We start from the raw sequence: 57,671 nt of genomic DNA, 5'->3' as shown, positions 1-57,671 counted from the left end.
ATGCTCCCGTCCTCGAGCATCTGGGGCGTGGGCTGGTCGACGGTCGTCAGCGGCACCGTGATGCCGAGCTCGCGGGTCCAGTCGGTCAGCGTCCGGAGGTAGTCGTGGTCGTCGCCGTAGGCGCCGTACTCGTTCTCGACCTGCACGAGGATGACGGGACCGCCGCGGTCGATCTGCAGCGGCGCGATGATCGGCAGCAGCGCCTCGAAGTACTCGCGGACGGCGGCAAGGTAGCGGGGCTCGCTGCGACGGAGGCCGAGCTCGGGGTCGTGCAGCAGCCAGCCGGGGAGGCCGCCGTTGTCCCACTCGGCGCAGATGTAGGGGCCGGGACGCACGATCGCGTACATACCGGCGTCGGCGACGAGGCCGAGGAAGCGTTCGAGGTCGTTCACGCCCGTGGTGTCGAACACGCCGCGCTCGGGGCTGTGCTGGTTCCACGCGACGTAGGTCTCGATGGTGTTGAGCCCCATGAGCTTCGCCTTCGCGATGCGGTCCGCCCACTGCTCGGGGTGCACCCGGAAGTAGTGGAGGGCTCCGGAGAGGATCCGGAACGGCTGACCGTCGAGCAGGAAGTCGTCGTCGCCGATGGAGAAGGTGGGCATGCTGGGGCTCCGTGATGAAGGGGTGCGGATGGAGCGACCACGGCCGGCCGGAGCGGATCCCGGAGGACCCTCCGACCGGCCGCGGTCGATGGTGCTGGTGCTACAGGTGCCGTTCGGCTACTTCTCGGTGACCGTGAAGCCCTGCGTGTTGCCGTACTCGACGAGCTGCTTCTGCCAGTCGGCGAGACCGTCGTTCAGGTCGGCCTTGTTCGCGTAGGACTGTCCGACGGTGTCGGCGAAGATGCTGTTCGCGTAGACCTGGTACGGCAGGTACTGCCAACCGGTCGACACGTCCTTCGCGCCCTGCACGAGGACCTCGTTGATCTTCTGGCCGCCGAAGTACTCGGGAGCCGCGGAGAGGAACGCGTCGGAGTTCAGGTCGGCGGTCGTCGCCGGGAAGCCACCGTTGTCGAGGAAGACCTTGACGCTGTCCTCGTCGTTGTTCAGCCACTTGAGGAAGCCCGCGGCGAGCGCCGGGTTCTTGCTCTGCTTCAGCACGACCTGGCCACCGCCGCCGTTCTCGGCGTTCGCGGGCTTGCCGTCGTAGGTCGGGATCGGGGCGACGCGCCACTGGCCGGAGGCCTCGGCGACGGACGACTCGAGCACACCGGGCATCCAGGCGCCCGTGATGAGCGTCGCGATGCTGCCGTTGCCGAGCGACTTGTACCAGTCGTCGCTCCACCCGGGCACGTCGGAGAGCAGGTCGCCCTCGACGAGCTGGTTCCAGGTGTCGGCCCACTTCTTGGAGCCCTCGTCGGCGAGGTTGACGCTCACCTTGGTGCCGTCGGCGGTGAACGGACGTCCACCGGCCTGCCAGATCATGCTGGTCGCGAAGCCGGAGTCACCGGAGTCGTTGGTGATGTACTTCGACGGGTCGGCCGCGTGCAGCTGTGCGGCTGCCGCGATGTACTCGTCCCAGGTGGTCGGCACGGCGATGCCGTACTGGTCGAACACCGTCTTGTTGTAGAACATGGCCATGGGGCCGGAGTCTTGCGGGAGGGCGTAGAGGCCGTCGCCGATGTTGACGGAGCTCCACGGGCCGGGGCTGTAGTCGTCCTTCAGGTCGCCGAAGCCGTAGGCGTTGAGGTCGACGAGGGAGTCGCTGAGCGCGAACTGCGGGATGGCGTAGTACTCGACCTGCGCGACGTCGGGGGCACCCTTACCGGCCTTGATCGCGTTCTGCAGCTTCGTGTACTCGGTGGTGTTGGTCCCGGCGTTGACGAGGTTGACCTTGACCTTGGGGTAGGCCTTCTCGAACGCGGCGACCTGCGCCTCGGCGGAGGGCGTCCAGGACCAGTAGGTGATCTCGCCACCGGCTTCGAGGGCGGACTCGATGTCCTTGGCGTCGCCGGAGGCGGTGCTGCCGCCGCCGGACGAGCAGGCGACGAGCGAGGCTCCGATCATCGCGGACGCGACGGCCGCCGTGGCCGCGCGGCGCAGAACCGTGCGAGACGGTGAGATGCGCTTCATGGGTGTTTCCTTTCACTGCGTTGGGAGGAGGAGGTGATGCCCCGGTCCCTGAGCCTGTCGACGGGCGGAGGTGGTGCCCTTCGACAAGTTCAGGGACCGGTTGGTGATGCGGTGGTGCGGGTTGGGAACGGCGGGGATCAGCCCTTGACGCTGCCGGCGCTCAGGCCGGACTGCCAGAAGCGCTGCAGGAAGAGGAACGCGATGACGATCGGGACGATGGTCAGGAGCGATCCGGTGATCACGAGGTTGAAGATCGGTTGCGCGGCGACACCGGTGGCCTGGGCGCTCCACTGGCTGAGGCCGACGGTGAGCGGATACCAGGTGGGCTCCGACAGCATGATGAGCGGCAGGAAGTAGTTGTTCCAGGTCGCGACGATCGCGAAGAGGAGCACCGTGACGATGCCGGGGCCGAGGAGTCGAAGCGAGATCGTGAAGAAGGTGCGGAACTCCCCCGCGCCGTCCATGCGGGCGGCCTCGAGCAGTTCGGTCGGGACCGCGTCCACCGCGTACGTCCAGATGAGGTACAGGCCGAACGGGCTGACGAGCGAGGGCAGGATGACGGCCCACGGCGTGTTCGTGAGGCCGAGCTGGCTGAACATCAGGAAGGTCGGGACGGCGAGCGCCGTGCCCGGCACCGCGATGGAGCCGAGGATGATCGCGAAGACGGCGCGCTTGCCGGGGAACCGGAACTTCGCGAGGCCGTACCCGCCGATCGTCGCGAGCAGCGTCGCCCCACCGGCACCGACCACCACGTAGAGCAGTGTGTTGCCGAACCAGCCGACGAACTGCCCGTCGCGGTAGGTCAGGGTGTCGACGATGTTCTGCCAGAGGTTGAACCCGCCGTCGCCGAACCAGAGGCCGAAGGAGGTGAAGAGGTCGGGCTGGGACTTCGTCGCGTTGATGACGAGCCACAGGATCGGGACGACCGAGTAGATGAGGAAGACGGCCATGACGATCGTGAGGACGATCGAGCGCTTGCGGCGCGGGTCGTGGCGCTTCCGGGTGGGCCGGTCGAAGGCACGCGGGTTGCGGGCGGTCCTGGTCGACACGGTCTGCGGACGGACGGTCGGGTTCGAGACGGTGGCCATCAGCTGTTCTCCTGTCGGGAGCCGCGCACCTGCACGACGTAGGCGATGACGGCGGTGATGACGCCCATGATGATCGCGACCGTCGCCGCGAGGTTGAACTGCTGGCCGGCGAAGGACAGGTTGTAGGCGTACATGTTCGGGGTGAAGTTGCTCGTGATCACGTTGGGCGCGAGGTTCTTCAGCAGGTTCGGCTCGTTGAAGAGCTGGAACGAGCCGATGACGGAGAAGATCGTCGCGATGACGAGGGCTCCGCGGAGGGCGGGGATCTTGATGCTGAAGACGGTGCGGAACTGTCCGGCCCCGTCGATCTCGGCCGCCTCGTAGATCTCACCGGGCACGACGCGGAGGGCGGCGTAGAAGATGAGCATGTTGTAGCCCATGAACTCCCACGTCACGATGTTGCCGATGGAGGCGAGGACGGCCTGGGAGCTGAACGGCTCGAGGATCTGCGCGCCGACGAGGTCGTTGAAGCTGCCGGCGAGACCGAACTGGTCGCCGTAGATGAAGCCCCAGATGAGCGCCGCGACGACGCCCGGGACGGCGTACGGCAGGAAGAGTGCAATGCGGAAGAAGGCGGCGCCGTGGAGCCTGGCGCTGTCGAGCGCGAGCGCGGCGGTGAGCGACAGGGCGAGCATGATCGGCACCTGCACGACGAAGAACAGTGCGACGCGACCGAACGGCTCCCAGAACTTCGGGTCCTGGAGGACCTGGGCGTAGTTCTCGAAACCGACGAAGGCGTTGCCGCCGATGAGCTTCTCCTGGAAGAAGCTGAGGTAGAGCGCGTAGACGAGCGGCGCGATGATCATCAGCGCGAAGACGATCATGAAGGGGGCGATGAACGCCCAGCCCTTCCAATCCCGGCGGTCGCGTCGGTGGACACGGACCGCTGGTGGCCGGCCGGTGCGAGCGGTCGTGGTGGTCATGGGCAGCTTCCTTGCTGGGATTCGGGCGGAACCGTCGTGCGGTGGAGCCGTGCGGGGAGGGATCACGATGGATGTTTACGTCAACATCTGATCGGTACCATAGCATGTTCACGTCAACATGCAAGGATGGATGCGACGATAGGGAGACCATGACGGACACCACCCGGAGAGCGCCTGGCCGCGCCAGGCGAGCACCGTCGATGGCGGACGTCGCGGCACACGCCGGCGTCTCCTCGCAGACCGTCTCCCGCGTCGCGAACGGCCTGACCAACGTCGACGACGGCACCCGCGACCGCGTGCTCGAGGCGATGACCGAGCTCGGCTACCGCCCGAACAAGGCGGCGCGAGCGCTGCGGTCGGGCCGCACCCGCAGCATCGGGATCACGATGTTCACGCTCTCCTCCTACGGCAACATGCGCACGCTCGACGCGATCACGGTCCAGGCCGCACGGGCCGGCTACTCGGTCACGGTCGTCCCCGTCGAGTACCCCACGCAGCGCGATGTCGCGGTCGCACTCGACAGCCTCCGCGAGCAGGACGTCGACGGACTCATCATCGTCATCGAGTCGCACATCGTCGACGGCGCCGACGTCGAGCTGCCCGCAGGTCTCCCCGTCGTCGTCATCGACTCCGCGGCACGCACCGACTACCCGGTGGTGGACAACGACCAGGCACAAGGCGCCGCACTCGCCACCCAGCACCTCCTCGACCTCGGACACCAGGGCGTCTGGCACATCGCCGGACCCCGCACCTCGTACTCGGCGGCTCGACGCGAGCAGAGCTGGGCCGACACCCTGCGCGAGGCCGGCATCACGCCGCCGCCAGCGTTCCGTGGCGACTGGTCGACGACCTCCGGGTACGAGATCGGCCTCGAGATCGCCGAGCGCCCGGAGATCACCGCTGTGTTCGCGTCGAACGACCAGATGGCGCTCGGACTCCTGCGCGCCCTGCACGAGCGCGGGCGCGCGGTCCCGGAGTCGATCAGCGTCGTCGGCTTCGACGACACCCCGGAGTCGGACTCGTTCTGGCCACCGCTCACGACGGTGCACCAGGACTTCGACGAGATCGGACGCCGGGCGATCACCACGCTCCTCCGCGAGATCGAGGAGGGCCCGCAGCTCTCCACCGAGCCCCTCACGCCGACGTCCCTCGTCGTCCGCGCGAGCACGGCTCCCCCGCCCGCGCACTGAGGCGAGGCAGTTCGTCGTCCGCGCCACCGAGGAACGACGATGTGCCGCACTTCGACGGGTTCAGCGACCGGCCATCGCTTGACACCCGAGCGAGGGGTCGCCCATACTCGTCGGAAATGTTGACGTGAACACGGTGGTTCGACGCCGCTAAATGTTCACGTGAACATCCCCTGCACCACGGCCTCCAACGAAGGAACCACCGATGACACTGCCGTCACCAGTCCGCCGACGAACGATCGGAGCGACCGTCGCCGTCGCCCTCGGCATCGCCGCGATCGCACCAGCACTCGCCACCGTGGAGGCCGCACCCGCGTCCGCCGCGGAGAGCACTCCCCTCACCATCACCCCCAACCCGGCCTACCAGAACGAGGCGTTCGAAGGCTGGGGCACGAGCCTCGTCTGGTTCGCCAACGCCACGGGCGACTACCCTCCGGACGTCCGCCAGGACCTCTTCGACAAGGTGTTCGGCGAGGACGGCCTCAACCTCAACATCGCGCGCTACAACATCGGTGGCGGCAACGCGAGCGACGTCCCGCCCTACCTGCGGGCCGGCGGCGCGGTCGACGGCTGGTGGAACCCGGACCTCGCAGCAAGCGACGCCGACGGCCCCATCACCTCCGACTACGCCGACCGCGACCGCTACGCCGCCGCCTGGGACGCCGACGACCCGGCCTCCTACGACTTCGACGCCGACGAGACCCAGCGCTGGTGGCTCACGGCACTCAAGGACAAGATCACCAAGTGGGAGGCGTTCAGCAACTCCCCGCCGTACTTCATGACCGAGAGCGGCTACGCGTCGGGCAACTTCAACGCCGCCGACGAGCAGCTGAAGCCGGAGAGCGTCGACGACTTCGTCGCCTACCTCACCACCGTCGTCGACCACCTCGAGGCCGACACCGGTGTCGACTTCGACACCATCGACCCCTTCAACGAGCCGAACACGAACTACTGGGGCACCCAGATCGACGAGGCCACCGGTTGGCCGAAGGGCGGACGTCAGGAGGGTGCGCACATCGGCCCGGCCATGCAGGACACCGTCATCAAGGCCCTGGCCGAGCGCCTCGCCGCCGAGGGCACCTCGACCGAGGCCGTCATCGCGGCCATGGACGAGACCAACCCCGGCATCTTCGCGACGAACTGGAACGGCTGGTCGCAGACCGCCAGGGACCTCGTCACGCAGCTCAACGTCCACAGCTACGGCCAGGGCGGCAGCGTCGTCGCGCGCGACATCGCGAAGACCGCCGGCAAGCCGCTGTGGATGAGCGAGGTCGAGGGCAACTGGGACTCCAGCGGCAAGCACAACCTCACGAACATCGACAACGGCATCGGCATGGCGACGCACCTCATCGACGACCTCCGCAACCTGGAGCCGACCGCGTGGGTGCTGTGGCAGCCCGTCGAGGACCTCTACAACATGGAGAAGGTCGAGAAGCTCAACTGGGGCAGCGTCCTCATCGACTTCGACTGCAACGCCGAGGGCGACTCCGAGCGACGTATCGCCGACGGCGACGCGGACCCGAGCTGCTCCGTGAAGACGAACGCGAAGTACAACACGCTCCGCAACTTCACCCACTACGTGCAGCCCGGTGACCACCTCATCCCCTCCACCGACGCGCAGACCACCACAGCGCTCCGTGCCGACGGCACCGGCGCGACCCTTGTACACGCCAACCCGTCGACCTCGGCTCGGACGATCACGATCGACCTGTCGAAGTTCGCGGACATCGCTCCCGGAGCGACGGTCACGCCGATCGTGACGACGGAGTCCCCCGCGGACGACGTCACCGCCAACGCACTCGTGCGGGGCGACGCCGTGTCGATCGACCCGGTGACCAAGCAGGCGACACTCACCGTCCCGGCGAAGTCGGTCACCACCTTCCTCGTCGACGGCGCGACCGGTGTCGCAGCCGATGCGGCACCGTTCCAGGACGGGCACGCCTACCAGCTCGTCGGCAAGCAGAGCTCGAAGGCGTTCACCGCCGCAGCCACGACCGGGACCGTCCCGGCCGGCACGATCACCCCGCGTGCCTCCGACGCCACGACCGGTGCCGCGCAGGTGTGGACCGCCGAGCGACTCTCGGGCGGCGGCACGAACACCGACCGCTACGCCGTCCGCAGCTCGTCCGGAGCACTCCTCTCCGCGAACTCCGCCGGCACCTCGCTCGTCGCTGCGACGCGGGAACAGGCTGTGGCCGACCCCTCGCTGCAGTGGATCCCGACGACGACCGACGGCTCCGAATGGAGCCTCGTGAACGTCGGCACCAGCCAGGCCCTCGAGGTCGGCGGGCAGTCCACCACCACGGGTGCCGCCGTCGGCGTCTACCAGTCGAACAACGGCGCGAACCAGACGTGGAGCTTCGTCGACACCGCCCTCACGGGTGTGCAGCCGGTCGCGCTGCAGACCGTCGCCGGTGTTCCGGCGGCGCTGCCCGCGACCGTGGTGCCGCTGTACGGCGCGGTCCAGGGCGCTCCGGTTCCGGTCACCTGGGACACCTCGGGCGTGGACTGGAACACGCCCGGCACGATCGTCGTGAACGGTTCCGGCACCGACGGGTGGGGTGGGGCGTTCACCGCACAGGCCACCGTCGACATCGGCGGCTTCACGACCACCGAACCGGTCTCCCTGACGGTCGCGGCGGGGTCCCCGGCGAGCGCCGTCATCGCTGCGGCACCGACGACGGTCCCGGCGCAGATCGGTGCGAGTGCCAACCGCTTCGACACGGCCGTCACGTGGGACTTCAGCACCCTCGACGACGCCGACCTCGCCGACACCGGTGTGGTGCAGGTGCGCGGTGCGGCCGCGTCGAACGACCCGTCCGCCGCACCGATCGACGCACTCCTGTCGATCATCGTCACGGCGCCCGGTGAGCGGAACATCGCTCCGGACACCACGACCGTCGCGAGTGCGACGTCCACCGAGTCCGGCTATCCGGCGAGCAACACGAAGAACGGTGTGCGGAACGACAAGGGCTGGTCGAACTGGCGCTCGTCGAACAAGCCGGCGAGCGACACGCTGAGCTACGAGCTCGGCGGTGAGCACACGATCGAGCACGTCACGTTCTACGCCTACAAGGACGGGAGCACCAACAGCTGGCCGAGTGCGTTGACCGTGCAGTTCCGCGACGCTGACGGCGCGTGGGTCGACGCTCCGGGCGGTGCGGTCGCTGTGCCGGTCCCGACCGATGGGACGGCTCCGATCGTCGACGTCGACCTCGGTGGCGTCACGACGAGTGCCGTTCGTGTCGTGACGACGGCGTACGCGAACACCCACCTGGTCGTCTCGGAGGTCGAGATCTACGCGCTCGCACCGTCGGTCGCGACCGAGGCGAGCCTCGCCGCGCTGCGGGTGAACGGCACGCCGGTCGAGGGCTTCGACGCCGGCGTCCTCGAGTACCAGGTGCCGCTGGCCGGATCCGCCGACCCGGTGGTCGACGCCATCCCGGCCGACCGCGACGCGACGGTCACGATCGAGCCGCTCGGAGCGGCACCGGCTGCTGCCGCCCGCGCTGCGGCTGACGCGAGCGACGGTGTCGTCATCACGGTGACGGCGGCTGACGGGGTGACCACGCAGTCGACGACGATCACCTTCGCCCGGACGGCGGTCGCGACCGCGACGCTGTCGAGCGTGGCCCGCGAGGGCGTGCCGACGACCGCGGCGGTCGTAATGGACCCGGAGGACGCCACCGTGATCTACGCCTGGCTGCTCGACGACGAGGTCGTGGACGGTGCTGACACGGCGACGTTCACGCCGCCCGCCGGCAGTGCGGGTGCCGCGCTCGCGGTGCGGGTCACGGTCTCGGCCGATGGCTTCGCGCCGGTGGAGACGACGTCCACGCCCGTGACGGTGCTCGCCGCCGCGGTGGACCCGGGGACCGGTCCCGGAACCGACCCGGGGACGAACCCCGGGACCGGTCCTGGCACGGGCTCCGGTGGTGGCGCGGTCGGTGGTGGTGACGGCACGAGCTCCCCCTCGGGTGGTTCGGCCGCCGGCGCCGACTCGCTGTCGCGCACGGGTGTGGACGTGTCGAGCGTCGGGCTCGTCGCGCTGCTCCTCGGCCTCGTCGGCTTCGCCTCGGTGCTGCTCGCGCGTCGCCGCCGCACAGCCAGCTAGCCCTCCATTTGCCCATCTTCGGGCGATGCAACGCCCGTTCGCCCAAACGTGGGCGAACGGGCGTTCGCGTTCCGGTGAGCCGACCGTCAGCTCGCCCCGTCCTCCGCCAGGACCGCAGCGCCGGCCGCCGCACAACCCTCGTCGACCATGCCGTCCGGGGCTCCACCGACGCCGATGCCCGCGATCGTCGCCGTACCGACCTTGATCGGCACCCCGCCTGCCAGGAACAGCGTCCCCTCGAGGTCGCGAAGCGTCGCCCCGCCGCCCTCCGGCAGGCGCTCCGTCAGCTCGGAGGTGTTGGCTCCGAACGCCGCCGCCGTGTATCCCTTCTCGGCCGACGCCGAGAGGGTATGCTCCGCAGCGCCGTCACCGCGGACCACGGCCTGCACTTGACCGAAGCGGTCGACGACGGAGACGGTGACGAACCCGACCCCGCTCGCTCGACACGAGTCCAGCGCGGCGGTCGCAGCTTCCAATGCTGCGTCGGCGGACAGTCGCGGAAGCTCGACGGTCCGGGATTCCGCGGCCTCGGCCACCGGCGACGCCGAGGTCGCGGTCGTCGACGAGGCGGGGCCGGTGCAGGCGGTCAAGGTTCCAAGGACGGCGAGTCCGGCGACGATGGTGCCGAGGCGTGCGGTGCGTGACGATTTCATGGTGTTCCTCTGGGTTGTTCGTGCTTCGGCATCGGATGATGCGCTCCGACAACTCTCGTCCGGGCGGTGCTGCCTCCACCTCGTCCGCGCCGCCCGGATCCGGTCGGGCCGACGGCGGACCGGCCCTCATCCCTTCGGATGAGGCAGGCCCTCGAAGGCTCGCCTAGCATGGAGGGATCGCCGGAAAGGTCCCATGTCAGACGCTCGAACATCAGTCCAACCGACCCCGGACTCCCGACCGTACCGCCGAGCCGCAGCCCTCGGCGCGACGCCCCTCGACGTCGTGCTCAACCTCACCTTCTTCGCGCTGCTCGTGACCTCGGCCGTGCGATACGTCATGAGTCACGGGGTCGAGGCGGTGAACTGGACCGTCGCTGCGCTGACCGTCGCGACCGCGGCCGCCTACCTCCTCGCCACGCGGAAGACGGGCGTCCGACACCGGATCCTCGTCGTGATCCTGCTCGCACTGTGGACGCTGCTCGTGCTCATCGCCCCGAGCTTCTGGTGGACGGCGTTCTCGGTCTACTTCCTCGCACGCCGCGCCTTCCCGACCGCGTGGATCGCCGTCGGTCTCGCCGCGGTCTGCGCGCGCTCGCTCCTCGTCCTCACCGGCGGCTTCGACTGGACGATCGTGGTGGGGACAGCGGTGGTGGCTGCGCTCGTGAGCGTCGTCACCTCACGGATCGAGTCGGACAACCGGACACAGGCGGCGCTCATCCGTCGACTGACGGAAGCCCAGGAGCGACTCGCCGCGACCGAGCGACAAGCCGGGATCGCTCAGGAGCGAGCACGGGTGTCGAGCGAACTCCACGACTCCGTGACCCAGGGACTCGCGAGTTCGCTCCTCATCATGGAGGCCACCGCGCAGACGATCGACACGTCTCCGGCCACCAGCCGCGCCCGTCTGCGCGAGGCGGTCGAGCTGATCCGCTCGACGCTCGGCGAGGCGCGGAACCTCGTCCACGACCTCGGTTCACCCCGGCTCGACGGCATCAGTCTCGCATCCGCGCTCGGACATCTGGTCGCGGAGACCCCCGCCGCCCAGCTGCGCATCGACGGCGAGCCGAGGCCCTACCCGCCTGAGATCGCCCATGCGATCCTGCGCGTCTGTCAGAGTGCCGTGCAGAACGCCGATCACCATGCCGGCGCATCGGCGATCCACGTCACCCTCAGCTGTCTGGCCGACCAGGTCGTCGTCGACATCGCCGACGACGGGGTCGGATTCGATGCGTCGGCGGTCCCCGAACCGTCGAGCACCGGCGGCTACGGGCTGCGGGCGATGCGGCAGCGGATCGAGCAACTCGGCGGTCGATTCACGGTGGAGAGCGCCCCCGGTGACGGCACCGTGATCGTCGCCCAGCTCCCGACCGATACGGGGTCGACGTGCTGAGGCTCGTCCTGGTCGACGATCATGCCGTGGTGCGAGCGGGTCTGCGCCTGATCCTGCAGACCCAACCCGACCTCGAGATCGTGGGTGAGGCGTCGTCCGGCGAGAACGCGGTTCCACTGGTCGCCGAGGTGCAGCCGGACCTCGTGGTCGTCGATCTCGCGATGGGCGACGGGATCGGCGGGATCGAGACGACCAGGCGTCTCCGCGCGCTCGGCCCGGCACCGCAAGTACTGATCTTCACCACGTACGACACGGATGCCGACATCGTCCGGGCCGTCGACGCAGGAGCCGTCGGGTATGTGCTCAAGACGTCGTCGCCCGAGGAGATCTTCCGCGCGGTGCGAACGGCAGCGATGGGACAGAGCGCGCTGAGCACACCGGTGGCATCACGGCTCATGCATCACCTGCAACATCGCCAGGAAGCCCTGACTCCGCGCGAGGCCGAGATCCTGGAGTTGCTCACGGACGGTCTCGGCAACCGCGAACTGGCGCGTCGGCTGTTCATCAGCGAGACGACCGTCAAGACCCACCTCGCGCACATCTACACGAAACTCGGGGTGGACGGTCGCGGCGCCGCTATCGCCGCGGCTCGACAGCGCGGCATCGTCCGCCCGCCCGAGCACCGCTGAACCCGCGAAAGCCCGCTCCCTGAGCCTGTCGAAGGGCCCACGAGCAACCACGCACGACACGAAACGGTTCCCCGAGGGCACTTCGACAAGCTCAGTGACCGGAACGGTTCCACGCTCCCTGAGCCTGTCGACGGGCCCACGAGGAAACCCCGCCGTCCGAGATGACTCGGGCGGCGGGGCTTCGTGGTGCGGGGTGACTACTCGGCGTCGAGGTCCGTCTCGAGGAGACCGGCGAGCTCGGCGAGCGCCTCGTCGGCACCCTCGCCCTCAGCGCGGAGGGTGACGACGTCGCCGTTGGTGGCGCCGAGGCTCATGATCGTGAGGATGCTCGAAGCGTCGAGCGGGCCAGAGTCGCCCAGCTCGATCGTGACGGGCACCGGCTGGCGCTTGACCGTCTCGATGAAGAGCTTGGCGGGGCGGGCGTGCAGCCCGACGCGGCTGGCGATGGTGGCTTGGCGTTCGGCCATGATGATGCTCCTTCTGCGGTTCGGTTGGTGCCGGCCGGACCAGTGGATCAGGTCAGGCTGTGGATCGGACGGGTACGGATCAGACGGTCGCGGGCTCGGTGGCGACCGTGGGGGCTGCCGTGTCGGCACCCTCCACCGGACGACGACGGGCGAACCGCTTGAGCAGGACGACGGCGACCGCGGTGATGACTGTGCCGATCGCGACCGACAGGACGAACATCCCGATGTTGCCGATGGCGAAGAACACGAAGATGCCACCGTGCGGCGCCTGCGAGGTCACGCCGGTCGCCATGACGAGCGCACCGGTGGCGGCACCACCGAGGATCGACGCCGGGATGACGCGGAACAGGTCGGCCGCGGCGAACGGGATCGCACCCTCGCTGATGAACGCGGCACCGAGCAGCCAGGCGGCCTTGCCGTTCTCCCGCTCGACCGCGGTGAACGAACGACGGCTGAGGACGGTCGAGGCGAGCGCCATCGCGAGCGGCGGCACCATGCCGGCAGCCATGACGGCGGCCATGATCTGCCACGGTGCCTGGTTGGCGAGCGTGCCAGCACCGAGACCGGCGACGGCGAACGAGTACGCGACCTTGTTGACGGGGCCGCCGAGGTCGAAGGCCATCATCGTGCCGAGGATCACGCCCAGCAGGATCGCCGAGACGCCGGTGAGGCCGGAGAGCCAGCCGTTGAGGCCGTTCATGAGCGCGGCGATCGGGCCGCCGAGGACGAGGATCATGAGACCGGACGCGACGATCGAACCGACCAGCGGGATGATCACGACGGGCATCAGCCCACGCAACCACCGCGGCACGTTCAGGCGACCGAGGCCGTAGGCGACACCACCGGCGAGCAGACCACCGACGAGCCCGCCGAGGAAGCCGGCGCTCATGAGGAGGGCGACGGCACCGGCGACGAACCCGGGCGCGATGCCCGGTCGGTCGGCGATGGCGTAGGCGATGTAGCCGGCGAGGGCCGGGACGAGGAACGCCATCGAGGCGTTGCCGATGGAGAACGCGACGGCGCCGAGGTAGGCGCCGAGTCCACCGGCCGGCAGGTTCACGAGGCTGTTCTCGACGATGATCTTGCCGGCGTTCTCGGTGATGTCGTAGCCCCCGAGGAGGAAGCCGAGGGCGATGAGCAGACCGCCACCCGCGACGAACGGGATCATGTAGCTGACACCGGTGAGCAGCCAGCGCTTGATGGACTGACCGACGTTGGCGTCCTTCTTGTCCGACGTCGACGCGGAGGCGTCACCGGCGGCGGCGGCGACCCGCGGGGCGTTCGGGTTCGAGATCGCGGCGACCGCGTCGTTGATGAGCTGTTCCGGGGCGTCGATGCCGCGCTTCACGGGAGCCTTGATGACGGGCTTCCCGGCGAAGCGGGTGACGTCGCGGACGTCCACATCGACGGCGAAGATGACCGCCTGTGCCTTCGCGACGACGTCGGCGGGCAGCGGGGTCGCACCGGAGGCGCCCTGCGTCTCCACGTGCAGCTCGACACCGAGGCGCTTGGCGGTGGCGGCGAGCGAGTCGGCCGCCATGTAGGTGTGGGCGATACCCGTCGCACACGAGGTGACCGCGATGAGCACGGGCCGTGCGGCCTGGTCGCCTGCCTCGACGGGAGCCGTCGCGGCGCGCTCGGCGGCAGGAGCCGCTGCCGGCTTGGGTGCGTCGCTGAGTGCACCATCGACGAGGGCGACCACCGCGGCGGCGTCGGGCGCCTCACGCAGCGAGGTCACGAACTCGGGCTTGATGAGCGAGCGCGCGAGCTTCGACAGCAGGGCGAGGTGCGCCTGGTCGGCGCCGTCCGGAGCCGCGATGAAGAAGAGGAGGTCGGCCGGGCCGTCGTCGGAGCCGAAGTCGACGAGCGGCGAGACCCGGGCCATCGCGAGCGTCGGCTCGGTGACAGCGGCCGAACGGCAGTGCGGGATCGCGATGCCGCCGGGGATGCCGGTGTCGGTCTTGCTCTCCCGCGCCCAGGCGTCGGCGAAGAGGGCCTCGGTGTCGGTGGCACGGCCGGCGCGGACGACGAGCTCGGCGAGCGCGCGGATGACACCCGCGCGATCGGTGCCGAGGTCGGCGTCGAGGGCGACGAGCCCTGGGGTGATGAGTGGGGTGGACATCTGGGTTCTCCTTCGAAACGGATGCTGGTGCTTCGGGTGGTCGGGGCGGCCCTTCGACAAGCTCAGGGACCGGGGTGGGCGGTCAGGGACCGGGGACGGTCAGGGGACGGATGGGATCCGCTGCGGGAGCTGGACGACGTCGATGGCGGCGGCGTCCGTCCCGCTGAGCGCCGGTACGTCGCTGCCGGGGAGGGCCGCGGCAGCGGCTCCGTGGGCGACGGCCTGCGCGAGGCGTGCTGCAGGGGCGAGACCTGCGGTTCGGGCGATCAGGTAGCCGGCGAGGGAGGAGTCCCCCGCGCCGACGGTGCTGCGCGCGACGATCTTCGGGGCCCGGGCCGACCAGGCGGTGTCACCCTCCACGAGGACGGCTCCTCGGGAGCCGAGCGTGACGAGGACTGCGGCGACCGGACCGGGTCGGTCCGCGGTGCCGATGAGCGTGGCGGCGACGGACGCGGCGAGCGCCGGGTCGGCCTCGATCTCGTCGCCGGACGCGGTGCCGGTGAGTTCGGCGAGTTCGGCGCCGTTCGGCTTGATGAGGTCGATGCGTTCCCCGGTGGCGGCGAAGGCGGCGAGGAGGGCGGCGAGCGGCTCACCCGAGCTGTCGACGGCGACGAACGGGCGGGTGCCGTCGGTGAGGGCGCGAGCGGCCCGGACGATGCGTGCGTAGAAGTCGGCCGGCAGCCCGGGCGGCAGCGAACCGGCGATGACGAGCCACTCGGCACTCGCGGCGGCACGGGCGGTCGCGTCGACGAGGCGTGCAGCGTCGTCCTCGGTGAGGAGCGGACCCGGCTCGTTGATCTTGGTGGTGGTGCCGTCGGGCTCGGTCAGCGTGATGTTGCGGCGCACGGGCTGCCCGGTCGGGACGGCGAGGACGTCGATGCCCTGCGCGCGGAGCGACTCGATCATCGGGTCGGTCGATTCGCCGGGGAGGACGGCGATGGTCGCCAACTCGGCGGCGGCGATGGCCCGCGAGACGTTGACGCCCTTGCCGCCCGGCTGCTCCCGGCTGGCGAGGGCACGGAGGACCTCGCCGCGCTCGACGATGCCGGGGAGCTCCACCGTGTGGTCGAGCGAGGGGTTGGCGGTCAGGGTGATGATCATGCGACGACCACCTCGACACCCGCAGCCTCGAGGGCGTCCCCGAGGGTCGTCGGAACGACCTCGTCGGTGATGACGGTGTCGATCTCGTCGAGGGCGGCGAAGCGGATGAGCGCTTCCTCACCGAGCTTCGCGGCGTCGGCGAGGACGACGGCCCGGCGCGAACCGCGGACGATCGCCGACTTCACGGCGCCCTCCAGCTCGTCCGGCGTGCTGAGGCCGAAGTCGGCGCTGACCCCGTTGGCGCCGACGAAGGCGATGTCCGGGCGGAACCGGCCGAGCTCGTCGACGGTCGTGCTGCCGACCGCCGCGCTCGTGATGCCACGGACCCGGCCACCGAGGAGGTGCAGTTCGACGTGGTCGCAGTGGTGGAGCGTCGCGGCGATCGGGACGGAGTTGGTGATGACCGTGAGCGTCTGGCCGGCGGTGGCCGGGCGCCAGGTGACGAGGAGGTCGGCGAGGTGGGCCGTGGTCGTCCCGGCGTCGATGACGATCGAGCCGCTGAACGTCGACGGGATGAGCCGGAGGGCTGCACGGGCGATCGTGGCCTTCGCGTCGCTCCGCTGGCCCTGGCGATCGGCGAGGCTGGCCTCCGCGACGGAGGCACGTGCTGCGGAGACGGCGCCGCCGTGGACGCGCCGCAGGACGCCGGAGGTTTCGAGCTGGTCGAGGTCGCGGCGGATCGTCTCAGCGGTGACGCCCAGCTCACGGGAGACGTCGGTGACGGAGACCCGTCCGCTCGTCTTCACCCGGCTGGTGATGTGCTCGTGCCGCTCCGTCGCGTACATGCGTCGTCCTTGACCTTCGTTTCCGGTGTTGCAGGCTTGCAGTGCGAAGAAAGTATCACACAAACACAGAGAAACACAGATCCAGTCGCGTCCGTTCGCCCATTTTTGGGCGAGGGAGCGTTCGTTCGCCCAAAAATGGGCGAACGGAAGGGGACCTCAGGGCGCGAGGGACGGGACCGGCAAGGAGGTGGCGGTCGGCGCAACCGTGGCGCCGACCGCCGGTTCGTCTCGCACCCGAACGCGCGAGACGGCTGGTGTCATGACGGCGAACCGGCCGACGTCGTGACAGGTCTCTCCGTCGCCTGGCGCTCCGGCAACAACTGGCGGAGCACTCCCCCGGCGTGCGACGCCCACCGACCGACGGCGACCCAGCTGCGGTCGCGGACGAACAGCAGGTCGAGCGCGATCATCGCGAGCGAGAACGGCCACAGCCCGAGGAAGAGGCCGATACCGAGGTGCATCAGGATCGTGAAACCGAGCGCGAGGATGCGCGTCGGTCGCCACAGGATCAGCACCGGGAACAGCAGCTGCACCCAGACGGACAGGAACGTGGCCACCCAGACGAACGGTCCGAGCTGCCAGGCGAGGTCGCTCAGCACCGGGAACGGGCGGAACACGTCGAGGACGAGCGAGTAGTAGAACGCCGTGCCCTCGCGCCACTCGGGACCCATGAGCTTGTAGATGCCGGAGTTCACGTAGACGAGCATGATCTGGTACGCGCAGAGCAGGACCGCCGTGTTGTTGGCGGCGTTCGCGAGCCACGCCGGGATCGCGAACCGACCGCGCAGGATCGGCCGCGGCGCTCGACCCCGCCGCTTGGCGAGCCACGCGTCGACGGACCAATGACGCGACAGGTCGGCGAACACGAGGAAGAGCAGCGTGATCCGGATGATGGTGTCGCCGCCATTGGTCAGCACCGTGCTGTTGGTCGCGAGCCCCACCCAGAACACGAGGAGGACGGGTGTGACGAACCGGGTCTGCCAGCCGATGAGGAACAGCAGTCCGAGCACGATGAGCACCCCGTAGGCGAGGTCGAAGACGAAGGCGCTGTCCTTCGTGAAGACGAGCTCGAACAGCGGGAACCAGGCGCGACGGTCCGCCTCCGGGTCGACCCACTTCGATGCGACGCCCCACAGGTAGTGGCGATCGGCGAGGCTCGTGAACAGGAAGCTGACGATCGCGACACCGTAGAGGATCCGGAGGGCGGAGAGGCTGTAGCCGGCGTGCTTGGCACCCGTGACCCAGCCGGCGAACCGGTCGAACCGCGCGCGGACGGCGTTCATCGTGCACCCCCGTAGCGGGCGATGACGTCCCGGTAGACGGCGAGGGTCTCCGGGTCGATGACGTCGTCGACGTGCCGCCAGCCGAAGGTGACGGCGGTGTCGTCGAACTGCTGCTCCTCGGAGAAACGGTTGTCGAAGTCGTTCGGGCGGGTGCGGTCGATCCGCCATCGGACGCGCTCGACGTCCTGGTCGAAGTACGCCGTCGAGAACGCGGTCGCGTACTCCTTGAGCATGTAGTCGTAGCGGAGGAACCGGACGATGTCGCCCTGCCCTGAGCCTGGGGTCGTGCTGACGGCGTCGAGGTCGGCGATGAGCGATTCGGCCGACTGCGCGCGGTACGCGCCACCGTCGGCGCGCTGGATGAAGGTGTCGCGGACGATCTCTCGCTGCTTGGCGTCGAGCGCGAGGTACCGGGTGTTGTAGGCGAGCATCGCGTTCCACGAGGATTTCTGGATCCGCGACGGCTCGGCATGGCCCGGGACCGCCTGCTGCTCGAGCTTCGTGACGTTGACCCAGTCGGACTTCACGAGCTTGCCGTCGGCGTCGCGCCACTGGGCCTGCACGGAGAAGGTGATGTTCGTCTTCATGATGCTCGGCGCGAAGACGTTCCACTTCTGGGTGAAGTACGGGCCGGCCGCGGCGACGACGGCTCCGCGGACGGGCGTGGTCGGCGAGACGATGACGAGCGTGCCGGCGACGTAGACGCCGACGAGGGCGATCGAGACCGCCGCGGCGATGCGCGCGGCCCGCTTCGGTGGGGCGGTTTCGTCCCGAGACGATCCCGCTCCCCGGTCCTGCCGACCGGACGCCGGTGCCTGATCGCCGTCCGGTTCCTCGGCGCCGTCCGGTCCCTGAGCCCCTTCCGGTCCCTGAGCCCCTTCCGGTCCCTGAGCTTGTCGAAGGGCGTCAGAACGCTCCCCCACGGATGTGCGTGTGATCGGAGTCACGGTTCCTCCTTGGTGCTGGGTGGTGATGAACCGCGGGGGCACCCGTTCGGTGGCGCCGTCCGCGGGGAAGGAGTGGGCCGCGCCGACCCGAATGCGGCGCGGCCCACTCGGCGCGTCACTCCAGACGCGCCCGTCGCGTAGCCACGAAGGCGCCTCCGAGGAGGAGCATCGTGGCGCCGAGTCCCCCGAGCCACAGGCCGTCGAAGCCGGTGCTCGGCAGACCGGGGCGTGACCCCGGCGCGGCGGCGGCCGCCGCGGTGACCGTGAAGGCGGTCGCCTGACGGTCGAGCGGCAGGGCACCGGTCACGGATCCGGAGAGTTCCACGCGGTGGGCACCCAGCTCGAGCGACGAGTCGATCGGGAAGGTGAACGTGGCGTTACCGGAGGCGTCTGCGATGACGGGCGTCAGGGCGAACGGCGTCGAGAAGACGGTCGCCGAGACGGTCTCACCGGGCTCGAAGCCGGTGGCGTAAACCTCCTGGATCACGCCCGTGTCGCGGACGATCGTCGAGTACTTGACGGTAGCCAGGCGGTCGTCGCCGGCGTCGGTGTCACCGTCGGCGTCAGCTGCGGTGTCGGCGTCGGTCGCCGTGTCCGCGTCCGCCGCGGTGTCGGTGTCGACATCCGCGTTCAGGTCGACATCCACTCCGTCGGACGCTGCATCGGTGTCCGCCGCGGTGTCGGTGTCGGCGGCAGTGTCGGCAGCAGCATCCACGTCGGCTACAGCATCAGTGTCCGCAGCAGCATCGACATCAGCTGCGGCATCGGTGTCAGCAGCAGCATCGACATCAGCTGCGGCATCGGTGTCAGCAGCAGCATCCACGTCCGCAGCAGCATCCGTGTCAGCAGCGGCATCCGTGTCGGCAGCAGCGTCAGTGTCCGCAGCAGCATCCACATCGGCAGCAGCATCAGTGTCAGCCGCAGCGTCCGCGTCGGCAGCAGCGTCCGCGTCGGCGGCAGCGTCCACGTCGGCGGCAGCGTCCACGTCCGCAGCGGCATCCACATCCGCAGCAGCATCCGTGTCAGCACCGGCATCCGTGTCGGCAGCAACGTCAGTGTCCGCATCAGCGTCCACATCGGCTGCGGCATCAGCGTCAGCAGCAGCATCCACGTCCGCAGCAGCGTCCGTGTCGGCCGCGGCATCAACGTCAGCCGCGGCATCCGTGTCGGCCGCGGCATCAACGTCGGCAGCAGCATCGGTGTCAGCCGCAGCGTCCACGTCGGCAGCAGCATCAGTGTCAGCAGCAGCATCCGTGTCGGCAGCAGCATCAGTGTCCGCAGCAGCATCCACGTCGGCAGCAGCATCCGTGTCGGCAGCAGCATCCACGTCGGCGGCGGCGTCAGTGTCCGCAGCAGCATCCGTGTCGGCCGCGGCATCCACATCAGCGGCAGCATCCACGTCCGCAGCAGCGTCGACGTCGGCGGCAGCATCCGTGTCAGCAGCCGCATCCGCATCCGCATCCACATCCGTTGCAGCATCGGTGTCGGCAGCAGCGTCAGTGTCGGCAGCAGCGTCCACGTCCACGTCCACGTCGGCGTCCACGTCGGCCGCGGCGTCGACGTCAGCAGCGGCGTCCACGTCGACCGCAGCGGCGTCGGTGTCGACGTCGACCGCTCCGTCCTCGATGGTGACCTCGGACTCGGCCGGCGTCTCGGAGACGTCGCCCTCGGCCGTGACGGTCACCGGGCCAGGCGTGTAGTCGTCCGGGATCGGCAGGTCCACGGTGAAGGAACCGTCGGGGTTCGTCACCACGGTGACGGACGGTGCGCCCGGGATGGACACCGTGACGGTCTCCCCACCGGCGAAGCCCGTCCCGTCGACCGTGACCGACTCACCCGGCAGGACCGACGACGGATCGACCGTGATCGCCGTGTCGTACGCGAGGATCTCGATGATCGTCGTCGCCGGCTCGTTCGATGCAGCACCGAGTGCCGTCACCGTGACGTCGCCGAGCGCGTATCCGTCGGGGACCGGCAGGGTCGCCGTGAAGCCGCCGCCGGCGTTCGTCACCTGCGTGACGACCGGAGCGCCCGGGATCGACACCGTGACCGTCTCGTTGGCTGCGAAGCCCGATCCGGTGATGACCGTCGTGTCACCGGCGATCAGCGCGTCCGGGGAAGCGGTGATGACGGGCGAGAACACGATGGCGGTGACCGTGACGGTCGCGGTGGCCGGAGCCTGCGACACCGTTCCCTCCGCCGTGACGACCAGCGGTCCGACCGGCGCATTCGCCGGAACGGTGATCCCGACCGAGAACTCGCCGGCACCGTTCGTCGTCGTCGGAACAGCCGTACCACCCGGGATCGAGACCGTGACGGACTCGTTCGCGGCGAAGCCGGTGCCTGTGACGAGCGTCGCTCCGCCGGCCGTGACCGTGCTCGGGTCGGCGGTGATCGCCGTCTCGTAGGCCTCGACCGTGAGCTCCGCCTCAGCAGGCGTCGCCGACGTCTCACCGACCGCGGTCACCGTGACGGGACCGGCGGGCGTTCCGGGCGGCACCGGCAGCGTCGCGGTGAACCCGCCGTCGCCGTCCGCCGTCACCACGACGGGGTCGCCGCCGGGGATCGAGACGCTGATCGATTCGTTCGGCTGGAAGCCGGTACCGGTGACCGTGGTGGTCTGGCCCGGGTTCACCGTGTCCGGTGTGAGGGTGATCGCCGTGTCGTAGACCGTTGCCTCGACCGTGACGGTGGTGGTCGCCTCGGCCGCAGAGACGACGCCGAGTGCGGTTACCGTGACCGGGCCGGTCGCGAAGCCCTGCGGGACGGCGAACGTCGTGGTGATCTCACCGTCGGCGTTCGAGGTGACCGTCACCGGCGCGAGGCCGGGGAAGGTGACCGTGACGCTCTCGGTCGGGGCGAAGCCGCTCCCCGAGATCTCCGTCGAGGTCCCGCCGGGGACCGTCGCCGGGTCGGCGGTGATCGTCGGCGCGTAGACCACGTCGACCGTGAGGTTCGTCGTCGCAGGCGTGTCGGACGTCGCCCCGAGCGCGGTCACGACGACCACGCCCTCGGCGTAGTCGGCCGGCACGGGCAGCGACACCGAGATGGTGCCGGTCGCCGTCGCCGTGGTGGTCACCGGGTCGGCACCGGGGATCGAGACCGTGACGCTCTCGTTCGGTGCGAAGCCGGTGCCGGTGACGAGGGTGCTGGCACCCGCGACGACGGTGGCCGGGTCGGCGGCGATGGCCGTGACGTAGGTCGTGGCCTCGACGGTGAGTGTCGCCGTGGCGGGGGTCGCCGAGACGGCACCGGTGGCGGTGACGGTCACGGGTCCGAGCGGGAAGTCCGCCGGGAGGTCGACGCTCACCGAGATCTCACCGTTGCCGTTCGACGTGGTGGGGATCGGCGTCGCGATGCCCGGGACGGTGACGCTCACGGACTCGTTCGACGCGAAGCCGTCGCCGGTGACCGTGGTGCTGCCGCCAGGGGCGACCGTCGTCGGGTCGAGGGTGATCGCAGTCTCGTAGGCCTCGACGGTGACCGTCGCCGTCGCGTCCGTCGCGGAGACGGCGCCGGTCGCGGTCACGACGAGCGATCCGGCCTCCGTGCCCGACGGGATCGGCAGGGCGGCGGTGAAGCCGCCGTCGCCGTTCGCCGTCACCACGACCGGCGTGCCACCGGGGATGGAGACCGAGACGGACTCGTTCGGTGCGAACCCGGTACCGGTGATCGTCGTCGAGGTGCCGGGGAGCAGCGTGTCCGGGTCGGCGGTGATCGCGGTCTCGTACGGCACCACGGTCACGTCGGCGTCGGCGGGCGTGTTCGACGTGTCACCGGTCGCGGTGATCGTCAGCGGACCCGCAGGCGTTCCGGCCGGGATCGTCACGGCCTGCGTGAAGTCGCCGTCGCCGTTCGTCGTCACGGTGACGGGGTCGCCGCCCGGGATCGTGATGGTGACGGTCTCGTTCGGTGCGAAGCCGGTGCCCGTGACGGTGGTGGTTCCGCCCGGGTTGACCGTCGTCGGATCCACCGTGATCGCCGTGTCGTACACGACCGCTTCGACGAGGACCGAGGTCTGCGCCGGCGTGAGCGACAGGGCGCCCGTGGCCGTGAACGTCACGGTCGCGGGGACGAAGTCCGCCGGGAAGGCGACCACCTGGCTGATCTCACCGAGCCCGTTCGCCGTGGTCACGACGTCGTCGAAGCCGGGCGCCGAGATGGTCACCGACTCGTTCGCGACGTAGCCGGTGCCGGACAGGATCGTCGAGTCACCGGGGTTCAGCGTGGACGGCGTCGCGGTGAGCGTCGTGTCGAACGCCTCGACGGTGATCGTCGCAGTTGCAGGCGTGTTCGACACGGCTCCGACGGCCGTCACGACGACGGTGCCGGGGTCCGTGCCGGGCAGGATCGGCAGGATGGCGGTGATGTCGCCGTCCGGGCCGGCCTCCACCACGACGGGCGTGCCGCCGGGGATGGAGACGGAGACGGACTCGCCGGGCAGGAAGCCCGTTCCGGTGACGGTGGTGCTGCCGCCGGGGAGGAGCGTGTCGGGGTCGGCGGTGATCGCCGTGTCGTAGACCGTGGCCTCGACCGTGACCGTGGTGGTCGCCTCGGTCGCGGAGACGACGCCGAGGGCGGTGACCGTGACCGGCCCGACCGCGAAGTTCTGCGGGACGTCGACGGTGGTCGTGATCTCACCCGCTGCGTTCGACGTGACGGTGATCGGGTCGAGGCCTGGGAAGGTGACCGTGACGCTCTCGCTCGGCGCGAAACCGGTGCCCGAGATCTCGGTGCTCGCACCGCCGGGGACCGTGGCCGGCTCGGCGGTGATCGTCGGGGTGTAGACGACGTCGACCGCGAGGTTGGTGGTGGCCGGCGTCTCGGAGACCTCGCCGAGGGCGGTCACGACGACCGTGCCCTCCGCGTAGTCCGCCGGGACCGGCAGCGAGACGGAGATGGTGCCGGTCGCCGACGCCTGGGTGGTGACCGCGGGCGCGCCGGGGATGGAGACCGTGACGGTCTCGTCGGGCTCGAAGCCGGTACCGGTGACGAGCGTGCTCTGCCCCGCGACGACGGTCGTCGGGTCGACCGTGATGGCCGTGACGTAGGTGGTCGCCTCGACGGTGAGCGTCGCCGTGGCCGGGGTGGCCGAGACGGCGCCGGTGGCGGTGACCGTGACGTCGCCGAGCGGGAAGTCCGCCGGGAGCGTGACACTGACCGTGATCTCGCCGTCGCCGTTCGCCGTGGTCGTCACGGGCGTCGCGAGGCCGGGGATGGTGATCTCGACGGACTCGAGCGGAACGAAACCGGAACCGGTGACGACCGTGCTGCCACTGGGGGCGATGGTCGCCGGGTCGAGCGCGATGTCGGTGTCGTAGGCCTCGACGGTGATGTCCGTCTCGGCCGGCGTCGCGGAGACCGCGCCGGTGGCGGTGACCGTGAGCTGGCCGGCGGCCGTACCCGACGGGATCGGCAGGACGGCCGTGAAGCCGCCGTCGCCGTCAGCCGTCACGACGACGGGCGTGCCGTCCGGGTAGGAGACGGAGACCGACTCGTTCGCGGCGAAGCCGTTACCGGTGATGGTGGTCGAGTTGCCGGGGAGGAGCGAGGCCGGGTCGGCGGTGATGGCCGTGTCGTACGGCAGCACCTCGAGGTCGGCGGTCGCCGGGGTGGCCGACGTCTCACCGGTGGCGGTGACGACGACGGTCGCGGCGGGCGTGCCGTCGGGGACGGGCAGGTCGACGGTGAAGCCGCCGTCGCCGTCCGCATCGACGGTCACCGGGGTGCCGCCCGGGTAGCCGACGGTGACCGTCTCACCGGGCAGGAAGCCCGTGCCGGTCACCGTCGTGGTGTTCCCAGGGATGAGCGACGTCGGGTCGAGCGTGATGGCGGTGTCGTAGATCGTCGCCGTGACGGTGACGACGGTGGTCGCTTCGGTGGCGGACACGGCGCCGAGGGCGGTGACCGTGACGTCGCCGACCGCGAAGTCCTGCGGGACGGCGATGGGGGTGCCGATCGCGCCGAGTGCGGTGGCGGTGACGGTGATCGGCTCGAGGCCGGGGAACGTCACGACGACGTCCTCGCCTGGCGCGAAGCCGGCACCGTTGATGATCGTGGTCGTGCCACCGGCGACCGTGGCCGGGACGGCGACGATCGACGTCTCGTAGACCACGGTGAGGTTGGTGGTGGCCGGGGTGTCGGACGTCTCGCCGAGCGCGGTCACGACGACCTGGCCTGCGGCGTAGTCGGCGGGGACGTCGAGCTCGACCGAGATCGTGCCGGTTCCGGTGGCCGTCGTGGTGACCGGGTCGACGCCGGGGATCGAGACGGAGACGGTCTCGCCCGAGGCGAAGCCGGTCCCGGTGATCGTCGTGGTCCCACCGGCGACGACACTGGCCGGGTCGGCGGTGATCGCGGTGACGTACTGGGTCGCCTCTACCGTGACCGTCGTGGTCGCCGGGCTGGCCGACGAGGCGCCGGTCGCCGTGACCGTCACGGGGCCGAGCGGGAAGTCCGCCGGGAGCGTGAGGCTGGCGGAGATGGTGCCGGTGCCCGTCGCGGTAGTGACGACCGGGTCGGTGAGGCCGGGGACGGTGATCGACACCGACTCGCCGGGCAGGAACCCCGTGCCGGTGATCGTGGTGCTGCCCCCGGGGGCGATCGTCGCCGGGTCGGCGGTGATCGCCGTCACGAAGGGGGCGACGACGAGGTCGGTGGTGGCCGGGGTGTCGGAGGTCGCACCGGTGGCGGTGAACGTCAGGGTCGCCGGGGTGAAGCCGGCGGGGATCGCGACACTCTGGCTGATCACTCCGGCGGCGTCCGACGTCGTGGTGACCGGGTCGAGGCCGGGCGCGGTGATCGTGACCTGCTCGTTCGCTGCGAAGCCGGTGCCGTCGATCACGGTGGACTGGCCGGGGTTGACGGTCGCCGGTGTGGCGGTGATCGCCGTGTCGTACACGACGAGCGTCCCGCGCACGGAGGACGACGCGAGGTTGACCGTCGCGAGCGAGATCGCCGGGACGAGGGAGATCTGCACGGCTCGAACGGTCGCCGACCCCGCCCCGAGGTCGCCGGTCGCCGGCTGCACGTTCGCGGTGACGTCGGCGACGAGCCGCACGATGTTCAGGATGGGGCCGACGACGTTCGCGGCGAGACCGCCGGTGATGCCGTTCAGGGCGGTGTTGAGCGTTCCGACACCGGTGTAGGCCGTGGCGACCGTGTTCTTCACGAGGTTGAGGACGAGGTTGACCACGCCGTCGAGGGTGAGTCCGAGGGTCGCGAGGATCGGGTTCAGCACGTTCGGGAGGAGCCCCGCCGAGGTGAAGGCGGCGGTCCCGTTCTGGACCGCCCCGAGGGTCGAGTCGAGCGACAGGGAGATGACCGGCACCTGGGTGACCACGACGTTCGTCGTGACGTTACCGGTGACCTGGATACGTGTGTTGTCCACGGCCGTCTGCAGGCCGGCGGACACGGCCGTGACCTGCGCGGTGACGGCAGACGTGATCGCAGCCGCGATGGCGGCACCGATCGGGCCGGACAGCAGCGAGGTGTTCGGCGGCAGGTCGTTGAGGTCGGGCAGGTTCGGGTCGTTCGCGAGGAGGGTCGCGAGGTCGACGGTCACCGCACCGGTGAGCAGGTTGACGGAGACACCGGTCGCCGCGGACTGCGACGCCTGGGTGGTGAGGATGCCGTTGACGACGGTCGCGAGGTTCGGCGGCGTGACCGTGGCCGTCGCAGCCACACGGAGGACGCCGATGAGGTTCGCGTTCAGCGCCGTGTTGAGCGCCGAGGTGAGCCCGTTGAGCGTGGTCTGCAGCGGTGGGAGGAGGCCCGTCACCTGTGTCCCGACGTTCTGCACGAGGGGGCTCTGGAAGGTGAGCGTCGCACCCGCGATCTGGTAGTCGGGAACGGCCGTGGCGCCGTCCGTCTGCGAGATCGTGGAGGCGAGGGCGCCAAGGCTGAGCGAGAGGTCGCTGAGGACACCGCCGGTCGGGGTTCCGACGCGGCCGAGCAGGCCGGTGAGGTCGAGGTCCGCGTCGGCCGGCGGGGCGTCGGGTCCGCCGATGGACACACCGCCCTGGTCGGTGACGGCGCCGGACCCGGCGAGCGCGTCGCCGTTGTCGGCAGCTGCGCCGTACTGGGCGACCGCGCCGAGTTCGATCACGCCGTTCGTGCCGAAGAGCTGGAGGGAGTCACCGAGGTCGACGCCGAGGGTGTTGAGGACCTCTGCCGAGAGCGGGTTCGCAGCGACCGGGTGCACCCCGCTGGGGTTCTCCGCTCGGGCACCGTTGACGGCGGCGAGGGTGTCCAGGTTGATCCCGGCCGCCTGCCCGCCGAGGAACCGGCCGAGGCCGTCGGAGACGTCGGCGGGGGCGGCGACCGCAGCGGTCGTCGTCGATCCCATGGCGATGACCGTGCCGACCACGGCCATGGCCGCGACCTTCCAGGCACGGCCACGGCCGAAGTTGCTTCGCTGCTGCTCCCCCACGGCGGAACCCTTTCGTCGGTGCACGGGCGGGCCCGTGTCTGGCGTCGATCCCGGCCAATCTAGAGCCGGAGATCCGTGTCCCCCAGAGGTGGGACAGCAACCCGGGTAGTGCCGAGGCCGAAACCGGTATTCCGCCCTCCCTGGGCGGGGCGTGGGAGGTTTCCCCCGGTGGTTACGAGGTATCCCCCACGTGGGGTACGTAGTTTCTACTGAGAACACCCAGCTAGGGCTCTCCAAGTGCTCAGGGAGTCCGGATAATGGGGGACAGATCCAATGGAGGGTCCCGTCGGACGGAGGGTCGGTACCGCTGAGCAGGGGTGGCGATACGACGATCGGACGACGGATCTCGCTGGACGACGGAGCTTGAGGGGGCTGCGATGGAAGAGCAGGTTGAGACCGCATCTGTGCGGGGGCGACAGCACCGTTTCGACGAGCGAGCCCTGCCATGACCGCCCGCTCTCCGCGATACGCGGGCGGCTCCCGGTCGGCCGGGTCGCCGATGCGACGGACGGCCGAGTTCCGGCAGGCCGCGTCGCGGGCGCCGGCCCAGCAGAGTAGTCGGGAGGCCGCGATCGCCCGGGTCGCAGCGCTCATCGAACACCGCACGAGCACGCTGCTCGTCGGCCCCCACGGCTACGGCAAGACCTTCACGGCCGACACGATCGGCGGGCGCATGCAGCGTGCAGGTCGTGCCGTCGTCCGACTCTCCGGGACGGCGGTCGACGCGTCGCACCTCTTGAGCGACTGGCGGACCGCCCCGAGCGGCTCGGTCTTCATCATCGACGACGGCGCCGGTCTCCAGGCGGGCGGCCTCTCCGACCTCGTCGACCTCACCAGGTCGCGCGAGCACGTGGCGCTCGTCACGCTCGAACAGGAGCGCGCCGGGCTGCCGAGTGCCTCCGACGATTCGGCGCAGCGGCTGCTCTCGGTCTGGCGAGGCGGATCGCTCACCCGGATCGACCTCCCGGCGCTCGACGGGTTCGAGGCCTCGGCGCTCGCCGATGCCGCCGCGGACGACGCCGTCCTGGACGACATGGCGAAAGCCGTCATCGTGCGGCTCAGCAACGGCTCACCGCGCCTCGTCCACGAGCTCACCAAGGACGCCCTCGAGACGGGCGGTGAGTTCTACCTGCCGCGCAGCATCCTGTCGCTCGGGGTGGCCGGTGTCTCACCGCGCATCCACGACCTCACCGATCCGCAGCTCTCCCGCCTCGACGACGAGGGCCGCTACGCCCTCGTGATGCTCGCGAAGCTCGGGCCGGTCCCCTACTCGCGCGCGGCCCGGCTGATCGGCGAACACGAGCTGCACACCCTCTTGCGGCTGGGCCTGGCGCGCAATGACGGGTCAGGGCAGGACCGGATCGTCGCCGACGAGCTGCACGCCTGGTCGGCGTTGGCCGAGTGGCGGCACGGCGGTCGGCTGCGCCCGCACGACCGGGTCCAGCGCACCCTGATCGCGGACCTCCGTGCGGGGAGCCGACTGACGCCGAACGAGTCGTTCATCCTCGGCCGGTATTGGTTGTCCGCGGACGACGACCGCTTCGACCACGGGTTCGAGGCCGTCACGATGGCGCGGGTCTACCTGGACGCGGCGCACGTCGCGAACGTCGCCGGACTCGCCGCGGACGGCCAGCTGCTCGCGGCTCGTGCCTTCACCTGGCGCCCCTCCGTGAGCGCGGCGCTGCAGCAGTCGAGATCGCTCGCCATGCTCGGCGACGTCGACGGTGCACAACGCGTGCTCGACGTCGGTCCCGAGGCGGATTCCGACGAGGACATCCGGGCCGAGGTGCTGAGCTGGCGGGCGACACTGGACCGCTGGGGCGACCGGACGTGCGCGCAGGTGCTCACCGAACGAGCCGAGTACAGCCGTGCGCTCACGCGGCGCATCGAGATGGTCGAGCTGTGGCGGCAACAGACCGATCCGGGACCGACCGAGAGCGACGGCCTGTACGAGAGCGTCCTCCAGGACGACACCGCGCCGCAGTCCTCGAGACTGTACGCGGGCGCGGCACTCCTCAGCCGACGCGGCCTGCACGCGACGCCGACCGAGCTCCGCGAATTCCTCCACGCCGGCGATGCGGTGTACCGCCGGGTGCCCTACAACGCCGCACGACCGCTGTCCCACGCGATGCGCGACGCGAGCGCGATGTACGTCCTCTCGGCCGGCACGATCCGGCTCCTGACCGGCCTGTCCTGGGCCGGCTTCGCGCGGTACATCGACGAGTTCGCCGAGCGTGCGGAGCGTGGGACCGGTCGCCTGGCGACGACCGATCAGTGCATCGTCGGACTGCTGGGCGCGCAGCTCGCGTTCTTCGACGGCAGACCAGAGCGAGCGCTGGCGGACCTGCGGGTCGTCGAGCGCATGCTCGACTCGACGGTCCCGCCCGACGTCCACGCGCACGCCTCGCTCATCCTCATCGGAGCGCTCGCGCAGACGGGACAACTCGATGAGGCGATGGAGCGGCGCTCCGGCGAGGACCGGCGACTCATCGCGTCGTCCTCCGTCCTCTCCTACCTCGCCGACATCGCGGACTTCAGCCTCCTGCTCGCCGACGGCAACCTGACGGCTGCCAAGCTGCAGTTGCACCACATGGCTGAGTCCGGCTCGAATCCGCTGACCGAACGGCTCTACTCCGCGTGCCTGGCCTCCGTGGTCGGCACGGATGCAGCGGAGGCGTTCTCCTGGGTGGCCGACGCGAGGGACAGCGAGAAGACGCCGCTGCAGGGCGCGCTGTTCCTCCTCCTCGATGCCGGTGCAGCGGGTGATGCGAGCCGGGTGGAGGAGGCCGCGTGCTCGCTCGAAGCGGTGGGAGCCCGGCACCGGGCCATCGGAGCCCACCAACTCGCTGCGCGCCTGCACACGGAACAGGGACGCCCGCACCACGCCCGTCGCTGCGCCGAGCGCGTCGCCGGGCTGTCGGAGCAGCCGACCGGACCGCTCGTCGATCTCGCACCGGAGCACGCTGTCCCGGTCTCCACCGCGGAGGGCTTCGGCTCGCCGCGCGGATCGGCGGTCTCAGCGCCGCCCACGCCGGACGACGCGCTCGAGGTCGACAGGCCCGCCGCCCATGCACCTCTCGCCTACATCCCCTTCGACCAGACCATGCACCGGGACGGACCGCCCGCTGACGTGAGCTCGCTCACTCGACGCGAGTTGGAGGTGGCGCACCTCATCGCCCAGGGGTTGAGCAACCAGGAGATCGCGACCCGCCTGTTCCTCAGCGTCCGGACGGTCGAGTCGCACGTCCTGCAGGCGCGGACGAAGCTCGGCGCCGGCCGTCGGCGCGACCTGGGCCGGATCGTCATGCAGTCAGGGCAGCGCGAGGCGTGACCGCTCCGGCCCGCGGGCGTCATCCGCTCGCGGGCCGGAGCGGCCGATCTCGGTAGTCCTGCCGCGCTCCGCCACGGATCCCAGTACCCCACTACTGGTTACAACAGACACCTGGCTGCCTATCGTCCTGAGAGTGTCGCGAGACGCGCGGAGACCGTCTCCGCACGCCCGACACCTGTGGTGACGTCAGCCGTCACCGACGGACTTCAGGGGGCTTCCATGACCATCGACACCAGCACCGAGGCCCCAGTGGCCACCGGCACCGACGCACCCGTGCGCGGCCTGCGCAGCAAGCGGGCGAAGGCGATCCTGGCCGGCGGGCTGGTGCTCGGCGTCGGTGCGGCGATCACGCTCGCGGCCTGGAACGATTCCGAGTTCGCGACCGGGATCTTCGCCGGTGGTGGGTTCGGCATTGAGGGCAGCACGGACGGCACCGCCTTCACCGAACACCCGACCGAGGCGGCGGCCGCCCCGCTCACCTTCGCGGTGGAAGCCGACAACCTGGCACCCGAAGAGCCCGTCTACGCCGGGTTCGCCGTCCAGCTGACCGCCGCGTCGACGTACGCCGGCACGGTGGACATCACGGCCTCGAGCGGAGCCGCCATCGCCTCCTCGCTCAGCTACTCCGTCGTGGAGACCACCACGTTCGGCTGCGACGCCACGAGCTTTGCCGCCGGTGACCCGCTCGTGACGGACGCCGCGACCACGTCGAGCACAGCCGCGGACATCTTCACACTGGGTGCGGTCACGACCCCGGTGTTCCTCTGCTTCGAGGTCACACCGTCCGCGACGCTGCCGCAGTCGTCGCCGAGCGGCACCGTGCTCTGGGAGTTCGCAGCCGAGTCCACCACTCCGCTGCCGTAACCCGCGGCGAGACGGCGATCATGGGACGACACACTCCGGCGATGGGGAGACACCACCGCACCGATCGACGACGGAGCACGGCACGGTATACGAAGGCCAGAGCGGCCCTCGCAGCAGCGCTCGTGCTGGGCGTCGGGACCTCGCTCACCCTCGCCGCGTGGAGCGACGACGAGTTCGGAACGGCGACCTTCGCGGCCAGCACCTTCGCCGTGGAGTCGCAGACCTCATCGTCGACCTGGGCGGCTCACGAGGCGGCGAACCCCGCCACGCTGGTCTTCAACGCGACCGCCATGTCGCCCGGGTTGTCGCAGTTCGCCTTCATCGACATCCGCACGACCGCCGCGACGAACATCGGTGGGACGGCGGCGCTGTCCGCGGTCTCGGCGGCGACGGGCACCCTCCTGCCACAGCTCGAGTACCGCGTCGTCACGACGGCGGCGGGCACGGCCTGCAACGCCGCCGCGTTCACCTCACCTACAGTCCCCGCCTACACCGCCTCGCTGTCGACGGGCACGGCTCCACCGACGGCGACCGGTGCACTCACGGCGGCCGGCGGTTCGACGGTGCGCTTCTGCTTCGACGTGCGGGTGAAGGCGGGTACGGCCTCCAGCTTCCAGGGTGGAACGGCGTCGGCGACGTGGCAGTTCACCAGCACCTCCAGTTCCTGATCGGAGCACCGTGACCCGACCCTCCACGGAAGCGATCGACGCCACCGAGCGGCAGCAGCCCCGCCGCTCGGTGGCGTCGATCGTCGGAGACACCCTGCTCAACCTCGCCGCCGTCGGCGGGGTGGTCTGCATCGTGCTCGTCATCCTCGCGACCTGCTTCAACGTGACCCTCATCATGTTCAAAACCGGTTCCATGAGCCCGACGATCCCCACCGGCTCACTCGCGCTCGTCCGCGAGATCCCGGCATCCGACATCGCGGTCGGCGACGTCGTGACCGTCGACCGCGCCGGCCAGCTGCCCGTCACCCACCGCGTCACCTCGGTGAGCGGCGGCGTCGACACCGCAGGACCACAACGCACGATCACCATGCGGGGCGATGCGAACCTGTCGGAGGACCCCGAGCCGTACACGGTCTCGACGGTCCGCCTCGTGCTCGCCTCGGTGCCCGGGCTCGCGTACCTCGTCGTGTGGTTGTCCAACCCGTGGGTCCTCGGCGGACTGACGCTCAGCTGTTCGGCCCTCGTCATGTGGGCGTTCTGGCCGCGCTCCGACCGCAAGCGCCCGCCAGGTGGCTCGGGAGGGACCGACGGAAACGGTCGCACTGCTTCCCGACACCGACTTTCCACGGTCGGCGCCGATGGAACCGGTCCACGACCGGCTCGCCACGCCGCGCTCCGCTGCTCACCGGTCGCCCTGCTCCTCGGAGCCGGCCTCGCGATCGGCGGCGCCGCTCCCGCGCACGCCGAGCCGATGGTCGACGTCATCGCCGGTGAGGCGGTCGTCCTCACCTCGATCGGCGACCCGTCGGCTATGCGATCCCTCACCCCCGGTCGGTCGACGCCCTGGGAGGTGGGTGTCAGCACCAAGCCCGAAGCCACACCGGGCTCCATCGACGTGTCCATGGTCGGCTCCGGCTCGTCGGAGCTCGGGCTCGTCATGGTGGTCGACGCCTGCTCCGTCCGCTGGACCGCGGCCGGCTGCGTCGGCACCGTCACCCACCTGTTCGACGAGATGGCGGTGCCCGTCGACGGCGTCGAGCGCGCAGTGCTCTCGATGCGCAGCTCGGAGGCGTGGTGGCTGAGGTTCGACGTCCGGATGCCGTCCGGTACAGCGGTGGCGAACGCCTCGGTCGCCCTCACGGTCACCGCCGAGGGCATCGGCGACGACGTCTCGGTCTCGCCCGGCCCGATCACCACGCTCCCCCGCACCGGCACGAGCATCGAGTTCGCGGTGTGGGCGGCAGCGGGGGCGATCCTGATCGGTCTCGTCGGCGCGTGGTTCGGCGCGCTGCGACAGCATTCGCGTTCCGCGAGGGGACTGCGATGAGCGCAGGCCGACGCAGACTCCAAGCGGTGCTGGTCATCGTCCTCACCGCTGTCGTGTTCGCCTCTCAGCCAGCTCCCCCTCAAACCGAGGCCGCCTGGGCCGACGCGGAGCTCGGCTCGGGCAGCTTCACGGCAGCCACGATCGCGCCGGTGACCATGACGGCGTGCACATTCAACCCAGGACTGCTCGGGATCGCAGCCTCTTACACGATTACTTACCGGATGCCGGCTGGGTCGACGGACACGCTGTTCGAGTACTCGACGACGGCCGGGTTCGGGACGGTGACAGTGCTGGCTCCCACCATCACCCCCTCCGCCACGGCGAACCATCTGGACGCCACGATATCCCTTGACCTCCTTGGCGGCGTTCTGACCGGGGCAAAGTATTTCGGGCTCTCGGCCCGGTTCGGCAGCGAGTGGAAGTCGACGCGGAAGGTGGCGCAGGGATCAGCCATCGTGCTCGGGGCGGCGACGTGCAGTGTCGTCGCTTGATTGACCGGCGGGTCGGCCCGAGGGGTCACCCGGCCGAGGATTCTCTGACGATCAGTTCGAACCCGGCGCGCACCCGGCGCCCCGGCCCGACGTGCCCGGCCACGCGTTGGACCAGCATGGCGACGGCCTCGCGGGCGATGGCCTCCTTGTCGGGCGCGACCGTCGTCAGTGACCGCATCGCGTACCGGCCGTCCTCGATGTCGTCGAAGCCGACCACGGCCAGGTCGCGCGGGATGTCGACGCCGCGATCCCACGCCGCACGCATCGCGCCCAGCGCCATGAGGTCGTTGAAACAGAACACGCCGTCGGGCGGATCGCCGGCGTCGAGCATGCGGCCCATGACCGCCGCTCCGCTCGCGCGATCGTATTCCCCTTCGGCCATATACCGGTTCGGGTCGAGTCCGGCCTCCAGCATCGCTCTCGTGAACCCGTCCACGCGCTGCTTCGCGGTGCCCGTGGAATGGGCCTGCCGACCGATGGCGCCGATGCGCGTGCATCCGCGTTCGATGAGGTGCCTGGTCGCCAGGTAGGCCGCCTCGGTACCGTCGATGGCGACGTGGTCCGCGCTCGCGCCATAGTCGCGCTCGCCGAGCAGGACGATCGGCTGCGTCGCGGCGGCGGCTTCGACGTCGGCGGCCGTGAGGTTGAGGGCGTTGAGCAGCACGCCGTCGAACGTCGAGGACACCGCTCCCCCGGTGAGCACCGCGCGCTCCCGTTCCGGATCGCCGTTCGTCTGGTCGACGACGAGGGTGAGCGAGCGTTTCGTGAGTTCGGGGATGAGGCAGCGGGCGAGGTCGGAGAAGTACGGCACATCGAGCTCGGGGACGACGAGCGCGATGAGTCCACTGCGGTTGTTGCGGAGCCCCCGCGCGTGCGGATTGGGCCGATAGCCGAGCTCGTCGATGACCGCCTGCACGCGCTTGCGGGTCTCGGCGCCGACCCGCCCCGGCAGGTTCACGACGTCCGAAACCGTCCGCTGGGAGACACCGGCCGCCTGCGCGACATCCCTTGCGGTCACTGCCATCCGTGCCTCCCCGTCGGTCGCGCATGCTCCACCGCGCGTCCGTCCTGACGCAAGCGTAGCGACTCCACGACGTCCGGATTGTCACGGCAAGCGTTTTCCAACTGTGTCTTGTGCTACGTAGCACAAGCCGTTAGCGTGTCTCCCTGTCAGCACGGTCGCAGCGAGTCGAAGGAGATGCGCAGCATGTTCGAGAGCCCACCACCCATCACCCGAGCCGCCACATGAGCGCGCTCAACGAGCTGCGCGCGCTGCGGACGCCGAAGGGGGCGATCAAGCACCGCGACGCTTCCGAGTTCCGGGACAACCGTGCGGCACTCCTCTTCCTCGGTCCCTGGATCATCGGCTTCCTCGTCATCACGCTCGGACCGGTCCTCGTCTCGCTCTACCTGTCGTTCACCGACTACAACCTCCTCCAGAACCCGAACTTCACCGGGCTGGAGAACGCGCAGCGGATGGTCGAGGACCCCCGACTGCACCAATCCCTCGGCGTGACCATCACCTACGTCCTCGTGTCGGTGCCGTTGCAGCTCATCGTCGCCCTGGCGATCGCGGTCCTCCTGGATCGCGGCATGCGCGGGCTCTCGTTCTACCGGTCGGTGCTGTACCTGCCGTCACTCCTCGGCGGCAGCGTCGCGATCGCGGTCCTCTGGCGGCTCGTCTTCGGCTCGAGCGGACTCGTCAACGCGCTGCTCGCCGTCTTCGGCATCCAGGGCCCCGGGTGGATCTCCGAACCCGACACCGCGCTGTCGACGCTGATCATCCTGCACGTGTGGACGTTCGGCGCCCCGATGGTGATCTTCCTCGCCGGCCTCCGGCAGATCCCGCGACAGTACTACGAGGCGGCGTCGACGGACGGTGCCGGCCGGTGGACACAGTTCCGGTCGATCACCCTGCCATTGCTCAGCCCGATCATCTTCTTCAACCTCGTGCTCGGGATCATCGGCGCGTTCCAGTCGTTCACGCAGGCCTACGTGGTGTCGAACGGATCGGGCGGGCCGTCCGACTCGACGCTGTTCATCACGCTCTACCTGTACCAGAAGGGCTTCGGCAGCTTCCAAATGGGGTACGCGTCGGCGATCGCGTGGCTCCTGCTCATCATCATCGCCGCCGCCACGGCCATCAACTTCTGGGCCTCGAAGTATTGGGTGTTCTACGATGACTGACCTCACGACCCGCCCCTCCTCCGAGGACGGCCTCTCACCCGATGCGGCCGCCCGTCGCGAGCGGGGCGACGCTCAGCGCGCCAAGCTCCTGCGCCGACAGCGGATCTCGAGCATCGGCAAGCACGCGCTGCTGATCCTGCTCGGGCTGCTGATGCTCTACCCCGTGCTGTGGATGGTGGCGTCCTCCCTCCGCCCGAACGGGTACATCTTCGACAACCCGGGTCTCGTGCTCGACACCTTCGAGGCGTCCAACTACACGAACGGCTGGAACGCGCTCGCGCAGCCGTTCGGGAGCTACCTGGCGAACTCGGCGATCGTGGTCGTCGGGTCGATCATCGGCAACCTGCTCACCTGCTCGCTCGCCGCGTACGGCTTCGCCCGGCTGCGGTTCCGGTTCAAGCGCTTCGCCTTCGCGGCGATGCTGCTCACCATGATGCTGCCGATCCACGTGCTGATCATCCCGCAGTACGTCATCTACGCCCAGCTCGACTGGATCAACACCTACCTGCCGCTCATCGTGCCGAAGTTCCTCGCGACGGACGCGTTCTTCATCTTCCTGATGGTGCAGTTCATCCGCGGCATCCCACGCGAGCTCGACGAGGCGGCGCGGATCGACGGAGCCGGTCACCTGCGGATCTTCGTGCAGATCATGCTCCCGCTCATGACCCCGGCACTCGCGACGACGGCGATCTTCACCTTCATCTGGACGTGGAACGACTTCTTCGGCCAGCTGATCTTCGTGACCGACCCCGACAAGTACACGTCATCGGTCGCCCTCCGCTCGTTCGTCGACACGCAGTCGCAATCGGACTACGGCGCCCTCTTCGCCATGAGCGTCGTCACCCTCCTGCCGGTGTTCCTCGCCTTCCTGTTCGGTCAGCGATTCCTCCTCCGAGGCATCGCGACCACCGGAGGCAAGTAGCCCCGGCCCCTGAGTCCACAACCCGGTCCCCGAGTCCCAACCCGGTCCTTGAGTCCCCACCCGGTCCCTGAGCCTGTCGAAGGGCCGACCGACCCACCCATGCAAAGGAGCATCATGCAACGCCAACCACGATCCCGGTCCCGCCTCCTCGGCTTCGCAGCCGCAACCGCCGTCTCGGCGCTCGCCCTCACCGGCTGCGCCGTCGGGGGCGGCAACGGCGACGCGTCCCTCAGCGACGAGGACGTCACCATCACCTTCAACTGGTGGGGCGCAGCCGCGCGCGACGAGCGCACCCGCGCCGCCATCGACCTCTTCCAGGAGAAGTACCCCAACATCACCGTGAAGGGCCAGTCCACCGAGTGGGGTGGCTACTGGGACAAGCTCGCCACGACGGTCGCCGGCGGAGACGCCCCCGACGTCATGCAGTTCGACCAGCTCTACCTCGCCTCGTACGCCCAGCGCGGTGCGCTCGCCGATCTCGGCGAACTCGACGAGTTCCTCGACACCTCCGACCTCAGCGCGGAGGTGCTCGATCAGGGCAAGGTCAAGGACGAGCTGTACGGCGTGCCGATCGGCGTCGGCACCGTCGGCCTCATGGTCAACCGGTCCATCTTCGACCAGTACGGGATCCGGCTGCCCGACGCGACGACCTGGACGTGGGACGAGCTCAACGACGTCGCCCTACAGGTGACCGAGGCCTCGGGCGGTGCCGTCCACGGCATGTCCCCCTTCGGAGGCGACATGCCGACCCTCACCCTGTGGGCCCGGCAGCACGGCAACGACATCTACGACAAGGAGGGCAAGGTCATCCTGAAGCCCGAGGTCGTGGAGAGCTACTGGCAGTACGCGCTCGACCAGATCGAGAGCGGGGCGGCCCCGAGCGCCTCGCAGCTGGCCGAGGGCAACGGCGTGGCGATCGACCTCATGGACATGAGCACGGGCAAGGTCGCGATGACCTTCCAGCCGTCGTCGGTGCTCACCGCCTTCCAGGCCGCTGCACCCGACCACCAGCTCGACATGCTCCCGTTCCCCGCGGCGAAGGACGCCTCCGAGGGATACCAGTACCTCAAGCCGTCGATGTACTGGTCGGTCTCGTCGAAGTCCGAGCACCCCGCCGAGGCGGCACTGCTGGTGGACTTCCTCACGACCGACACCGAGGTCGCGAAGCTCTTCAGCACCGAACGCGGCATGCCCGCGAACCCGGACTTCCAGAAGGCCATCGAGCCCGACCTGACACCGACGGACCAGATCGTGGCGGGCGTCGTCGACGCCGCGCGCGAGGAGTCCGGCACCCCGCCGGCGATCACCCCCGTCGGCGGTGGCGACAGCGAGAAGATCCTCGGCCGCTACAACCAGGACGTCCAGTTCGGCAAGACCACCCCCAAGGAGGCCGCTGAAGCGTTCGTCGTCGAGCTGACGAAGGCCGTCGACGACGCCCGATAGCGGCTCCCCGCCCTTCGACAGGCTCAGCCCGTTCGGTCCCTGAGCCGAACTCCCGGCCCCTGAGCCGAACTCCCGGTCCCTGAGCCTGTCGAAGGGCCACCCCGGCCCCTGAGCAACCTCCCCGGTCCCTGAGCTTGTCGAAGGGCCGACGACACCTCCACCCACCACCACGCATCGGAACGACATCCATGACGCACCCTCTCCGCTTCCCCGCCCCGCTGCCGACCGGCCGCGCCGACACCGCGCCGCAGCCGCGCCCGGAGTACCCCCGGCCGCAGCTCGTACGTGACGGCTGGGTCAATCTCAACGGCCTGTGGGAGTTCGAGATCGACGCCGGCGACAGCGGGCTCGAGCGCGGGCTCCTCGGCCGCGAACTGACCGACCGCATCCTCGTCCCGTTCGCGCCGGAGTCGGCCGCATCGGGCGTCGAGCACACGGACTTCATGGAGGCCGTCTGGTACCGCACGCGGTTCACGGTGCCGGCGACGTGGCGGGGGAAGCAGGGTGTGCTGCACTTCGGTGCCGTCGACCACGACACGACCGTGTGGGTGGACGGGGTCGAGGCGATGCGGCATCGGGGTGGCTTCACGCCGATCCGGGTGCCGCTCGGTGCGGTCGAGCCGGGGCAGGAACTCGAGATCGTGGTGCGCGCCCGCGACACCCGTCACGAGCCGAAGGCCGGTGGGAAGCAGGCGACCTGGTACGGCAACACCGACTGCTACTACACCCGAACGACCGGGATCTGGCAGACGGTCTGGGTGGAGGCCGTCGACGAGCTGCACCTGCGTCGGTTCACCGTGGTCCCCGATGCGGACGCCGGGCGGTTCGACTGCACGCTCGTCCCCAGCCGGAACGCCGCCGGCTCGACCGCGACGGTGACCCTGTCCGCGGACGGAGTCGTCGTCGCGAGCGAGACCGCGCAGCTCGGGTCGACGATGTCGCCGTCGGTGCGGCTCGAGGTACCGGTGGACCAGCAGCGGCTCTGGAGTCCCGCCGACCCGTTCCTCTACACCCTCGACATCGAGATCCGCGATGGTGCCGGCGACGTCACCGACCGCGTCTCGAGCTACGCGGGGCTGCGCAGTGTAGCGATCGACGGCACCGCGGTGCTGATCAACGGCGAGCACGTCTTCCAGCGGCTCGTGCTCGACCAGGGGTACTGGCCGTCCTCGCTCATGACCGCGCCGGACGACGACGCGCTCGTGGCCGACATCACGCTCGGGATGGACGCCGGGTTCAACGGTGCGCGGCTCCACCAGAAGGTGTTCGAGGAGCGGTACCTCTATCACGCGGACCGCCTCGGCTATCTGGTGTGGGGCGAGTTCGGCGATTGGGGCGTGTCCGGTGCGGGCACGGTCGGTCACAACCAGGGCCCGACGGCGTCGTTCATCACGCAATGGGTCGAGGCGTTGGAGCGCGACGTCAACCATCCGTCGATCATCGGCTGGTGCCCGTTGAACGAGACGCACCAGACGCTGCACGACCGCGTGACCGTCCTCGACGACGTCACGCGTGGCATGTTCCTCGCGACGAAGCTGATCGACCCGAGTCGGCCGGTGATCGACGCCTCGGGCTACGCGCACCGGGTGCGGGAGACCGACGTGTGGGATGCACACTCCTACGAGCAGGACCCGGCGGCGTTCGCCGTCGAGCAGGGTGGGATCGCGGACGGTGAGCCGTTCACGAACCTCGAGGACGGACGCACCATCTCCTTGCCGTACGAGGGTCAGCCGTTCTTCGTGTCGGAGTTCGGCGGCATCTGGTGGAACGCGGAGCTCGCGGCGGCGGACACCGGTGGTGACTCCTGGGGCTATGGTGCGCGGGTGGCGTCGGTCGAGGAGTTCCACGAGCGTTTCGCGGGGCTCGTCCGGGTACTGACCGACGACGAGAACATGTTCGGCTACTGCTACACGCAGCTCACCGACACGTTCCAGGAGCAGAACGGCATCTACGACTTCGACCGCAGGCCGAAGTTCGACCTCGCCCGCGTGCGAGCGGTGCTCGCGGCCGACGCCGCCTACGAACGCCGAGTCCGCCCCTCCGCCCCCTGACCGATCGTCCGGTCCCTGAGCCTCCGCCGGTCCCTGAGCCTCCGCCGGCCCCTGAGCCTCCGCCGGTCCCTGAGCCTGTCGAAGGGCCCACGGGCTCCCTTCTTCGCCCAAGGACCGGCGCCCGGGTCAGCTCCCGCTGCGTGCCAGCGTCAGCAGCACGGTGAAGGTGTTGAACCACACGTGCGTCCAGATGCCCGGTCCGAGGCGACGGGTCGTCGCGGCGTAGACACCGTTCACCGTGCCGAGCACGAGGATTGTGAGCCCGAGCGTGACCATCGTGACCGGGCTACCCCAGCCCTCGTAGAGGTGGACGATCGCAAAGATCAGTGCGCTTGCTCCCACCGAGACGACCGCGGCCGTGCGACGTCGGGCGGTCGTGGGCGTCGCCGCACCTCGGCGCACGCCGTTCGTCGCCCGTCCGCGGAGAATCGTGTTCCGGAATCCGCGCAGCAGGAGCCCGCGGAAGAGGAGTTCCTCACAGAACGGCGCGACGATCGCCGTGGCGAACACGGTGTTGACCAGCACCCAGACGAGCTCTGGCGACGGCGGGGCGATGTTCGACTTCGGCGTCTCGCCGGTGAGGGCGATGACGAACTGGCCGATCATGCCACCGATCAGCTGGATGCCGACGGCGGAACCGAGCCCGATGAACACGTCGAACCAGCGGAAGCGGAGTCCGAAGTCCTTCGCCCAGGACCCGCTTCCCCAGGTGCGGCAGACGATCGCGAGGGCGACGAGGATGCCGCCGTCGAAGATGATCCACATGATCATCGTGCCGACCTCGCCGGACAGGACGCCGAAGTTCCGTGCGAGTTCGACGACGACGAGGAGCGCGATGATCGCGACGAAGGTCGTCAGCGCGGTCGGGGTACCCCACCGGGTGTCAGGCGAGGGGCTGTAGGACAGGCGCGCCTCGGCGCGGCGAGCTTCGGCCCGTTCCTGGCGCGAACCCGGGCGCGGGGCGGTCTCCGCCGGGGCAGCGGAGTGGTCGCTCATCGCTTGTTCGCGGCGAAGTACTCGCGTGCTGCCGGCACGTACATCTGGACGATCGCGACGATGGTCACGATGACGAAGATGAAGGCGAGCGGGTTGAGGGCGATCAGCCCGGTGATCGAACCGAGGACGGAGAGGATGCCGACCACGGTGAGAACGATCCGAGCCCAGTTGCGACCGCGGAGCATGAAGAAGGCGAACAGCACGTGGAGTGCGCCGACGATGAACGCGCCGACGGCGGTCGAGATCAGGAGCACGCTCGAGGAGAGCACACCTCCCGAGGCCGATTGTTCGGCTGCGGCCTCGGCGACGGTTCCGGCCGACATGGCGGCCGTGACCCCGGAGATGACGGAGAGGACGGCGGAGACGACCCACAACCAGAATGAGATGACGATCGGCTTCGGTGCGGTCCTGGAAGCGGCGGTGGCGGTCATGATGCTCGTTTCGGTCGTGGAGGATCCGACGGCCGGACCCAGGCTGCTCGAACTGTATTGCCCGTCATCTGTCCCCCGGAAGGGAGGTATGTCCCGGCCTATCCGTTTTCCGCAAGGACCGACGGTTCGCCCGGTCCCTGAGCCCCCTCCGCCCGGTCCCTGAGCCTGTCGAAGGGCCCGAAACCACCGTCCCGGACACCCTGTCAAGCCCGCTCAACAGCGCTCGCGTACCTCTTAACCTGTTCCCCATGACGAACGACACGAACGACACCGACCAGAACAGCAGCGAGGGAACGCCGAAGCCGGGCGGCCTGGGCGAGAACCAGACCATCCCCAACAGCGAGGACGGCCTCGCGGTTGGCCACGACCCCGACGCCTCGAACTTCAACCAGGAGGAAGACCCCGACCACCCGAGCGACGACGCATAGGGTTCGGACACGACGAAACGGCGGCCGGTGCAGAAGCACCGGCCGCCGTTTCGTGTGCGGCGTGAGCCGCGGTGTGACTAGGCCGCGAGCGAAGCGCGCTGGCGGCGAACCATCACGAGGACCGCGATGAGCGCTGCGCCGAGGGCGACTGCGCCGGCTGCACCCCAGACGACGAACGCCGGAGCGCCGAAGCCGGTGTCAGCGAGGTCGTTGTCGTTGCCGCCCGAGCCGGAGCCCGAACCAGCAGCGGTGACCGTGAGGGTCGCGGTGCCGGTAATGCCCGTGGTGAGGCCCGTAGCGGTGACCGTGTACGAGCCGGTCGCGTTGGTCGGCAGCGTGACGTTGAGGTTGACGGCGCCGGTGGCGGAAGCCGTCTTCTGGATGGTCTGCGTGTCGACGGCGGCGAGCGTCGCGCCCGTCGCGTTCTCACCGGTCAGGGCGAGAGAGACGGTCTCGCCAGGCTGGAAGCCGCCGTCGCCGAACGAGACGGTGGACGTACCACCAGCGGTGACCGATCCACTCACCGTGATGCCGGCGTTCGGAACGTAGGACGCATTGGCGGCAACGGGTGCGATAAACAGGCCTGCGAGGGCCAGCGCGAAGACCGCGGTGATTTTCTTGATCATGTGATGTCCCCTTGAAGGCTCTGCAAGTGTGCTGGTGCGATGACAGTGCTGTAGCCAACCGCCAGGACGATGTCGTCTCGCAGCGGAAGTAGATCGTGCCTCCCCGACACCCCCCGAAAACGGGTCAAGAGCGACAACAGTCCCTACTGTAGAGCAAATTCACAGTTAATGGACGCTTGTTGTGTTTCGGAGAGATGAACTTTCGGCGTGGCCACGATTCCGGGCGTTCCTGAAGCGTCATACGCCGTCACACCGAGGTCGATGGTCGTGCTCTCCCCTGGAGCCAGCTCGATCTTGAATTGGGTCACCGGGAACTCGCCGTCGGTAGCCAGTTGCGACGGCAGGTCGACACCGTCCCGCTGGACCCCGCCGGGCATGGATCCCGGAGGCGCGTATACGGCGATGTTGAAACGGAAGTTGCCTGGCGTCACGCCGACCTGGCCGGCACCGGTCACGTAGTCGCTCAGCGTCGATGCCGCATCGGCTGGAGCCATGTTCGTGAGCGTGAGCTGCAATCCGAGCAGCTGACCGTCCGAACCGCACTTCGCGACACCGGTCGTTGCCTGCAGGTCGAGGTAGTAGCCCATCTTGCTGCCGGTGGCGTCGTTGACGTAGACGCCGAAGGTCTGCGGAGCCTGCTCGGCGGTGGGAAGCAGGTCAGTGAGGGTCGTGCCGTCGAGCAGCGCCTGCTCCGCCTCAGCCGCGTTCCAGATCAGCACCCGCCGCTCGGTTCCGGCTTTCGCCAGGGCACCGATGAGCTTGGTCGGATCGAAGTTCCCGGATGCAACCCGGTCGAACACGGTACCCGAGGCCGCGGCGAAGAACGCGTCCTGTTCCGGTCCTGACGGATAGCGGTTGTAGACCTCGCTCAGCAGGAGCTGCGCCGCGTTCTCGGTCGTGAGCTCGTCGCCGGTCGCGAGCGGGATGGGTCCGGTCGCATCGAGCAGGTAGCCGAGGGCGACCGGGTCGATGCTGAGCACGCCGTCGACCCGGGTGCCGAACCGCTGGAACCACATCTCGGAGGCGAGCTCCGCGGAGAGCTGGAACCGCGGCGTGAGCGTGACGTTCTGCATGAAGCGGCCGGTGATGTTGCCATAGATGCCTGCCGTCTCGGTCGGCAGCGGCAGGACCGGCTCGGGGAAGCGTGGGAAGTCGGCCGTCGACGCCTGCTGCAGCAATGAGATCTTTCCGCCGTCCGTACCGATGAGTGCGAGTGCACCCGGGTTGCCGCCGCTCGCCCGCGGCTCGGCCGGGTTCTGGAACAGCACGAGGTAGGTGCGCGGCCCATCGGCTCCGAGCATGGCCGGCATCAGATCGATCGCGCGTCTCGCCGCGTCCACGGTGTCGGCAGTCTCGGTGAGGACGGGTCGGAGCTGGTCGACCGCGCCACGGACCTGGTTGATGAGCGGGCCTTCGTCGATCGTCTGCACCCGCTTGGCGGCACCTTCCAGAGCGTCATCCGCCTTGCGCACGTCCTCCTGTGCATCGACGATCGACTGCAGCGGTACGGCACCATCGACGGGCTTGAACAGCTCCGGACGAAGGGAGCCAGCGAGGTTCACGAGCGGCGTGATGGCACCGACGGCGACATCTTCGGTCGCCCCGGCCAGCTCGCGGACGGCGGCGAGGTTCGGGCCGATCCACGGGATGACCTCAGCGGCTCGCCAGATCGGATCGCTCGTGAGGTCGGCGGCCGATCGCGCATGCGCGGCCAGTTCTCGCGCGGTCGTGCCGGCCGCTCCGGGGTCGTCGGCGACGACCTGCTCGCGAACCGTCTGCGCCAGCGGAACGGCGGCTTCAAGCTCGCCCTTGGCGAGGAAGGCACGCACCCCGATCCAGGCCACCGCTGCGACGACGACGAGGACGAGACCACCGACGATGAGCAGCGTCCTGCGACGGCGCACCTTCAGCCGCTCGTCACGCGCACCCTCCCGACGACGTGCCCGGGAACTGGCGCTCGACCTCCGGCGGGAACTGTCAGCGCGGCTCGGGCCCTCAGACCGTCGAGCGGCGGGGCGATCGCCGGAAGATGAACGACGGTCGTCGGATGGGGACGGCATGGGCGCTATTCAATCACGACGCCTGTTCCACCGGTCACGGCGGTCACACCGAGCACGAGGACCGAGGCGTTGAAGACGATGTGCATCACGATGGCCGGACCGAGGCGCCCGGTGAGCACGGCGGCGGTGCCGGTTCCGAGCCCGACGAGGAATGTTCCGACGCCGGTGACGAGTGCTTCTGACGTCCCACTCACGACCACGAGGTGGAGCGAAGCGAACAGCGCTGCCGAGATCACGATGGCGATCCACGCTGCCCGGCCGGGCAGGCTTCCGCTCATCGATCGCAACAGCAGCCCCCGGAAGAACAGCTCCTCGACGACGGGGGCGATCATCGTCGCCGCGAGCACGGCGACGATGAACGAGACCACGATGAGCGCACTCCCGGTCGGCGCTCCACCACCCGCCGTCGCCGGCAATGAGCCGTAGACGACCACCTCGAGGGCGCTGACGAGGATGCGGAGGACGAGCCCCGCGGCCAGCCCCCAGAGCAGGTCGATCGGTCGAAAGGCGAGGCCGAGCACCGGTGCAGTTCCACGAGGAGCCGGAACGGCGAATCGGGCGAGCAGCACCGCACCGAGGAGGGGGACCCATACGAGCACGTAACCACGGAGGGCGTCGAACGGCTGCGCGATCTGCACCCCTGCCCGCATGGTCACGGCCAAGAGGGCCGCGGCCGCGAGCCCGATGAGCGCGATGGTCAGCCGCGTCCTGGCGCGTCGCGAGTCCGCGCTCGAAGGGGTTCCTGGGTCGTCCGTCACGGTCGCAAAGCTACGCCACGCGTCGACCCGCTGGATCACGACGCTCGGGAACAGCTGACGGTTTGTGGCACCATGGCTCACAACCCCCTCTTCGGGGCCGCCTCGATCCGAGGCGCCATGCTCTCCCCTCTGACTGATCGGATGCCACCGCGTGGAGCTTCGTGACTATCTCCGTGTCCTTCGCAAGTACTGGGTGCTGATCGTCGCGCTCTCCCTGCTCGGGGTGGCGCTGGCGGCGACCTACTCGCTCGTCAAGACGCCCGAGTACAGCTCGTCGGCCAAGGTCTTCGTCTCGACGCAGTCGAGCGACAACGTGCAGGAACTGGCCCAGGGGAACGCGTTCACCCAGCAACGGGTCAAGACCTACGCGGACCTCGTTCAGACGCCGATCGTCCTCCTGCCGGTCATCGCGACGCTCGAACTCAACATCACCGCGGGGCAGCTGTCACAGCAGGTCTCGGCGTCCGCGCCGCTCGACACGACACTGATCGAGATCACGGCGGTGAGCCCGGACCCGGTGCTCGCAGCGGAGATCGCGAACACGACCGCCGAGAGCCTCACCGGTGTGGTCGCGAAGATCGAGACCCCTGAGAACGGGGCATCGAGCCCGGTGAAGCTCACCCGCGTGCAGGAGGCTGACGTCCCGTTTACCCCGGTGAGCCCGAACGTCCCCCTCAACATCGCCCTCGGACTCCTCGTCGGTCTCGCGCTCGGGGTCGGGTTCGCCGTGCTGAAGGAGACCCTCGACACCCGCATCCGGAACGAGCGCGACGTCGAAGGCGTCACGGACATCCCGCTCATGGGCGGCATCGCCTTCGACCCGAAGGCACGGCAGCGGCCGCTCATCGTGCAGGCCGACCCGAAGAGCCCGCGGGCCGAGTCCTTCCGCAGCCTGCGCACGAACCTGCAGTTCCTCGACGTGACGGATCAGCCACGCAGCTACGTCATCACGTCCTCGATCCAGAGCGAGGGCAAGAGCACGACGGCAGCGAACCTGGCGATCGCCCTGTCGGACGCCGGTCACAAGGTCGTCCTCATCGACGCCGACCTGCGGCGCCCGAAGCTCGCGAACTACTTCGACATCGAGGGCGCGGTCGGGCTCAGCGATGTCCTGATCAGGCGTGCGACCCTCGACGACACCATGCAGCCGTGGGGCCGCGGGCTGCTCTCGATCCTGCCGGCCGGTGCCGTTCCGCCGAACCCCAGCGAGCTCCTCGGATCGGTGACGATGCAGAAGCTGATCCGCGGCTTGGAGCAGCAGTTCGACTACGTCCTCATCGACGCACCGCCGCTCCTGCCGGTCACGGACGGTGCGCTCCTCGCCCGTCACACCGGCGGTGCGCTCGTCGTCGTCGCAGCCGGTCGGACCCACAAGAACCAGCTGAAGGGTGCGCTGGAGTCACTGACGCACGTGAACGCCTCGGTCGCCGGCCTCGTCATGACCATGGTGCCGACCAAGGGCCCTGACGCCTACGGATACGCCCGGTACGGCTACGGGGCCGGCTACGGCTACGCCGAGGACGTGAAGAAGTGACCGGTTCCTCCGGAACCCACGAGCGGCCGTTCTCGGTCCTCTTCGTCTGCACGGGGAACATCTGCCGCTCGGCGCTCGGCGCGCAGATCCTCGCGGCGAAGCTCGCCGCGGCCGGCGTCACCGCTGGGGGCCGACCGATCGCCGTCTCGAGCGCGGGCACGGGTGTCGGGCAGGGACTCGAGATGCCGCTGGAGGTCGTCGAGCAGTCCCGCCGGTTCGGCGGATCACCGGAGGGTCATGTCCCCACGGCCCTCGATCGCGATCTCGTGGCCGACGCCGATCTCATCCTGACGGCGACGCGCGAGCACCGAAGTGTGGTCGCGCGGCTCCTCCCCCGAGCCTCGCGTGTCACCTTCACCGTGCCGCAGTTCGCCAGGCTCGTCGTGGAGGCTCCCGCCGTCTCCGACCCGTGGACGCTCGTCGATGAGGTCGCCGCGCAGCGTGGCTCTGTTCCGCCGCCGGAGGACCCTGAGGACGACGACATCGAAGACCCCTACCGCCGGAGCGCGACCACCTACGAGCGTGTGGGCGACCAGATCCACGATCACGTTTCCGTCATCGCGGATCGACTCGCTCAGGCAGGCGACCGAGCGTGACACCCCGGCAGAGCAGGTCGACGTATCGCGCGGGCGATCCAAAGGAATCGTTCTGGGATCGCCTCGGCTCCAAGCGTCGGACGCTGGCGATCATCGGATTGACGCTCTTCCTCGTCGCCGACGTCATCCTCGTCGGGCTCGCGCTCACGGCGAACGGCCGCAGCTCGGACGATGCGACCCAGCGCCCGATTCCCACCTTCGGCGGTACGCCATCAGCCTCCGCGTCACCGGAACCGACCGAGGAGCCTGCTGCCGCCGAGCCGACCGACCGGTTCATCGCTGCGGGGAGTGCCACCGTCATCTGGCGCGCGACGCAAGGAACCTGCGAAGCTCCCGCCGTCGTCGAGCGCAGCGAGGACGCTGGCGTCACGTGGGCAGTGATCCCGACAGCCCAGGCGTTCGACCTCCGCGTCGTCTCCGCCCTCACGGCGACGAGCGAGGACGAAGTGCAGCTCGTCGGTTCAGCCGGTGCAGACTGTGCGGTCGGTGGGTACTCGTCGACCGACGCCGGCGACACGTGGACGTCCACACCCGAGCTGCTCTCAACTGTCGCTTACCAGACGCCGGTCTCGCCGGACGGCTCGACCACCATCGTCATGGCGGGACAGTCAGTCGCGGCACCGTGCCCGGTCATCGAGGCGCTCGCGGCAGACGAGACGCGCACGGTGACGGCCTGCTCTGCAGTCCTCGCCGAGTGGGATGCGTCGAACGGCTCGTGGACGGTTATTCCGTTCGCCGGCATCCATGCCGTCGAGCTGCAGCCGGAACAGATCCTGTTCGCCGCTCGTGGAGTCACCGGTTGCACGGGCCTCGGAGTCCTCCGCGTGCCCGGCACGACCTTGACCCCCGCGTCCGCGCCGGAGAGTGTCGGGTGTGTTGCAGAGGCGGATCTCACCGCGCCGGCCGCGCTTACGTCGGCAGAGGGGGTCAGTTGGCTCTGGGTGGGCGACACGCTCTTCAGCTCTACCGACGACGGCGCCTCGTGGGCCTCGGTGGGGTCCTGAACACCTCGGACCCCACGCGGCTCGTACTTAGGGTTTCCCCTACAGTTGTCGCAAATGAGGCCCGTGTGGGGCACAACCACCAAATAGGGGACAGATGTGGGGCATCTCCACCGCTAGTGTCAACAAGACCGATACAGTCCCGTATCGAAACGCCGCTTTCCTTTTTCGTCATCAGTAGTAATTACGTGTTCCACCACGGAGACCGCATGTTGTCGCAGCCTTCCGTGCCGCTGCCAACGACGCCTGCGAGCACAGCCCCCGCCCCCGCCGTTGCTGGCGCGCGCGATTGGCGACGGGTCTACGCGAACCGTCTCGCGTTGACGGATGCACTGGTGCTCGTCTGGGTGGTCTTCGGGACGCAGCTCGTGTGGTTCGACTTCGACCAGGAAACGACCTCGGTCAACTTCGATGTGGCACGTGTCATCGTCAACTACACGGTCATCTCGCTCGTCCTGATCGGCGCTTGGATGCTCGTCCTCCGGGTGTTCGGCACCCGTGAAGCACGCATCGTCGGCAGCGGCAACACCGAGTACAAGCTCATCGCCGACGCCAGCATCCGCCTCTTTGGCCTCGTCGCCATCGTCGCGTTCCTCTTCAAGCTCGACCTCGCCCGTGGGTATTTCCTCCTCGCGTTCCCGCTCGGCATCCTTGTACTCCTCCTGTCCCGCTGGATGTGGCGGCAATGGCTCTCGGTGCAGCGCGCCCGGGGCAAGTACTCCTCGCTCGTCCTGCTCGTCGGGTCCGTAGACTCGGCCGAGCACATCGCGGCCGAGCTGGGTCGATCGACGGATGCCGGCTACCGCGTCGTCGGCGCTTGTGTTCCGACGGGCAAGGTCGGTGGCACACTCGGATCGACCACGATCCCGGTGTCCGGAACCGTCGACACCGTGCTGCAGGCGCTCGAAGCGACAGGTGCGGACACGGTGATCATCACGAGTTCCGACGAACTCACGCCGGTGCGGGTCAGGCAGCTCAGCTGGAGCCTCGAGCCCGGTCGCCAGCACCTCATCGTCGCGCCGAGCCTCACCGACATCGGTGGACCCCGCATCCACACACGTCCCGTCGCCGGCCTGCCGCTGATCCATGTGGAAACCCCTCGTTACGAGGGACGGAAGCGGTTCTCGAAGCGGTTCTTCGATATCCTCGGCTCAGGCGCGATTTTGCTGGTCGCCTCGCCTATCCTCCTCGTCGTCGCCCTCCTGGTGAAGTTCACCAGCCCCGGTCCGGTCCTGTACCGCCAGGAACGCATCGGCCTGAACGGCGAGCCCTTCAACATGCTGAAGTTCCGATCCATGCGGGTGAACGCCGACGCCGAGCTCGCAGCGTTGCTCGCCCAACAGGGCACGAGCGATCGCCCGCTGTTCAAGGTGCAGAACGATCCACGCCTGACCCGCGTCGGCGCCACCCTGCGGAAGTTCTCGCTCGACGAGTTCCCTCAGCTCATCAACGTCTTCCGCGGCGACATGAGCCTCGTCGGCCCGCGTCCGCAGCGCGAGGGCGAGGTCGCGCTCTACGACTCCGCGGCGAAGCGTCGCCTCATCGTGCAGCCCGGCATGACGGGCCTCTGGCAGGTCAGCGGTCGGTCGGCGCTCAGCTGGGAGGACGCCATCCGGCTCGACCTCTACTACGTCGAGAATTGGTCGCTCATGGGCGACGTCGTCATCCTGTGGCGCACGATCCGGGCGGTCGTCGCACCGGGGAAGGAGGCGCACTAATTGTGTCGCGAACGGACGGAGCTAGATCTCACAGCGGCGATGATGGGAACGGGACCGTATGACTGCCCCAAGCACAGCGCACAGCTACCCCGACGCTCCGGCGATACGACGGGATCGGCCTCACGACCCGAAGTCCGCCGGTGCCGCATTTGAATCGACTTCGCTGTGAACACTAAACGCCCTCGGGTTCTCCACATCGTCGACCGAACTACAGGCGGCGTGCCGGTGGCGGTTTCCGCCTATATCAAAAATAGTCCTACGGAAACAGAGCATTACATCCTGACACCGTTTCAAGCGGACGGAACTCCGCCCTCCGCATTTGACGAGGTCGACGCTACACTCCTCCCTCTTGGACGCGGCCACATTCGCCGCCTTCGCAAAGTCGCAATTGCAGCGAACGCCTTGAATCCGACGGCCGTGCACGCTCACTCAAGTTTCGCCGGTGGCTACACACGACTCGCGTTGAGTAGACGGCAATACCGAATCGTGTACACACCTCACTGCTTCGGCTTCGAGCGAAAGGATTTACATCCCCTCGCGAGATGGGCCTATCGGAGTGTCGAACTACTTCTCGGTCATAACACGACTGTTCTGGCCGCGTGCTCCAGCGCGGAAGCAGCGCTGAGCGAACGCATGGGATCATTGTCCGGAAGAGTCCACTATGTTCCCAATCTTCCATCAGTCAAATCCTCCGAGGGATCAATCTGGACTGAGTCCACTCCACTTCGCGTAGCGATGATCGGACGAATATCAGCCCAGAAGGACCCTCAGTACTTCATAGATCTGATTGGCGAAATCCGCACCCACTTCCCAGTGGATGCCCTTTGGCTCGGCGACGGCGACGTGGCCTTGAAGTCGTTGCTACACCAGGCCGGAGTCACAGTTTCTGGGTGGGTGGACCCCAACAGCCTTCGCCAGGAACTGTCCACGGCACATGTCTACATTCATTCAGCAGCCTGGGAGGGGTTCCCAATCTCCGTGCTAGATGCCCATGCCCTTAATCGTCCGATCGTCGTCAGACCGATTGGTGCATTCGTCGACCTCGACCCCAATGCCAAAACCCCCACGGCAACGAGTGCCCTAATAGATTCTTTGAAGTCTACCGAAAGTTTCTCCAAGTGGACAGCGAATAACCGGTTAATCTGGAGTGACTATCTCAAACTCAATGATTCGAGCACTCAAGCTCTCGCTCTTATATCAGCCTGGGGATTAGAAGCATCCTCAATCGGGAAGGCATCTCGTCCATCGGATATAATCGAAAAATACAACATGAATGGGAACTGAATTGGCTCAGCTAAAAGAGGTAGCGTTCCCAGAACGCATCATTGACCGCCATGTCGGTGGCAACACTACCTATGCGAGGTCCCTCGCCGCGGGGCTCAGCGCACGCGGCGTGCGCGTCGGGCGAATACCGGCGGGCCGTTCCGCGCCGCTGACCGCGCTGTCGGAGACAGTGGCTGGGCTCAAGACCAACGAGCCGGGGAGAATCCTCCACTACAGCGCAGACACCGGTCCGCTTCTGCAGACACGACAACCCTCAGTTGTCACAGTGCACGGTGTCGCGAGCCGCTGGATCAGTACAGCACGCACTCTCCAGCAAGAACGACTATGGCGCTTCCGGGTCCAGCGCGCGATTAGCTCGACTCATGCAATAGTCACCGTCTCCAAGTCGAGTGCGGACGACGTCTCGCACGTGTTTAACGTCGACCCCGCGCGAATAACCACGATCTATCACGGAATTGATGCAGCACGCTTCGACAGCCCAACTTCCATGCCTGATCGGTTGAGGGAGGTTACAGCAGCTCCCTATGTTCTCTACCTCGGCAACATAGAACCACGCAAGAATCTCATCGAGTTGGTCAGAGCATTCAGGGATCCACGTCTGCAACGTACCGGGATTCGCTTGCTCATCGCCGGCAAGCCAGCATGGAATTCGGATGCGGCGATGAGAGAGATTACCGCGGGACCAGCTCACTACCTGGGCTTCGTGAACGACCAGGAACGCAGCGCATTGATGCAAAATGCCATGCTTTTCGCGTTCCCTAGTCTCTATGAGGGATTCGGATTCCCCGTTCTGGAGGCAATGGCTGCTGGAACACCAGTTCTAACTTCAACGCGGGGGTCACTGGCAGAAGTTGCGGGCCCGGCGCTCACCTTCGAAGACTTGACACAAAGCGGCATCTCGGAGGCTCTGGTTGCTGCACTAGAAGATCCGCGAAGTCTGTCGGAGAGTGCCCAGAGGGGTACCGAGTGGGTCACCCGATTCAGTTGGGACGAGAGCCTCGCTGAACACATCAAGGTCTACAGAGGGCTGCTCGAACGATGACCGTTAGCGGAGAAGGGGTAGCCCTGAGAGCTGTGATTCTGAACGCCTACCGTCGCTCGAACGCAGGCGATGGCTTGCTCGTCGATGAGGCGATCGGGCTCGTGCAAGAAGCTCTCCCCGGAGTCACATTCACCCTTGTTTCTATGGAACCGTCCAGCTTCGCGGAACACGGTGCGGGCCTGCACCCCGTGGCGGGAACACGAGAGCGCATGCGACTGACCAACTTGCTAGCTCGTCTCGTCACGGCTAGACCACACCCTACGGTCGCGGACGCGATCAGGAGCGCAGATATCGCGGTGGCAGTTGGTGGAGGCTACATTCGCGGCGACCGTCCATCATCGATGGCCAAAGCCTTCCTGTCCCACATGGTTCAAGCTCCAACCCGGGAGAACAGCACCCCGTACGTCTATCTACCTCAAAGCATCGGCCCGCTGCCAAGTCGGCTGGTGCCGTTTGGAGCAAGTCGCCTACAGCGAGCTCATGCCGTATTTGTGAGAGATGATCGATCTCGCGCCGAACTCGCAGCCCGCGGCATACGAAGCACTCGAATGCCTGACCTAGCAGTGATCGCCATCGGCACATCCGACCTCCAGCGTCGTTTGCCCAACCCAGAATCGCGGCCCGGGCTGATTGCACGGTCGATTGTCGGCAGAGCGCGTTCATACTCGGAGAAGCTCAATGAGCTTGCGGCGCTCATAAATCCAGAGGTACTGATCCAATCAAGTGGCGCCGGTAATGACGACCGAAAGTACTATGACGCCCAGGGCTGGGGTACTGAACACCGCGGGGCCCTCCAAGCCCTTGAGTCACCAGATCGTCCGAACGTAGTTGTGTCTGTGCGCTTACACGGCGCCCTACAGTCGATCTTGGCGGGCGTGCCAGCAGTCCATCTGAGCTATGAGCGAAAGGGATGGGGCGCCTTCGAAGATCTTGGCATTGCTGAGTATGTGCACAATGCGCGGAGTTTTGACCCAAGAACGGTTGCTCGACAAGTTGAACAGCTGAGCCGTGACGCGACGGCGTACTGGGAAGCGATTGAGGGACGTCGTGCAATACTTGCCTCGTCCCGCCCCGAGATTATTCAAACAATCCGCGACGCCGTCCAATGATCGTCGTTAACTTATCCAGTGGGGGCAACCTTGGCTGACGTTCGCAAGATTCTTGTGCATAGTGCGTCGACTACGGCCCAGATCTTTGCTGGCGCAACAACGGCACTGGTCCCGATCACCACCCAAGCGCTAGCCGCGCGGTCGACCCACATCGAAGCTCAGGCAGCTCTCGCTTTGAGTATCGGCGTTGGCGCATTCTTAGCCGCTGTCCTCAGCTCCACGATCCTAGAAACACGGCTAACTTCCAAATTCTCGCAACCTCTTTCCTACGTGCCACGTTGGAGTACAGTTGCCGGCCTTGTCGGATGCGCCGGAATTCTATTGAGCCTATTAACGCCAATTGGCTTGATTCTTGGCACGCCACTGGTGATGACTTCCCTCGCTCTCGGGAGAACTCACGGTGTCATAGCGCACAGATGGAAGTCTGAAAGTCACGCAGGCCTCGCCATGCTCGCCGGTTCGCTTGGAGCGTTGCTGCTCATGTTCTTCTCCTGGCAGCTCGGTATCATATTGCTCACTTTTGGAACCATCTTCGCGATAGTGATTCGTGCGGCGGGACAGCCTACAAAGCTGGTTTCGAGTCCACCGCGAAGCGCCTACGCCAAAGTTGCTTTCGAGACTACCGTGACAGCCAGCGTACCGCTGGTGCTAAATGTCCTGGTGTTTGCTCTGCTTACGAACCCCGAAGCTGTCGCCTTTCGAATGTTGCTTTCGGTACTGGGGGTGTTGCAACCGCTATTGGGTTTCCTGCGGACTCGCCTGCTGGTGTCACGCTCTCCATCGCTGATAGCCGCTCTCAGCTCAGCCAGCCTCGCCGCCCTACTTTGCATTGTGGTCGCCCACCTGTTGGGGCTGTTCACTTTTGTACTAGGATCTGCATGGGGCCAGGTATCTACCGCGACACTCGTGGCGGCGTGCCTCTGGAAGGTCGCCTCCATTCCACCTACAGTGCCGTTCTCGGAACTGAGACGAGGCGGCTATCTCGATGCGCTTCTCCGGCTTCGGATCCTTACCTCCATCTTGTTCATCACCGCTGGCACTGTTTCTCTGTGGCTCGTGCATTCTCTTTTCGGTACCTTCGTCGCTTTGTGCATCACTGAGGCTGTGTGCGCAGTGATCTACTTCGTCGTCGCCGCCCGTGTATCGGATCGTTCACAACAGAAAGACCCACTATGAGCGTGCGCATTTCCGTCGCCATCTCAACCCTCGGACGCCCGAGCATCGGGTCACTCCTCGAGTCCCTGGTTGCACAGAAGCACCAACCGTTTGAGGTGGCAATCGCAGATCAAGGCCCTCAAGGCTTCGTACAGTCGGCAGCGCGACCATACATGTCACTTCTTCAGATCCACATTGTGCCGTCCTCCCGTGGTGTCTCGATCGGGCGCAACGCGGCAGCGGGAGCGCTTTCCGACTGCGACGCGATCTTCTTCACGGACGACGATTGCACCTTGACTCCAGACGTGCTTGCTCTCGGCGCTGAAGAGTTCGAGCGCGGTACGGACGTAATGACCGGTCGGGTCCTCAGCTCGCTCGGCGAGCGCGGACAACCGTCCGTGGCCCGCCGACAGATCCTGAACCGTACTAATGTTTGGCCGATGTCACTCGAGGCGAATATGTTATTCTCCGCGTCATCCTTTCGTCGACTAAACGGCTTCGTCGAGTCCTTGGGTGTGGGCACAAACACGCCGTGGCAATCCGGCGAGGGCACCGAGGTTCTAATTCGTGCCATCGATTCAGGAATGATTGTCGTGCACGACCCCAACGTCCTCGTGGTGGAAGATGCCGAACCAGTAGATCTCCGTCAACTTTCACGGAAGACGCGCCAGTATGCCAGGGGAACGGGACGCGTGTACGCGCTCCACTACTCATTCCGCGAGCATCTCTGGATTTCAACTCGCCCCGTGGCAGGAGCGGTTTTGCGCGCTTTCCAGGGTCGTTTCCGGGAGTCATGGTTGCTGCTCAATGCCGGCATAGGTCGGTTTTCTACTTTGACATCTCGATCTCGCATCGATTCGCCGTCAAGATTTGTCGGTTAGGGGGCCGGCATGAATACTCCTCGCGCGACTTCCACGAGACCATCAGGTGAACCCTTAGCGACCGCGACCATCCGTATATCTTGGCCCTGGTGGCTACATCCGGCATGGGCTCTAGTTCTGCTGACTGGAACTACCGCTCTCGTCTCGATTGCTTTGCCAGCCGATGCTTACGAGACATGGGGTGTGCCCAAATTCTTGGATAGCAGTTCTGCTCTTTTTCTTACGGTCAGCTTCATCGCGCTCTTCGTGGGCATATTTTTCGTCGCAGCAGCGGCGGCGCGAGGTGGCTCTGTCGAGATTGCGTTAGAGGCAAATCAAATCCGATGGCTTCAGCTCGCTTACAGGTACTTCCTCGGCTTGGCACTGCTGGGTTACATCTTCTGGGTCCTGATCGCTATATCTCAGGGAGTACGGTTGGACTCATTGGCAAGCGTGATCGAACGTCAAGCCGGCGCCATTGGGGATCTGAAGGCCGACAGCCGACCCGTTGGCGGAGTCACGACCCTGACTCAATTTGGTCCACTCGCTGTAGTACTCGGATATGTGCTTCGAAAGATCGGTTTCGGAGGCCGTTACTACTATTGGCTGTTCCCTCTAGCTGGTCTGCGCTACATGTTCTACGCAGAGCGGCTTGCGCTCATTGAAGTGTTGGTTCCACTCATCGTGATTGCGGCACTGACAACGGACCACCAGACGCGGGGCGGTCGGTTCATTCGTTGGGCTCCCATTTTTGGCGCCCCCGCCTTGTGGACCCTCTTCGCGATTTCTGAGTACTCGCGTAGTTGGATCTTCTACGAGCAGACTGTCGGTATCGGCTTTCCTGCTTGGGTCAGTCTGCGACTACTGGGATATTACACGACGTCGTTTAACAACAGTGCCCTTTTCCTTTTGCAGACGAATTCTCACGATGTCGTACCGTACTTCACAGTTAGCGGTTTCTGGAATTCACCAGGAATTGAGCAACTTCTGCATCACCCAGGATTCTCGGGGCTCAATCCGGATGCCTGGTGGACATCGATTTTATATTCTAACTCTAATCCAGAGTTCACCAATACCGGGTCCTTTTTAGTTGTCGTGGGCGAGTTTGGTCCAGTTTTGTCCATTTTCTATTGGCTATTGCTAGGCATGGCCATTGGCGCCACATTTCGCGCGATGACTAGAGGTAGCATTCCGGCGCTTATTGCTACTGCAGCTCTTTTCATAAGTATTCTTGAACTACCTCGCATTATGTATTGGAGCTTGGGCCGCTCTGTTCCAGTGATACTTGGTATCCTGATTCTCGCCCTGTGGTTCCCGCGAAACACTGGTGGCCCGCGCGGCACTCACTCTAAGGGTGCCGCCTCGCGAGTAGCGTCACGTGCCGGCGACGGGATGCCTTCGTGATCGCCGCTCCGTCATTCTGTACGCCCTGCTGCAATTCATCGTTATGCTCCATTGGAGTCACTCGGGACCACATCGAGACATAATCCGATGACTCTCAACTATGCGTTGTACACGAGTACACCGCGCTTGTGCTTACCTGCGCCTACGCTTGAGTGCAATGTAACGCTCGATCTGCCCCCCCCCCCCCCCCCCC

General features: G+C 67.9%; 42 protein-coding genes (1 of these 42 cut by a window edge). 24 read left to right on the top strand and 18 right to left on the bottom strand.

Annotation, left to right across the window (positions count from 1 at the left end; translation table 11 throughout):
* The 4 genes from BIU99_RS02070 to BIU99_RS02055 form a co-directional block, all read right to left on the bottom strand.
* Positions 1 to 602 carry the 5' portion of a glycoside hydrolase family 35 protein gene (locus BIU99_RS02070; protein WP_064296053.1) on the bottom strand. The gene continues 1,156 nt to the left of window position 1, outside the view, so the window shows 602 of its 1,758 coding nt (coding positions 1–602); its start codon is at positions 600 to 602; the stop codon falls past the left edge of the window.
* Between the two features lie 117 nt (positions 603 to 719).
* Positions 720 to 2,072, bottom strand: a complete 1,353-nt coding sequence (locus BIU99_RS02065) for a sugar ABC transporter substrate-binding protein (protein WP_064296052.1) — start codon at positions 2,070 to 2,072, stop codon at positions 720 to 722.
* A 137-nt stretch (positions 2,073 to 2,209) separates the two neighbouring features.
* On the bottom strand, positions 2,210 to 3,160 hold the full coding sequence (locus tag BIU99_RS02060; protein WP_064296051.1) for a carbohydrate ABC transporter permease: 951 nt from the start codon (positions 3,158 to 3,160) through the stop codon (positions 2,210 to 2,212).
* A complete protein-coding gene (locus BIU99_RS02055) occupies positions 3,160 to 4,083 on the bottom strand; it encodes a carbohydrate ABC transporter permease (RefSeq protein ID WP_064296050.1) in 924 nt (307 codons plus the stop codon). Before BIU99_RS02055 ends, BIU99_RS02060 begins: the two co-directional genes overlap by 1 nt.
* Positions 4,084 to 4,232: 149 nt before the next feature.
* Between BIU99_RS02055 and BIU99_RS02050 the strand changes: the two genes are divergently transcribed.
* Together BIU99_RS02050 and BIU99_RS02045 are read left to right on the top strand one after the other, a co-directional pair.
* A complete protein-coding gene (locus BIU99_RS02050; protein ID WP_064296049.1) occupies positions 4,233 to 5,273 on the top strand; it encodes a LacI family DNA-binding transcriptional regulator in 1,041 nt (346 codons plus the stop codon).
* Positions 5,274 to 5,475: 202 nt separating this feature from the next.
* Complete coding sequence (locus tag BIU99_RS02045) at positions 5,476 to 9,384, top strand: glycoside hydrolase (protein ID WP_071258994.1); 3,909 nt, start codon at positions 5,476 to 5,478, stop codon at positions 9,382 to 9,384.
* An 86-nt stretch (positions 9,385 to 9,470) separates the two neighbouring features.
* On the opposite strand, the gene BIU99_RS02040 is transcribed toward BIU99_RS02045, so the two are convergent.
* Positions 9,471 to 10,037, bottom strand: coding sequence for a heme-binding protein (locus BIU99_RS02040; protein WP_071258991.1), 567 nt, complete (start codon positions 10,035 to 10,037; stop codon positions 9,471 to 9,473).
* A 193-nt stretch (positions 10,038 to 10,230) separates the two neighbouring features.
* Here BIU99_RS02040 and BIU99_RS02035 point away from each other — a divergent pair, with 193 nt between their 5' ends.
* Both BIU99_RS02035 and BIU99_RS02030 read left to right on the top strand, forming a co-directional pair.
* Entirely contained in the window at positions 10,231 to 11,427 is a 1,197-nt protein-coding gene (locus BIU99_RS02035; protein WP_071258989.1) for a sensor histidine kinase, read from the top strand.
* Entirely contained in the window at positions 11,421 to 12,056 is a 636-nt protein-coding gene (locus tag BIU99_RS02030) for a response regulator transcription factor (RefSeq protein ID WP_071258986.1), read from the top strand. Before BIU99_RS02035 ends, BIU99_RS02030 begins: the two co-directional genes overlap by 7 nt.
* A 197-nt stretch (positions 12,057 to 12,253) precedes the next feature.
* On the opposite strand, the gene BIU99_RS02025 is transcribed toward BIU99_RS02030, so the two are convergent.
* From BIU99_RS02025 to BIU99_RS01995, 7 genes are all read right to left on the bottom strand, one after another.
* Positions 12,254 to 12,523, bottom strand: a complete 270-nt coding sequence (locus tag BIU99_RS02025; RefSeq protein ID WP_056014456.1) for an HPr family phosphocarrier protein — start codon at positions 12,521 to 12,523, stop codon at positions 12,254 to 12,256.
* A gap of 79 nt (positions 12,524 to 12,602) precedes the next feature.
* Positions 12,603 to 14,645, bottom strand: coding sequence for a fructose-specific PTS transporter subunit EIIC (locus tag BIU99_RS02020; RefSeq protein ID WP_071258983.1), 2,043 nt, complete (start codon positions 14,643 to 14,645; stop codon positions 12,603 to 12,605).
* Positions 14,646 to 14,744: 99 nt separating this feature from the next.
* Positions 14,745 to 15,746 (bottom strand): 1-phosphofructokinase family hexose kinase, encoded by a 1,002-nt coding sequence (locus BIU99_RS02015; protein ID WP_071258981.1) that lies wholly within the window; start codon positions 15,744 to 15,746, stop codon positions 14,745 to 14,747.
* Complete coding sequence (locus tag BIU99_RS02010; protein WP_071258979.1) at positions 15,743 to 16,531, bottom strand: DeoR/GlpR family DNA-binding transcription regulator; 789 nt, start codon at positions 16,529 to 16,531, stop codon at positions 15,743 to 15,745. Before BIU99_RS02010 ends, BIU99_RS02015 begins: the two co-directional genes overlap by 4 nt.
* A 257-nt stretch (positions 16,532 to 16,788) precedes the next feature.
* Positions 16,789 to 17,814, bottom strand: coding sequence for an HTTM domain-containing protein (locus BIU99_RS02005; protein ID WP_071258976.1), 1,026 nt, complete (start codon positions 17,812 to 17,814; stop codon positions 16,789 to 16,791).
* On the bottom strand, positions 17,811 to 18,761 hold the full coding sequence (locus tag BIU99_RS19855; RefSeq protein WP_175484331.1) for a DUF5819 family protein: 951 nt from the start codon (positions 18,759 to 18,761) through the stop codon (positions 17,811 to 17,813). Before BIU99_RS19855 ends, BIU99_RS02005 begins: the two co-directional genes overlap by 4 nt.
* Positions 18,762 to 18,876: 115 nt before the next feature.
* A complete protein-coding gene (locus tag BIU99_RS01995) occupies positions 18,877 to 27,192 on the bottom strand; it encodes a choice-of-anchor G family protein (RefSeq protein ID WP_071258969.1) in 8,316 nt (2,771 codons plus the stop codon).
* A 445-nt stretch (positions 27,193 to 27,637) separates the two neighbouring features.
* Here BIU99_RS01995 and BIU99_RS20325 point away from each other — a divergent pair, with 445 nt between their 5' ends.
* The 5 genes from BIU99_RS20325 to BIU99_RS01970 all read left to right on the top strand — a co-directional run bounded on the left by BIU99_RS20325 (position 27,638) and on the right by BIU99_RS01970 (position 33,873).
* Positions 27,638 to 30,523 (top strand): helix-turn-helix transcriptional regulator, encoded by a 2,886-nt coding sequence (locus BIU99_RS20325; protein ID WP_071258966.1) that lies wholly within the window; start codon positions 27,638 to 27,640, stop codon positions 30,521 to 30,523.
* Between the two features lie 219 nt (positions 30,524 to 30,742).
* Positions 30,743 to 31,387: a SipW-dependent-type signal peptide-containing protein gene (locus tag BIU99_RS01985; RefSeq protein ID WP_139205301.1), complete on the top strand. Its 645-nt coding sequence runs from the start codon at positions 30,743 to 30,745 to the stop codon at positions 31,385 to 31,387.
* Positions 31,388 to 31,428: 41 nt separating this feature from the next.
* The gene (locus BIU99_RS01980; RefSeq protein WP_064295781.1) at positions 31,429 to 32,055 is read left to right on the top strand and encodes a SipW-dependent-type signal peptide-containing protein; all 627 of its coding nucleotides are present in this window, start codon (positions 31,429 to 31,431) and stop codon (positions 32,053 to 32,055) included.
* 10 nt (positions 32,056 to 32,065) lie between these two features.
* Positions 32,066 to 33,382, top strand: a complete 1,317-nt coding sequence (locus tag BIU99_RS19605; RefSeq protein ID WP_071258963.1) for a signal peptidase I — start codon at positions 32,066 to 32,068, stop codon at positions 33,380 to 33,382.
* A 26-nt stretch (positions 33,383 to 33,408) separates the two neighbouring features.
* Positions 33,409 to 33,873 (top strand): hypothetical protein, encoded by a 465-nt coding sequence (locus tag BIU99_RS01970; RefSeq protein WP_064295783.1) that lies wholly within the window; start codon positions 33,409 to 33,411, stop codon positions 33,871 to 33,873.
* 25 nt (positions 33,874 to 33,898) lie between these two features.
* Here BIU99_RS01970 and BIU99_RS01965 read toward each other — a convergent pair whose 3' ends face one another.
* Positions 33,899 to 34,897 carry a LacI family DNA-binding transcriptional regulator gene (locus BIU99_RS01965; protein WP_071258960.1) on the bottom strand — a complete coding sequence of 333 codons (999 nt, stop codon included), beginning with the start codon at positions 34,895 to 34,897 and terminating at the stop codon, positions 33,899 to 33,901.
* Positions 34,898 to 35,118: 221 nt separating this feature from the next.
* Here BIU99_RS01965 and BIU99_RS01960 point away from each other — a divergent pair, with 221 nt between their 5' ends.
* The 4 genes from BIU99_RS01960 (at position 35,119) to BIU99_RS01945 (ending at position 40,476) form a co-directional block, all read left to right on the top strand.
* Complete coding sequence (locus BIU99_RS01960) at positions 35,119 to 36,060, top strand: carbohydrate ABC transporter permease (RefSeq protein ID WP_071258957.1); 942 nt, start codon at positions 35,119 to 35,121, stop codon at positions 36,058 to 36,060.
* Positions 36,053 to 36,982, top strand: a complete 930-nt coding sequence (locus tag BIU99_RS01955) for a carbohydrate ABC transporter permease (RefSeq protein ID WP_071258955.1) — start codon at positions 36,053 to 36,055, stop codon at positions 36,980 to 36,982. The genes BIU99_RS01960 and BIU99_RS01955 overlap by 8 nt, the downstream gene beginning before the upstream one ends.
* Positions 36,983 to 37,096: 114 nt before the next feature.
* Positions 37,097 to 38,425 carry an ABC transporter substrate-binding protein gene (locus tag BIU99_RS01950; protein WP_071258952.1) on the top strand — a complete coding sequence of 443 codons (1,329 nt, stop codon included), beginning with the start codon at positions 37,097 to 37,099 and terminating at the stop codon, positions 38,423 to 38,425.
* Positions 38,426 to 38,613: 188 nt separating this feature from the next.
* Complete coding sequence (locus BIU99_RS01945; RefSeq protein WP_083397136.1) at positions 38,614 to 40,476, top strand: glycoside hydrolase family 2 protein; 1,863 nt, start codon at positions 38,614 to 38,616, stop codon at positions 40,474 to 40,476.
* A gap of 126 nt (positions 40,477 to 40,602) precedes the next feature.
* On the opposite strand, the gene BIU99_RS01940 is transcribed toward BIU99_RS01945, so the two are convergent.
* The gene (locus BIU99_RS01940) at positions 40,603 to 41,472 is read right to left on the bottom strand and encodes a type II CAAX prenyl endopeptidase Rce1 family protein (RefSeq protein WP_071258950.1); all 870 of its coding nucleotides are present in this window, start codon (positions 41,470 to 41,472) and stop codon (positions 40,603 to 40,605) included.
* A complete protein-coding gene (locus BIU99_RS01935; protein ID WP_071258947.1) occupies positions 41,469 to 41,903 on the bottom strand; it encodes a hypothetical protein in 435 nt (144 codons plus the stop codon). Before BIU99_RS01935 ends, BIU99_RS01940 begins: the two co-directional genes overlap by 4 nt.
* Positions 41,904 to 42,151: 248 nt before the next feature.
* Here BIU99_RS01935 and BIU99_RS01930 point away from each other — a divergent pair, with 248 nt between their 5' ends.
* Positions 42,152 to 42,331: a hypothetical protein gene (locus BIU99_RS01930; RefSeq protein WP_064296076.1), complete on the top strand. Its 180-nt coding sequence runs from the start codon at positions 42,152 to 42,154 to the stop codon at positions 42,329 to 42,331.
* Between the two features lie 77 nt (positions 42,332 to 42,408).
* Here the strand turns inward: BIU99_RS01930 and BIU99_RS01925 are convergent, their stop codons facing one another.
* From BIU99_RS01925 to BIU99_RS01915, 3 genes are all read right to left on the bottom strand, one after another.
* Positions 42,409 to 42,957, bottom strand: a complete 549-nt coding sequence (locus BIU99_RS01925; protein ID WP_071258944.1) for a hypothetical protein — start codon at positions 42,955 to 42,957, stop codon at positions 42,409 to 42,411.
* Positions 42,958 to 43,100: 143 nt separating this feature from the next.
* On the bottom strand, positions 43,101 to 44,861 hold the full coding sequence (locus tag BIU99_RS01920; RefSeq protein WP_175484330.1) for a DUF4012 domain-containing protein: 1,761 nt from the start codon (positions 44,859 to 44,861) through the stop codon (positions 43,101 to 43,103).
* Positions 44,862 to 45,022: 161 nt separating this feature from the next.
* On the bottom strand, positions 45,023 to 45,775 hold the full coding sequence (locus BIU99_RS01915) for a CPBP family intramembrane glutamic endopeptidase (RefSeq protein ID WP_139205300.1): 753 nt from the start codon (positions 45,773 to 45,775) through the stop codon (positions 45,023 to 45,025).
* Positions 45,776 to 45,926: 151 nt separating this feature from the next.
* On the opposite strand from BIU99_RS01915, the gene BIU99_RS01910 reads away from it, so the two are divergent.
* From BIU99_RS01910 to BIU99_RS19600, 10 genes are all read left to right on the top strand, one after another.
* A complete protein-coding gene (locus BIU99_RS01910; protein ID WP_071258939.1) occupies positions 45,927 to 47,309 on the top strand; it encodes a polysaccharide biosynthesis tyrosine autokinase in 1,383 nt (460 codons plus the stop codon).
* Positions 47,306 to 47,905: a hypothetical protein gene (locus BIU99_RS01905; RefSeq protein ID WP_071258937.1), complete on the top strand. Its 600-nt coding sequence runs from the start codon at positions 47,306 to 47,308 to the stop codon at positions 47,903 to 47,905. The genes BIU99_RS01910 and BIU99_RS01905 overlap by 4 nt, the downstream gene beginning before the upstream one ends.
* Positions 47,902 to 48,909, top strand: a complete 1,008-nt coding sequence (locus tag BIU99_RS01900; RefSeq protein WP_071258935.1) for a hypothetical protein — start codon at positions 47,902 to 47,904, stop codon at positions 48,907 to 48,909. Before BIU99_RS01905 ends, BIU99_RS01900 begins: the two co-directional genes overlap by 4 nt.
* A 317-nt stretch (positions 48,910 to 49,226) precedes the next feature.
* The gene (locus tag BIU99_RS01895) at positions 49,227 to 50,624 is read left to right on the top strand and encodes a sugar transferase (RefSeq protein WP_371263734.1); all 1,398 of its coding nucleotides are present in this window, start codon (positions 49,227 to 49,229) and stop codon (positions 50,622 to 50,624) included.
* A 165-nt stretch (positions 50,625 to 50,789) separates the two neighbouring features.
* On the top strand, positions 50,790 to 51,908 hold the full coding sequence (locus BIU99_RS20395) for a glycosyltransferase (protein ID WP_083397132.1): 1,119 nt from the start codon (positions 50,790 to 50,792) through the stop codon (positions 51,906 to 51,908).
* Positions 51,898 to 52,950: a glycosyltransferase family 1 protein gene (locus BIU99_RS19250; RefSeq protein ID WP_083397131.1), complete on the top strand. Its 1,053-nt coding sequence runs from the start codon at positions 51,898 to 51,900 to the stop codon at positions 52,948 to 52,950. The genes BIU99_RS20395 and BIU99_RS19250 overlap by 11 nt, the downstream gene beginning before the upstream one ends.
* Positions 52,947 to 54,059: a polysaccharide pyruvyl transferase family protein gene (locus tag BIU99_RS19245; RefSeq protein ID WP_083397130.1), complete on the top strand. Its 1,113-nt coding sequence runs from the start codon at positions 52,947 to 52,949 to the stop codon at positions 54,057 to 54,059. The genes BIU99_RS19250 and BIU99_RS19245 overlap by 4 nt, the downstream gene beginning before the upstream one ends.
* Before the next feature lie 447 nt (positions 54,060 to 54,506).
* A complete protein-coding gene (locus BIU99_RS01890; RefSeq protein WP_071258933.1) occupies positions 54,507 to 55,235 on the top strand; it encodes a hypothetical protein in 729 nt (242 codons plus the stop codon).
* Positions 55,232 to 56,095, top strand: a complete 864-nt coding sequence (locus BIU99_RS19240) for a glycosyltransferase family 2 protein (RefSeq protein ID WP_083397129.1) — start codon at positions 55,232 to 55,234, stop codon at positions 56,093 to 56,095. The genes BIU99_RS01890 and BIU99_RS19240 overlap by 4 nt, the downstream gene beginning before the upstream one ends.
* A 183-nt stretch (positions 56,096 to 56,278) precedes the next feature.
* A complete protein-coding gene (locus tag BIU99_RS19600; RefSeq protein ID WP_139205299.1) occupies positions 56,279 to 57,478 on the top strand; it encodes a hypothetical protein in 1,200 nt (399 codons plus the stop codon).
* The last annotated feature ends 193 nt before the right edge of the window (positions 57,479 to 57,671 follow it).

Source organism: Plantibacter sp. MMLR14_011 (genome assembly GCF_001865025.1).
GTDB classification, from domain to species: Bacteria; Actinomycetota; Actinomycetes; order Actinomycetales; family Microbacteriaceae; genus Plantibacter; species Plantibacter flavus_A.
Note: the sequence above shows the minus strand (reverse complement) of the source record. Positions and strands in the feature narration are given on the sequence as shown.

Excerpts from the sequence above, each read along its gene's own strand:
- BIU99_RS02065 (WP_064296052.1), bottom strand. The coding sequence starts at position 2,072 with ATGAAGCGCATCTCACCGTCTCGCACGGTTCTGCGCCGCGCGGCCACG.
- BIU99_RS02060 (WP_064296051.1), bottom strand. The coding sequence starts at position 3,160 with ATGGCCACCGTCTCGAACCCGACCGTCCGTCCGCAGACCGTGTCGACC.
- BIU99_RS02055 (WP_064296050.1), bottom strand. The coding sequence starts at position 4,083 with ATGACCACCACGACCGCTCGCACCGGCCGGCCACCAGCGGTCCGTGTC.
- BIU99_RS02050 (WP_064296049.1), top strand. The coding sequence starts at position 4,233 with ATGACGGACACCACCCGGAGAGCGCCTGGCCGCGCCAGGCGAGCACCG.
- BIU99_RS02045 (WP_071258994.1), top strand. The coding sequence starts at position 5,476 with ATGACACTGCCGTCACCAGTCCGCCGACGAACGATCGGAGCGACCGTC.
- BIU99_RS02040 (WP_071258991.1), bottom strand. The coding sequence starts at position 10,037 with ATGAAATCGTCACGCACCGCACGCCTCGGCACCATCGTCGCCGGACTC.
- BIU99_RS02035 (WP_071258989.1), top strand. The coding sequence starts at position 10,231 with ATGTCAGACGCTCGAACATCAGTCCAACCGACCCCGGACTCCCGACCG.
- BIU99_RS02025 (WP_056014456.1), bottom strand. The coding sequence starts at position 12,523 with ATGGCCGAACGCCAAGCCACCATCGCCAGCCGCGTCGGGCTGCACGCC.
- BIU99_RS02020 (WP_071258983.1), bottom strand. The coding sequence starts at position 14,645 with ATGTCCACCCCACTCATCACCCCAGGGCTCGTCGCCCTCGACGCCGAC.
- BIU99_RS02015 (WP_071258981.1), bottom strand. The coding sequence starts at position 15,746 with ATGATCATCACCCTGACCGCCAACCCCTCGCTCGACCACACGGTGGAG.
- BIU99_RS02010 (WP_071258979.1), bottom strand. The coding sequence starts at position 16,531 with ATGTACGCGACGGAGCGGCACGAGCACATCACCAGCCGGGTGAAGACG.
- BIU99_RS02005 (WP_071258976.1), bottom strand. The coding sequence starts at position 17,814 with ATGAACGCCGTCCGCGCGCGGTTCGACCGGTTCGCCGGCTGGGTCACG.
- BIU99_RS20325 (WP_071258966.1), top strand. The coding sequence starts at position 27,638 with ATGACCGCCCGCTCTCCGCGATACGCGGGCGGCTCCCGGTCGGCCGGG.
- BIU99_RS01985 (WP_139205301.1), top strand. The coding sequence starts at position 30,743 with ATGACCATCGACACCAGCACCGAGGCCCCAGTGGCCACCGGCACCGAC.
- BIU99_RS01980 (WP_064295781.1), top strand. The coding sequence starts at position 31,429 with ATGGGGAGACACCACCGCACCGATCGACGACGGAGCACGGCACGGTAT.
- BIU99_RS01965 (WP_071258960.1), bottom strand. The coding sequence starts at position 34,897 with ATGGCAGTGACCGCAAGGGATGTCGCGCAGGCGGCCGGTGTCTCCCAG.
- BIU99_RS01960 (WP_071258957.1), top strand. The coding sequence starts at position 35,119 with ATGAGCGCGCTCAACGAGCTGCGCGCGCTGCGGACGCCGAAGGGGGCG.
- BIU99_RS01955 (WP_071258955.1), top strand. The coding sequence starts at position 36,053 with ATGACTGACCTCACGACCCGCCCCTCCTCCGAGGACGGCCTCTCACCC.
- BIU99_RS01950 (WP_071258952.1), top strand. The coding sequence starts at position 37,097 with ATGCAACGCCAACCACGATCCCGGTCCCGCCTCCTCGGCTTCGCAGCC.
- BIU99_RS01945 (WP_083397136.1), top strand. The coding sequence starts at position 38,614 with ATGACGCACCCTCTCCGCTTCCCCGCCCCGCTGCCGACCGGCCGCGCC.
- BIU99_RS01940 (WP_071258950.1), bottom strand. The coding sequence starts at position 41,472 with ATGAGCGACCACTCCGCTGCCCCGGCGGAGACCGCCCCGCGCCCGGGT.
- BIU99_RS01935 (WP_071258947.1), bottom strand. The coding sequence starts at position 41,903 with ATGACCGCCACCGCCGCTTCCAGGACCGCACCGAAGCCGATCGTCATC.
- BIU99_RS01930 (WP_064296076.1), top strand. The coding sequence starts at position 42,152 with ATGACGAACGACACGAACGACACCGACCAGAACAGCAGCGAGGGAACG.
- BIU99_RS01925 (WP_071258944.1), bottom strand. The coding sequence starts at position 42,957 with ATGATCAAGAAAATCACCGCGGTCTTCGCGCTGGCCCTCGCAGGCCTG.
- BIU99_RS19250 (WP_083397131.1), top strand. The coding sequence starts at position 51,898 with ATGGGAACTGAATTGGCTCAGCTAAAAGAGGTAGCGTTCCCAGAACGC.
- BIU99_RS19245 (WP_083397130.1), top strand. The coding sequence starts at position 52,947 with ATGACCGTTAGCGGAGAAGGGGTAGCCCTGAGAGCTGTGATTCTGAAC.
- BIU99_RS01890 (WP_071258933.1), top strand. The coding sequence starts at position 54,507 with ATGCTCGCCGGTTCGCTTGGAGCGTTGCTGCTCATGTTCTTCTCCTGG.
- BIU99_RS19240 (WP_083397129.1), top strand. The coding sequence starts at position 55,232 with ATGAGCGTGCGCATTTCCGTCGCCATCTCAACCCTCGGACGCCCGAGC.